Genomic DNA, 57,671 nt, shown 5'->3' with positions numbered 1-57,671 from the left:
GTTGATCATATTTATGCGAAAAATAAGTATAAACTTATAAAAATAGATGGGGAGAATGTAGACTTTGCCTGTGCAAATGATGTAGATTTCGTTGCGTGTCCTTTTGTTGGGAACCTAGAAGAGATTACGAAGGTGAAAGAGATTATTAAGTCACATGGAAAAAATATAGGGATTATTGTTAAGATAGATTGTAAAGATGGTTATGATAATCTTGATGGAATACTAGAAATTGCGGATGCGATTATGATTAATCGTGACGAACTTGGGGTAGATATTTCGTATGAAGATTTACCTGGAATTCAAAAAGAAATAGTAAGAAGAGCTAATGAAGCTGCGAAAGTAGTTATTCTAACTACTCAAATGTTATATTCTATGGTTTACAATCCAAGACCGACTAGAGCCGAAGTGTCTGATGTTGCGAATGCGATTTTCGACGGTGTTGATGCGGTAATGTTAACAGAGGAGACTGCGATTGGTGATTATCCGTGTGAAGCGTTAGAAACATTAGATAGAATTATAAGAACTGTTGAGAAAAATAATGCTGTTGATGCTGAAAGATTCGAAGTGGAAGGATATAAAATGAGTATCTCTCACGCTGTCTCTATGACGACAAAACATCTTTTAGAAGCAGTTGACGTAAAAAGTATTGTAACTTATACAAAATCAGGAACAACAGCTCGTTTCATCGCGAGATATCGTCCAAATGTGCCTGTGTTAGCCGTTTTACCTGATAGAGAAAGTGCTAGAAAGTTAGTTATTACTAGAGGAATAGTACCGTATATCGAACCTAAGATGTTAAGTATGGAAGAGATGCTAAGTAATGCCTCTTCATATTCTAAAAAAGTTGAATTAGCGGAAGTTGGTGATCTTATCTTGATAACTGCAGGGCAACCAGATACAGGAAAAGGGACTGTACCACCTACAGACTTTGTATATGTAAGTAAAGTTGACTAGTTAGGTATTAATACGATTTGTAGGTACGAGTTTTAATGTCTATGTTGTTTAACATAATTTTTGTAGACGATACTTAATGTAGTATATTCTAGGAATTATAGAAGATATTTTGAGGGCTAATCAAAAAGCCCTAAATTTTAACAAAGTGTATATGAGAACTCATAGACGCAGTGATTTATTGATATCTAAATACGCTTTATAAAAGCTTTTTAGATATCTAATAAACTTTGTGGGGGTGACTCGATAAAATCGATTTTTTCTATGAAATCATGATTTTTGAGTCGCTCCCTTTTTCTTTTATAAAAAAATAGCACAACGCTTGCATTTTATGATATAATTAAATGTGGATTTTTGTACATATAATTGCAAACAATATGTGTACGGTAGCAATATTATGTAAAAGAAAGGAGATTATTTATGATAGCTGAATACTTATCAGGAGTGAGCACACTGACACTAATTATTCATTTGTTGGATATATTATTAGTTTGGTTTTTAGTTTATAAACTATTGAGTTTATTAAAAGGTACTCGTGGTATGCAACTTATTAAAGGTATTTTAATTGTTATTGGATTTAAAATATTCTTTAATTTTATTGGATTTAGAACGATGACATACATATTTGAACAAGTAGTAACTTGGGGAGTATTGGGAATAATGATTATATTCCAACCAGAATTACGAAGAGCTCTTGAGTATATTGGAAGGGTACAGCTGTCTAATATCTTTAATATAAATTATAAAGATGTTCAGAAAAATTCTACTGAACATATTATAAAAGCTGTTGTTGATTCATCTAGACATATGGCGCGTCGAAGAATAGGTGCACTAATCGTACTAGAAAATAATACTGGTCTTGATGAGTATGTAGAAAGTGGTATTACGGTCAATGCTGAGGTGACAAATGAACTTATAATTAATATTTTTATTCCAAATACACCTTTGCATGATGGCGCTATAATAATCGATGAAAATAAGATTCGTGCAGCAAGTTGTGTACTTCCTTTGTCGGATAATAGATCGATAGCTAGTAGTTATGGGACAAGGCACCGTGCTGCTTTAGGATTATCTGAAGTGACAGATGCCATTATAATTGCCGTTTCCGAAGAGACTGGGAAGATTAGTGTTTGTCATAATGGGATTTTAACTTCGGATTATTCAACAGACGAACTGACAGATTACTTGGCAAAAAACTGGAAACAGCAAGAAAAAATAATTAAATAAGAGGTGATATTATGCAACTAAAAGAAAACAATAAGTTAAAGTTAATATCATTTTTAATAGCAATACTATTGTTCTTATCGGTGAATGAGAATTTTAAAAACTTTTCGGTTCTCGGAGATACTACTAGTGATAATGCAACTGCTTGGGTGAGTGATGTTTCACTTGATGTCGACTATGATAGAGATAAACTCTATGTAGTAGGTATTCCTAATACTGTGTCTGTGAAATTATCTGGAACGCAAACGAAGGTTCAAAAAGAAAGTGTTGCTAAAAATTTCAAGGCAAAATTGAACCTTAGAAATGCCCAGATAGGTGATGATCAGAAGGTTAGAATCGAGATAGAAGGTTTAGAAAAAGGTGTAGATGGAACCGCGGAACCATCTACAATAACGATATCTATTAGAGAAAAAGCGACAAAAGAGTTCAAAGTTACACCAATAGTAAAAAAAGAACGTCTGTTAATTGGATATGAGGTAGATAAACTTAGCGTATCTAATCCAACTGTTAAGATTTCTGGTGCGGTAGAGAGTCTCAACAGAATTAATGAAGTTCGTGCTGAAAGTGATGTGCGTACAAAGATTAATAGAAATACTAGAGAAGAGGCTAAGTTAGTAGCTTATGATAGTGATTACAATAAAATTGAGGATATCCAGATAGAGCCAAATTCAACGGTTATGAATATTGAATTGAAGAATATTGAAAAAGAGGTTCCGTTAGAGGTAAACACTGTAGGAAATCTTCCTTCCGGATTTGAATTAATTAGTGCGACTGCAGACGTTTCCAAAGTAACTATAAGAGCAGAAGATGCAGCTAGTTTAGCTAGAGTGCAAGAGATGTTTGTTGATGTCGATTTAAGTGATATTAAAGAAGAAACAGAAGAACGTAGCAATTTGAAAATATATCCTAAGGAGAGTATTAGAATTGCGACAGATACACCGATTGTTAAAGTAACAATCAAGATGAGGAAAAAATAATTATGGCGGATAAAAAATTAATATTTTTGGCTGTTAATATGCTTATTACAGTTTTTAGTTTAGCTATAATAATCGCTACGATGTTCATAGAAAATCAAAGGATTAAAACCACTGCGATTTTCGTAGCTATAACTATATTAATAGTTCAAAAGATAGTAGAAATAAGAGTAATCAGAGAAACAAGAAAAGTCAGCATTGTAATATTGTGTATTATTATTGTTGCAACAGTGTACTTTGGTTATAGATTGTTTTAAAATGTGTAGAGGGGACTGAGAAAAGATTAGAAATATCATTAGATGAAAATTTTATTTTTAGTCTTTTTCTATACAGTTTATGTAATTTCAAAAAGGATTGTATAGATATTTATTGATTGATAAATTATCATTTAAGTATTGTATGCTTGTTTGTTATACTTTTTTTGATTAAACTTTTACCCCTTTGATAAATTTATAGGAGATATTATGAATAAACTTTTTTCATCAAAAATATATATAAATCATAGATTTAAACTCATTATGTTACTAGACTTATTGACGGTTACGTTAGGTGTAGTAATGTCAATATTTTTAGGTAAAGCATCAAATCCATTTGCTATGTTAAATGATCATTTTAATGAAATATTAGAATTTTTAGTGATTTCATTGGTTGTATATGCAATTAGTTTTTATTTATTTGGTACTAATAAATCATTATGGTCTTACTTAGGTGTTAATGAGATAGTAAATATTTGTATTTCTGTAGTTTTAGGTGACTTGATTACAAGTATTCTTTATCAATATATGTTACCTGATACATTCTCAAATGTTAGATTTGCTATTTTTTCACCGTTATTAATAATAGCGGGGATGATGTTTATAAGGATGTTATATCGTGCTTTACGAGAGAGAGAAGCTGGTAAGTATGGGGCTAGCACATATAAAAATACATTTATAATTGGTGCAGGAGATGCAGGATATATATTATTAAAAGAGTTATCTAAAAATAATATTTTTCGTGCTAATGTAGTTGGTCTTATAGATGATAATCGAAAAAATTCTGTAATTAGTGGAGTTACTGTAGTTGGAACAACTTATGAATTATTGAAACTTATTCCTACATATGAAGTAGAGCAAGTTTTTTTAGCTATCCCTTCAATTAGTGCTTATAACAAAAACAGAATATTAAATGTTCTGAAAGAAGCTAATGTTAGTGTTAAGGTAATGAATTCTGGTATTGCAGTAGAGGATGGGGAAAGTATTACTAAGCATTTGAAGGATGTATCTATTGAAGATTTACTAGGACGAGGAGAAGTAAAACTTTCTCAAGGAGAGATTCGTTCTTATATTGAAGGAAAGAGTATTCTTGTTACTGGTGCCGGTGGTTCGATTGGAAGTCAAATTGTAAGAGAAATATTCAAATTTAAACCAACTCAACTTGTCTTAGTAGATGTTAACGAGAATGCATTATACATGCTAGAGCGTGATTTAGATTTTGAAAAGTCACACAGTAAGGAGTATGATAATATAAATTATATTTCTGAAATAGTAAGTATCCGTGAAAAAGATGCTTTAGCTGAGGTATTTGATAAGTATAAACCGAGCGTTGTATTCCATGCGGCAGCACATAAACACGTACCTTTAATGGAACGTCGTCCACAAGAAGCGATAAAAAATAATGTCTTTGGGACAAAGAACGTTATGGATGTAGCTATCGAAAAAGAAGTAGAGAGATTTATTATGATTTCTACTGACAAGGCGGTAAACCCTACGAATGCGATGGGAGCTTCGAAACGTTTAACAGAGATTATTTTACAATCAAAAGGTAATAAGTATAAAACGAAATTTGCTGCAGTTAGATTTGGTAATGTATTAGGTTCAAATGGTTCAGTTATTCCTATTTTTAAAGAACAAATTAAAAAAGGTGGACCTATCACAATTACACATAGAAATATTATTCGTTACTTTATGACGATTCCAGAAGCGGCGCAATTAGTACTACAAGCAGGATATTATGCAAGTGAAGGGGAAATCTTCCTATTAGATATGGGAGAACCTGTGAAGATTATAGATCTTGCGACAAACTTAATTAAATTATCTGGATTAGAACCGTATAAAGATATAGATATCGAAGAAATTGGTCTAAGACCTGGTGAGAAAATGTATGAAGAGTTATCTCTTGATTACGAAAGTAGTGAAAAGACTGATAACCAAATGATTTATAAAAATACAACCTTAGACATTGATGTAGAAGAACTAGACAAAAAACTGGTAGAGTTGAAATCAATGTTAGGGCATTCAACAAATGAAGAAATTCGTAGCAAGCTATTTGAAATAATAAATTGTTATAACGGATAAAAAAAGAAGGGCGATTCAAAAGTAATTTTGAATCGCTCTTTCTAGCTACATAAGGGAACTTTAGTATAGCTAGTTTTAGAGAGTGTCTTATTTTTCTACGGTTTTAGTTTTTTTATCTATATAGTTATTTATAACCAAAGCTAACAACATAGGTAAGTTCATAAAAAAAACTTCAATCACAAATAATATGATTTTGTATTTTTGTTTAAAATCTGAACTGAGTTCTCTATCTAATATTGATAATAGTGCGATACCAAATAAAATATAGAATACTAGAAATATAAAATATCTTTTTTTAATTTTTTTCGTGTTTAACATAAGAACCCCCCCTGAAATCGAGTATTGCATATTTACTATGAAATAAGTATATATGATATGAAACATATACCTTTGGTATCTTTAATATAGCATAAAAATTTTAAAAATTAAAGACTGATAAAATGTTTATTTTTATGATATAATAAAGATTAGTAGTATTTTTTACTAATGATAGTTAACATAACATTATTTAGAAGAAGATTTAATAATTGAGCGCTGATTTCAGAAGAATAACTTTTTTGAAGTTGGTGTTTTTTAGTTATCGGGATTAGGTTGTTGGTATATTATTACATCGAATTATCTTTGATATTTCAATAGATGAATATAGTGTGGTATAATATTTAAGTAAAATAAATAGGGAAAATTTAAGAGGTAGGGGCTGACAAAAAGGTCCTGAATTTTAACAAAGTGTATATGAGAATTCATAGACGCAGTGATTTATTGACATCTAAATTTGCTTAATAAAAGCTTTTTAGATATCTAATAAACTGTGCGGGGGTGACTCCGAAAAATCAATTTCTCCGAAATCACGATTTTTGAGTCACTCCCTATCTAATTGATAGTGAGGTGATTAAATGAGTAAAGTTGCAGGTAAGGTAACGAAAGTTGAAAGCAAAGGATTATATATCAAACTAGAAAATGGCAAAGATGCATTTTTACCAAAGGAAAATATGTTTATAGGTAAAAAGAAGAAGCTAGAAGAGATTTTTTCTGTTGGTTTTGTTATTAAAGCTGAGGAGAAAAATACAAAGGATTCTTTAGTGATTTTGACACAAAAAGAGTTGAAACAAGCAGAAGGTGAGAAGAAAAAAGTAGAGAAAAACTCTAAGGAAAAACAGAATAAGAAGAAAAATAAACTGAAGTCTCCGATTAAAAAAGAAGCTAAAGAACAGCCTGAAGTCCAGAAAAAACAAGAAGTGCAGGAAGATAATCAGGAGCCTAAACAGGAGAGAAAAACTCTAAAAGACTTGAAAAAACTTCAATTTATAGGAAATATGAAGATTTCAGTAGGGAAAGGTAAGAAGAGTAATATTACTGAGCTATCTGAGGAGAAAGAAGAGAAAAAAGAAATTCCTCCAGCACCAGAAGGATTGCTAGAAGATATAGTTGCGACTACAAGGCAAGCTGAAGGTAAGTTCAAAAAAATTAAGAAAGAACTTCAAGAAAGAGGTTATCTAGATGGACATTAATATTTTATGGCAAAAAACTGATAAAATAGCACTAGGTCTGTCAGGAGGAGTGGATTCTATAGCATTATTTCATCTGCTTGTTACAAAGTACAAAGATAGTTATAAAGAATTAGTAGCGTTTCATATAAACCATGGTCTAAGAGAACAGTCTTATGAAGAAGCAGAGTTCGTAGAGAATTTTGTCAAAAACTACAATGTTAAGTTCTACAAAAAAGAGCTAAATATGAAAGATTTAGCAAGAGATAGTCATACATCAGAGGAAATGCTCGCAAGAGAACTACGTTACGATGCTTTTGAGGAGATGTCTTCATTAGAAGGCGGCGTGAAATTAATAACTGCGCATCACAAAAATGATCAGGTAGAAAATATCATTATGAGACTACTTAGTGGACGTAGTATGGATTATAACTTGATGATAGAAGAAAAGACGACTATTGGAAAACTAGCAGTTTATCGTCCATTATTAAATATCTTAAAAGCAGACCTTGAGCAGTATGCTGATAAAAATGACTTAAAATACTATGTAGATTTAACAAACTTCGATATTGATTATACAAGAAATAATATAAGGCATAATATTGTACCGTTGTTAAATGATGTAAATGCTGCAAGTTTTGATAATTTGATAAATTTTTCTAGCTATTATCAAAATATTAATACTGAATTGAAAAATAAAGTATTAGAAGACAAAAATGATTATGTAATTTCAACAAAAGATGGTAAGGTTGAGCTAGATAAAGAAAAATTATTAAAAAATACTAAAGAAGAGATTTGTTTTTTGCTAAGAGACATATTAGCAAATAATTTTGGTATTTTTGATGTAAAACAAAGAGCGCTATTTGCAATAATAGAAGACTTAAAAAGCAGAAATAATAACAAAAGTTATGATTTAAAAAATAATTTAAAAATAATTAGCGAATATAATAGTATTTATGTTCATAAAATCGAAAAAAAATGGTATAATGATAAGATAGAATTAATAATAGATGAAGTAGATATTAATAAAGTTTATACATTTCATCAGAGTAATTTTCTAATAACGACAACTAATAACTCATCAGAAGTAGGATTTAACAAGGAAGACTTGCCGCTCGTAGTTACGACTAAGAGAGATGGAGATAGGATTCAAAGAGGTAAGGTTAGTAAAAAACTTTCACGTCTTTTTATCGATGAAAAGATTCCCAAGGAACTTAGAGACAAACTTCCGATAATTCGCAACAAAGATGGGATTTTAGGAGTTTTAGGAATAAATACTAAAGTCAACAAAAATAAAAAATATGATTATTATATAAACATGAAAAGATAAAACAGTGGAAAATTTATTAAAAGATATCGAGAAAGTTCTATTTACACACGAGGAAATCGTAGTTGCTAGTAAGAGAATCGCCAAGCAAATTGAAGAGGATTATAGAGATAAATGTCCTGTTCTAATTTGTACATTAAAAGGGGCATTACCTTTTATGGCAGAGCTTTTAAAACATATTGATATTCATGTAGTTACTGATTTTATGGACGTATCTAGTTATCACGGAGGAACTGAATCTTCTGGTGTAATTAAAATCAAAAAAGATTGTGGAATGGATATCGAAGGTCGTCACGTAATTATCGTTGAAGACATCGTAGATACAGGAAGAACCCTTAAAGCTCTTATTGAAAACCTAAAAGGAAGAAATGTTGCTTCTGTAGCATGTGCTTCATTAGTAGATAAACCTGAGACTCGTGTAGTTGATGTTGAAGCTGACTACATCGGAATAGTTTCACCAAATGAATTCCTAGTAGGATTTGGTTTAGACTATGATGAAAGATATAGAAACTTACCTTATATCGGTATTCTAAAAGAAGAGATTTACTCATAATAATATTTTAATCAAAAAAGGTCAAAATATTAGTCAAACTTTAGTTACATATGGTAAAATAAATTATGTTTAGAAAAATGATAGGAGGAAGATTGTCTATATGAATAACAAAAAAAGGCAAAACCCTATCCTTGGTATGCTTGCGTTAATCGTTATTGCGATTGGATTATTTGCATATTGGCAGCAAGATTTACCTGGGACAACTGAAAAAATAGACTATGCTAAACTTGTTCAGACTATTAAGGATGACAAAGTTAAAGAAATAAGTCTACAAAGAAAAGATGAGAACTACAATGTTAAAGGTACTTACACAGATGGTAATAAGAACTTTGAGAGTGTAGTTGCAGCATCTGATTCTGAAGTACAAAAACAAATTAATGAAAAAGCTAAAGATGGAAAATTAAATGTAGTAGAATACAAACCAGCTGAAAAAACAGGAGCAATCTTATCATTCTTAGGTAACATTATTCCATTTATCTTAATGATGGGTCTTTTAGTTTTCTTTATGTCACAAATGCAAGGTGGCGGTGGAGGTAAAGTAATGAGCTTCCAAAAATCTAAAGCTAAAAAAATTGATGGAGGAGAAGCGAAAGTTACATTCGCTGATGTAGCTGGAGCTGATGAAGAAAAACAAGAACTTGCAGAAATGGTTGAGTTCTTAAAAGATCATCGTAAATTCACTAAGATGGGTGCTAGAATCCCTAAAGGTGTCCTACTAGAGGGGCCTCCAGGGACTGGTAAAACTTTACTAGCTCGTGCTGTAGCTGGTGAGGCAAAAGTACCATTCTTCTCAATCTCAGGATCTGATTTCGTTGAGATGTTCGTAGGGGTTGGGGCAAGTCGTGTTCGTGACCTATTCAAAGAAGCTGAAAAGAATGCGCCATGTATCATTTTCATCGATGAGATTGATGCTGTAGGACGTAAACGTGGAAGCGGAGTAGGTGGAGGAAATGACGAACGTGAACAAACTCTTAACCAACTTCTTGTTGAAATGGATGGATTCGATGGTGAAAAAGGTATTATCGTAATTGCAGCTACTAACCGTGCTGACGTATTAGATAACGCTCTTAGAAGACCAGGTCGTTTCGACAGACAAATTAAAGTTTCTACACCTGATGTAAAAGGTCGTGAAGCTATTCTTAAAGTACACGCTAAAAACAAACCACTTGCTAAAGGTGTTGACCTTCGTTCATTAGCAGAAAAAACTCCAGGATTCTCTGGTGCGGATCTTGCTAACATTCTTAACGAAGCGGCATTATTAGCAGCTCGTGAAAATAAATCTAGTATTGAAAAAGAAGATTTAGATGAGGCTATGGACAGAGTAATCGGTGGTCCAGCTAAACGTAGCAGAGTATACACTCCAAAAGAAAAACGTTTAGTAGCTTACCATGAAGCAGGTCATGCAATCGTAGGTATGGTACTTGATAGTGCTGATAAAGTACAAAAAGTTACTATTATCCCACGTGGTGATGCTGGTGGATATAACCTTATGATTCCGGAAGAAGAAAAATACTTCCAAACTCGTACAGATTTAATTGACAAAATCTGTGGATTACTTGGTGGACGCGCTGCTGAGCAAATCTTCTTTAACGAAGTATCTACAGGAGCTCACAATGACTTCGAACGAGTAACGGCTATTGCTCGTGCGATGGTTACAGAATACGGTATGAGTGATGCTGTAGGACCAATGCAAGCTCCATTCCACGATCCATACGGTGGACGTCAACTTTCAAGTATCGGTAACTACTCAGAAGAAATGCTGAAAGAAATCGATATCGAAGTTCGTAAGATTATTAACGAATGTTACGCTAAAGTTCTTCACATCATTGAAACTCACAGAGATCAATTAGAACTTATTGCACAAACACTTATCGAAGTTGAAACAATCGATAGAAAAGAAATCGTTGCTCTTTACCAATTTGGAAAAATGCCAAAAGACTTAGACGAAAGAGAAGCAGAACAACTAGATAAAGTAGTGAATAAGAAATATTACGAAGAAGAAGCTCGTAAAGCCAAAGAAGAAGCTGAGAAAAAAGCTCAAGAAGAGGCTAAAAACGAAGAAGATAAAGTTGAAAAGGTTGAAGAAAAAGACCTAGAAGACGAAAAATCAGAAGATAAACCTTCTGACGAAGAATAAAAAATAAACCCTAGATTTGGAATTAACCAAGTCTAGGGTTTTGTTGTATTCTTTTAAAGTGTCATTATATCAGTGTTTATATATGATATTCATAATCTAAAGTGAGCGATAAATGAGCGATAAATTTTTATTATCCCAGCTTTCTTCTCGTAAAGAAGTGCACTGTTGAAATTACTAATCCAAGAATAATTATATAAATCACTTGAGAAAATACTAATGGTGTAAAGTGATTTTTCAAGATGAATATATTAACTCCCACACCTATAATTGCAGCTATACTTAACATAGAAACTAGTGCAATCTTATATTTATTCAGAGGTAAGCTGACTTTAGCCACCATACATAATCCATTTATTAACGCAAGAAGGAAACAGATGAATTTTGCTTGCGAATTGTCTGTGATAGCAAAGTTTGTCAGTAGTACTGTAGCTACTAAAATACCACCACCGATTGCAGCATTTGTCAATATGTCCTTCATGAAGTTATTACTTACTTTTTCCTTATTCGCTTCGAAAGTTAGGAAGAAGGATGGAATACCGATTGTTATTGCTGAAATTATCGTAAATTGAATCGGTATAAACGCAAACTCCAAGGCGAAGATTACACTAAGCATTGAGAAGACAATCGAGAAGAATGTCTTTGTTAAGAATAGTGAAGCTACCTTTTGAATGTTATTTATAACACGACGACCTTCCATAAGTATATCGTAGAATACTCCGAAATCATCTGTTAAGAATATGATGTTCGATACACTTTTTGCGGCACTAGTAGCACCATTCATAGCAAAACTAATATCGGCTTTTTTCAAAGCAAGAACATCGTTAACACCGTCACCGCTCATAGCGACAGTCTTACCAGCTTTTTGCAGTACGGCTACCATTTTTTGTTTTTGTTCAGGGGTAACACGTCCGAAAATATCATTTTCAAGAACAGTTTTTTCAAACTCTTCATCAGTCACTTTAGTCATATCAATAGCCTTAGCATCTTCTTTGAACCCAGCTTTTTTAGCGACACCGTATACGGCTATATGGTTATCACCACTGATTATTTTCACTTCAACACCTTGTGATTCGAAGTATTTGAATGTTTCTTTTGTATTTTCTTTTATTTCATCTGATAGAACGACGTGTCCTACTAGTTTCATATTAGTAGGGACGTTTGTACTATCTTCAGTATAGGCTAATGATAAAATTCTATAACCTTCTTTTTTTAGATTCTCATAATATTCATCCATTTCAGATGAAAAACCTAGAAATTCATATGCTCCGAAGAAATATGTTCCACCGTTTTGTAGTTTTATAAATGAATATTTATTTTTACTAGAAAAGGCTCCTAATTCTTCTACATCCCATTGTTTTTTACATGTTAGATGATTTTTTAAAGCTCTAGATGTCGCATTTTCATCATCGAAATATGCAAGGTAACTTGATAATTTCTCTGCAACTTCATAATCAATTTCTACAACGTTCATATTACCTGTAGTGATAGTTCCAGTTTTATCGAAACAAAGGACATCTACTCTAGCAAGAGTCTCTACGCAGTATAATTCTTGAACTAGAACTTTCTTCTTAGCAAGTTTCATCGCAGCAACCGCAAGAGAGACGCTGACAAGAAGGATTAGCCCTTCTGGAATCATGCCTACTAAAGCTCCAGCACTACGGAGAACTATTTCTACATAACCACGTCCCAGACTAGCGCCACGGATGTATAGCATAATTGCGACAGGAACTAATAGAATAGATATAACTTTTAAGATTTTATCCATGTAGTCACGAAGCTTGGATGGATATTTCTTGAATTCTTTAGTACTTTTAGCAAGCTTGTTAATATAGCTATCTTCTCCGACAGCAACAGCTTTTACTAAACAACTACCGCTAACTACGTTACTACCACTCATTACTTTATCGCCAGTAGTCTTAAAGATATTATCACTTTCACCAGTTAATAGTGATTCATCGACTTCGATACTACCTTCAATGATTTCAGCATCAACGGGAACCTGATCACCAAGATTTAAGTGTAGATATTCTCCAAGGACGATGTCTTCAGAATCTATATTTATTATTTCATTATCACGGTTTACTCGGTATTTACTTCTACCTAGTAAACTCAACTTTTCAAGGGCATTTTTTGAACGAACTTCTTGAAAAATACCAATTGCAGTATTTATAGTAATTACACCTAAAAACAACATATTTTCAAATCTAAGTGTTGTAGCTATAAATGCTGCTAAGACTAAGTTCATAGCATTGAAAAAAGTAAAAATATTAGAAAAGATAATCTCTTTAGTAGTTTTATAAGGTTTTATTTCACTAATATTTTTTTTCGCTTTAGTTACTTCTTCACTAGTTAAATATTTCATTCTACCTCCGCCATAACTATATTTTTTAATTAGTTTCTATTTTATCACACTTTAGTATAGTTTGGAAAATTAAAGTACAGTTAATTTCCTAGGAAATATTCTCTTACCTATATATAAACTGTAAAAAATAATATTGTTATATTTTCGTGCATATAATTGTTGTCGAAAACATATAGAAATATAGAGAGGCAGTTCGTTCTATTAAGTAAGCTAATTAAAGATAACAATTCAATTTATATTTATTTTTTATGAAAGTATAAATTAGATTTTCACGTTAGATTAGACTTTGACAAAGTATAAACAGTATGAAATAATTAAGATGTATATATAGTTAATATTAATTAATATAGTTACACTTTAAACGAAAAAAATTAGTCGATTAGTGTATAAAGAGCTAAAAGATTGTATTTTAAGTCGTTTATTAACTTTTTTATTATAAAACCAGGCATAGATGATGTGCTTGGTTTTTAATTTTTTCCAGAAAATTTATATCAAATATAAAATAATAAAATTCATAAAAATTTATAAAAGCATTTTATCTGAATGTTACCTTTATTTTTCAGATAATATATGTTAAAATATAGAAATATACTTTAAATACACTTAAAAAAGATAGGAGAAGAAGGAATGACACTGACTAAAAAGACAGCTGTAAGTGTGCTAAGTGCAGCACTACTACTAGGAAATATCAGTACGTTTAATTATGGAGTATCATCAAAAATAACATTAGCTCACGAAGAAAAAAAAGATGAGCTATCAAATGTTTCAAAAAGTGAAGAACATAAGTTTCAAAATGATGATAAAGTAAAAGTTATTGTTAAGTTGAAGGGTGATGTTGATCCTAATAAGTTAAAAACTAAAGAAGGAATTAAAGAAGTTACTGAATCAACAAAAGCTCCTAGGGAAAAAGCATTAAAAGATATTAAAGATAAAGGTATCGATTATGAGAAACTGTTTGAATATGATACGTTAATGAATGGTTTTGCCCTAGAAACTACATTTTCAAATGCTAAAAAAATTCAAGAGTTAGATTTTGTAGATTCAGTTGAAATGAGTGTTAGCTATAATAAACCAGAAAATGTAGCGAGCGAAGAAGAGAAGAAAGAAAGCACTGAAACTAATGATTTTTCTAAAGCATTAGATAGTTATAATCTTATTAATATACAACCTCTTTGGAATAAAGGATATAGAGGACAAGGAAAAGTTGTTGCAGTATTAGATTCAGGACTTGATCCGAATCATCCAGTACTTAGATTATCTGATAATTCAAAATCTAAATATAAATCTAAAGATGAAATTGAAAAAATAAAAAAAGAAGCGGGTATAGACTATGGTAAGTGGTATAGTGAAAAATTACCATTTGCATTCAACTATAATGACTGGAATAATGATATTAAACAAAGTGCTTATAAATCACACGGTATGCACGTTGCCGGGACTGCAGTAGGTAATCCTAAGGAGAGATTCACAAATGGTGATTACGTAACAGGTATAGCACCAGAAGCGCAGTTAATTTTCATGCGTGTATTCTCAGATACTAAAAATGCAGGAACAGAATCTTATATCTATACAAAAGCGATAGAAGATGCGATTAAACTAGGCGCAGATACGATAAACCTAAGTTTAGGTTCACCAGCTGGTTCAGTAGTAGAAGTAGGAGATGGTTTAGTTCGTGCTATGGATGTTGCGAAAAAAGCTGGTGTTAATATAGTTGCAGCAGCTGGGAACAATGCATTCTTCGCTAGTGGACAAACAAACCCAAGTGCAGCCAACCCAGATTACGGGACTGTAGGAAGACCATCGGTTTCTGAAGATGCGATTTCTGTAGCGAATATAAGTAACAGCGTTCTTAACAGAGAAGTGGCGAATATCGAGCAGCTTAAAGACAATGCTGACTTTGATAATGGAAAAATGCCAATTTTCAGTTATACTAAACAATTCGAGAAGAGAGCATACGACTATGTTTATGTAGGAGTAGGTAAAGCTGAGAACTACGCTGATAAAGATTTAACTGGAAAAATCGCTCTTATCCAACGTGGTGGTAATAGCTTTGAAGAAAAAGTTAAACTAGCTAAACAATACGGGGCAGCTGGAGCGGTAATCTACTTCAATGAAGGAGATACTATTTATAACCTAACATTAAATGGACAAGATAAAGATTTCCCTGTAGTTACAACTTACTACAAATTTGGTAATGAACTTTCTGCTCATGAAGGGGAATATAAAATAACATTTAATGGTACTTGGGATAAACAAGATAATCCTAAAAAAGGTGAATTCGATGAATCTACTGGTTGGGGAATGAGTGTTGATGGATACTTAAAACCTGATGTAACAGCACCAGGAGGAGATATCTTATCATCTTATAATGATGGAAGATACGGTCTGGATAGTGGAACAAGTATGGCTTCACCACACGTTGCGGGAGCTATAACTCTTGTGAAACAAGTATTATCAGAAAGATTCCCGAACTTGAGTGCTGAAGAGATCCAAGGTTTAGCGAAGAGATTAATCATGAGTACGGCAAATCCACAGGTATATTCTGATAGCTACACAACAGCATATAGATCACCACGTCTTCAAGGTGCGGGTCTAATCGATGCAAACAAAGCAGCATATGGAGATCTTTATGTAACTGGAGAAAACAATTACGGAAGTGTTTCTTTAGGAAATGTTGGCGATAAATTTACTTTTAAATTAGTATTACACAATCTATCAGACAAAGCTCAAAACTTACAATATGCAGCTCATCTTACTACAGATAACTATTATGGTGAAGATGCTGGTGCTGACTGGAGTGGAAGACTGACAATGACACCTAAGAAGTTATTGACGACTGCTTGGGCTTCAGTTGAAGTCCCAGCGAAAGGTGAAAAAGAAGTAGAAATCACAGTTGATGCTACGGACTTCAAAGGAGAACTAGAAAAAGTATTTACTAATGGATATTATCTAGAAGGATTTGTAACTTTCTATGATGAAGAAAGTGCATTAAAAGCTAATATTCCATTCGTAGGATTTAAAGGTCAGTTCCAAAATCTACCAGTATTAGAAAAACCAATTTATTCTATGAAAAATGGAGAAAAACCAACATATGAATATGGTTATACTTCTAACCCTAATAACTGGGATTCATTAACAGAAATGAACTTCACAGGAGTGTTAACAACTTATAAAGAAGATAAAAAAGATAAGAGAACACTAGCAGGAGCGTATGTAAATCCTGTTACAGGCGAAAGATTCTTTACTGATAAAATTTTCTTCTCGCCAAACGGTGATGAGAATTATGATGAAATAGGAATGAGAGGGGTATTCTACCGAAACTTCGAAAACCTAAAACTTTCAGTATATGCTAAAGACGATGTAGAACGTAAGAACCCACTTTACCAAAATGGTAATGGTTCTGGTAACAAGAACTTCTACAACAACACAAGTAAAAAATACACATCATTAACTATGACAAACTGGAAAGGTGTTGACAATAACGGTAACCCTCTTCCAGATGGAGAGTATCAATATGTAGTTTCTTATAGTGCAGCAGTAAGTGGTGCAGATATGCAAGAAACAACATTCAATGTAGTAATCGATAGAAAAGCTCCGAAAATTACAGGTGCTAACGGTGGTTACTACGATGAAGCAACTCGTAAATTCACTCCATATCCAGTATTAGAAGATGGAAGTGGAGTATTCTATAAGAAATTAAGCTATGGTAAAAACACTATTACGGCAAATGAGGATGGAAGTTACACAATTCCAGAAGGTGTAGAATTAAAAGATCTTACTTTTGAAGTAAAAGACTTTGCAAACAACAAAGATAGTATTAACTTATCAAATGTTGAAGGAAATGGTAAAGGAAGTTTAGAAGTAGAAGTTAAGAAAGGTGATGGAACTGGAAACAATTCACGTCGCTTGCGTTACAAGATCACTAATGAAAAAGGTGAAATCGTAGGGGAAGACTTCTCTAGAAATAAACGTACATACCAAGCATTACCATTCGGAAAATATACTGTAGAAGTAGTAATGGTAGATGGAGAGTACAAACTACTTACACCATCAAAAGTTGATTTCGAAATAACAAAAGATAAACCGACAAAAGAGGTTGAATTTAGAGTAGATGAAATTAGCAGAAATGCTACAGAAATCAGCTTTGATAAGCCAGTTCCAGCAGGAACAAAAGTTTATGCAGTAGCCCAAGATGGTACTAAAATATCACTTCCAACAAGTTTATATGGAAAAAATGCCTTCCAGAAAAACTTAGAAAATGGAACATATACAATTCAAATAGAGACACCTGAAGGATATACTCCAGCAGAAAACAACTTTGAATTAGTAGTAAAAGATGGGCACAATAAGAAACAAGTTGTCCTGAATGTTGCAGAAAAAGTAGCAAGTGTAGGAACTACAGAGAACTCTAAAGCACAAGGTACAGTAGATTTTACGGAGAAAAAACTTTATAATAATTACAAACTTGTTGTAACAGAACCAACTGCAGAAGAGAAAACAAATATTCAAAAACAATTAACAGAAGGTAATGTAGATTTAAGCAAATATGATGTTGAATACTTTAACATTTATATTGCAGATGCGGCAGGAAAAGAAGTTAAAGTTCCTGGTGATAGAAGTGTAACTTTAGATTTAGCGAAAGCTCCAGAGCGCTTCTTCCACGAAAAAGATGGAAAATTAACAGCTGTAAGCAGTGTTAATTATGCAGATGGTAAGCTAACATTTACTACTGATAGCTTCAGTAACTTCGTAGCATTAACTCCAAAAGATGCTCCAGTAGAGAAAAAAGCAGAAGTGAATAAAGTAGAGCTTCAAAACGCAATAGAAGCGGATAAAGCGTTAGATGAAACTAAAGAGTACAAAAATGCAACTATCGAAGCTAAAGATGCATATAACAAAGCATTAGAGGCAGCTAAGAAAGTTCTTGAAAATGAAAATGCAACTCAAGAAGAAGTAAACAGTGCGGTAGCAAGCCTAAATGCAGCTAAAGTAACATTAGCTAATTCACAACAACCAGAAGTGAAAAAAGAAGTAGACAAAGCTAAATTAATCGAAAAATTAAAAGAAACTGAAAAACTTCAAACTGAGGTTAAATTCAAAAATGCAGGACAAGATAAAAAAGATAACTTCGTAAATACTATAAAAGAAGCGACAGCAGTTCTTGATAACAAAGATGCAACTGTAGAAGAAGTTACAGCTGCGTTAGAAAAATTACAACAAGCTGAAAATGCTCTTGATGGTAAAGAAGTAGAAGCTCCGAAGCCAGCGGCTGAAACTCCTAAGAAAGAGGAATCAAAACCAGCGGCTGAAACTCCGAAGAAAGAGGAACCAAAACCGGCAGTTGAGGCACCAAAAGAAGAGCCAAAACCAACAACTGAGGAACCTAAGAAAGAAGAAGGAAGCAAACCGCAACCTGAAACACCAAAAGTAGACAAGAAAAAACTAAATGAACAACTAAGTCATTTAGCAGAAGTTAAAGAGAAAGATAGTTTTGAAAGTGCAAGTGCAGAAGATAAGAAAGCTTATCTAGATGCAGTTCAAAAAGCACAAGAACTATTAGCTTCAGCAACGGCTACTCAAGAAGAAGTAGATAAAGTATTAGAAGCATTAAAAGAAGCGGAGAAAAAAGTTTCTAAAAAATCAATCAAAGATATCTTAGGTGGTTTCGTTGGAAAAGAAAATAAGAAAGAAAATATATTTAATGTAGACGAAGATTTCGGAAAAGTTTCAAAATCTAATTCATTATTACCAAGAACGGGATTAGATAATAATGCGACAGCTTATACTGGAATTGCAGTACTAGCTTTAGTAGGACTAACTGTTTACGTAAAACGTCGTAGACAAAAATAAGATAAAATATATCGACTTCAAAAGTTAGAGTTTATTCTCTAATTTTTGAAGTCGTATTTTTATTAATAAATCACTGAATTTATGAGTTTTCATACAAACTATTTTAAAATTTAGTGCTTTTTCATTAACCTCTGAAAAAGTTATAGCATGTCTCAATTATAGACACATGTTTAAGGAAGGTATATAATAATAACAAGTGACATGGAGGAAGTATTTAAATTATGGAAAAACTAGATTATTTAATAAAAACACTAAATTCAGAAATAGAAATCCCGAATGGAGAACAAGAAAAGAAAGATTTATTTAGATCATTAATGAATACGTGGAAAGTTTCGGAGTTGCCGAGTGAATTTTATGGAGTTCAAGATGAATATCTGCAAGAGATTCTAAGTGCTAAAGGAATAACAAGACTAGAGGATTTAACTGAAATCGATAAGAATATTTATCTATGGCAAGGGGATATTACTACATTAGAAGTAGATGCTATAGTTAATGCGGCGAACAAGGCACTATTAGGATGTTTAATTCCTCTACACAGATGCATCGATAATGCTATTCACACGCAAGCAGGACTGCAACTTAGAAAAGAATGTGATGAAATAATGAAAAAGCAAGGAAGTTTTGAAAAAACAGGGCAAGCTAAGATAACAGCTGGCTATAACTTACCAGCTAAACATGTTATTCATACAGTTGGACCAATAATATATCGTGTTGTTGAAGACGATGATAAGGAACTACTTGCATCATCCTATAGAAATTGTTTAAAATTAGCTTTAGATAATAATCTTAAGAGTATTGCTTTTTGCTGTTTAAGTACGGGAGAATTTAGATTCCCAAATAATCTTGCTGCTGAAATAGCCGTAGCTGAGGTTAAGAAATTCTTTAGAGAAAACCCGGATGCTAATTTGAAAATAGTATTCAATGTGTTTAAAGATTTAGATAGAAAGTTATACGAAGATATTTTTTCTAGAAAATAGTTTGCTATTGAATAAAAAAAGAGTGAACCGAAAATAGTGATTTAAAGAATCTTATTTCCGATTTACTCCTTTTTTATATTTCTATTCTTCAGAAAAGATCTGCGTAGCTTTTACCGCACGTTTCCAGCCTTTGTAAAGTTTTTCTCGTTCTTCTTTTTCCATAGTAGGAACGAATAGTTTGCCTGCAGTATTTAGGTTCTTAAGTTCATCTAAGCTTTCCCAGTATTTAGTAGCTAGTCCTGCAAGGAATGCAGCACCTAGAGCTGTAGTTTCTAGATTCTCAGCACGAGCGACTTTAACACCTAGGATGTTTGCTTGGAATTCTAGAAGATAATCATTGTTTGCAGCACCTCCATCGACTTTAAGAAGGGGGATTTCTACTTTAGCATCGATTTTCATAGTATCGATAATATCACGTACTTGGTAGGCGATTGACTGCAGTGTAGCCTTCACTAGATCTTCTTTAGTAGTAGCACGTGTTAAGCCGAAGATAGTTCCACGAGCATCTGGATTCCAATACGGGGCACCTAATCCTGTAAAGGCGGGTACTAGATATACCTCATTATTGTTTTTAGAGTTGTAGGCTAACGCCTGTGTTTCAGATGATTTTTTGATTACACGTAATCCATCTCTTAACCATTGAACTGCACTGCCAGCGATGAAAATTGAACCCTCTAAAGCATAATAAATTTTTCCATTAATTCCAAAACCTATAGTAGTTAATAGATTATTTTTTGAAAGTTCCATAGTTTCGCCTGTGTTCATAATAATAAACGAACCTGTGCCGTATGTGTTTTTTATCATTCCTTTATCGAAGGCAAGTTGCCCGAAAAGCGCTGCTTGTTGGTCTCCAGCTAGTCCACTTATTGTAACTTCGCCACCATAAAAATGATAATCTGTAGTTTTTCCGTATACTTCTGAGTTTGATCTAACTTCTGGTAATAAAGATTCTGGTATATTTAGAATTTCTAATATTTCTTTGTCCCAAGTTAAATCTTTAATATTAAATAACATTGTTCTCGCTGCATTTGTGTAGTCGGTAACGTGAGTTTTTCCACCTGTAAGCTTCCAAACTAGCCATGTATCGATAGTTCCAAATAGTAGCTCACCATTTTTGGCGCGTTGTTGAGCTCCAGGTACATTATCTAATATCCAACATATTTTAGTAGCAGAAAAATATGAATCAACGACTAAACCAGTTTTCTGATGGATCATATCTTTATGACCATCACTAACTAGTTTATTAGCTATATCAGCACTCTGTCTACTTTGCCATACTATTGCATTGTAAATAGGGAGTCCAGTTTCTTTATCCCAAATAACGGTAGTTTCACGTTGATTTGTAATCCCAATACTATCGATTTGATTCGGTTTTATGCCACTTTCGATAAATGCTTCTGCAATGACCGACTGTACTGAATTCCAGATTGCATTAGCATCGTGTTCAACCCAACCAGACTTAGGGAAAATTTGGGGGAATTCCTTTTGGCTACTTGTTATTATTTCTGCTTTTTTATTGAATATTATCGCTCTAGAACTAGTAGTACCTTGATCTATTGCCATTATATATTTTTCCATATTATACCTCAAAATATTTATATCAATGTTATTATAACATTTTCTAATAATGATTAAAAGTTGAAGGTTGAGGAGAATTGTATGGATATTTATTAGAATTATAGTGTAATATGATTAGATTAATATCTTGCGTATTATTAGCGTTTTTTGTTTTTTTTTTATAAAATATATAGTGATAGTTTTTTAGAAAATTTATTGAAATATAAAGGAGAAATTTAATGAATAGTTTACATAAATCTTTAACAGTATTATTAGAAAAATTGGAAGAAAATGGTATTTTAAAAAAAGAAAAAGTTAATACAGAGACATTTAAAGCAGAAGAACTAGCAAAACACATTCGTGATCGTTTTGCTAAAGAACATGCAGATTTAGAAATTCGTAGACTGCTAGAAAAAGTACATTATGCGAATACATATGAAGACAAAATACTTAAAGAAACAGCGTTCTTAGTTGATGAAATTAGTGAATATATGTTTAAACTAGAAGTTGCCAATCGTGACTTTGTAGTAGGTTACTTCAATACTTTAATTATTAATCCAGCAATAGAAGCAACAGAGTATAACTTCGTATTAATGGAAGTAGACAGTTTAATCGAAAATAGCTTCTTAGAATTACCTGAAGAAGAGGAATAATAATGAAAATTTTAATACCAACAGCCAAAGAATTAAATAAGAAGGCTATTCCACATGAAACAGTAAGTCTAAGTGAAAAAAGTACTGAGATAGTAAGTGAGATAGTTAAAATGAGTGTAGAAGACTTGGCAAAGGCCTACAAAATCAAATATGAGAAGGCTATGGAAGAATTTTCTCGTTGGGAAGATATTAAAAATAACATGGCGAAGAGTTATAAAGCATTGGAGTTATTCAATGGATTAATGTATAGAAATATAGCTCGTGATAATTTTGATGAAACTGATAAAAAATATATAAGAGAAAATGTATTTATTACAACGTCATTATATGGTGTAATAGGTGCTTATGATTTAATTCAAGAGCATAGATTAGATTTTTTACAAAATATAAAAATATCAAGCCAGTCTTTGAAAAACTTCTGGCGTGAAGACTATGATAAGAGTATTAAGGGCGAAGAATTAGTTGTGTCATTACTATCTAGTGAATTTGAAGAGGTATTTTCAAAAGACCAGAGGGATAGGTTTATTAGACTTAGTTTTATGGAAGAAAAAGAAGGAGTATTAAAAGTTCACTCTACAATATCGAAAAAAGCTAGAGGTAGGTTTTTAACTGAACTTGTAAAAAACAAAGTTTCTTCGGTAAATGAAATGAAAAAAATTAAATTCAATGGTTTTGAATATAATGAAGAGCAGTCGAATGAAAAAATATTGGCTTTTATAGCGAAAAGATAAAGAATCGTGACGTTTATGTATAAAAGGGAAATAAGAAAAAGGACAGAAGAAGATGAAATTAGAAACTAAAACCAGTAAGTTATATTACGGGTTTCCTGTAATATTAATAGGTTATAAGGATAAAAAATGGAAATATAATGTGACGGCTTGTAGTTCATCATATTCATTAGGTGATATGATTACAGTTGGACTTACAACAAATAGTAATGCAGTAGATAACATTAAAGAATATGGGGAATTCACAGTTAATGTTCCATGTCAGCAAATACTTAGTAAGGTAGAGATTGCTGGATTTCATTCAGGTCAAAATAAAATAGGTATGGCAGACATGACGTATGATCCAGCTGAATATATCGATGCTCCGATTATGGATGAATGTATATTGTCGCTTGAATGTAAAGTTGAAAATATCTCAGAGTACGGAAAATATACAAATTTTGTAGCATCTATAAAACGTAGAGTTGTCTGTGAGAATCTTTTAGATGAAGATGGAAATATGAAATATACACAGTTTAATCCAATTTACTTTATGGGTGACGATAACAAGAGAGTATATCGTTATTTCAATGAAGCAAGTAAGAACCATGGAGAAAATATGGGGTGTTCCTCAGAAGAAGATGAGTATAACCCACTTTGCGGATAATATCATATCGATAATATAAAATAACGAAGAAAGGAGGATATTAGTATGTATTACAATATGCAAGTACATAGTGCATATGATTTATTGAATAGTACTATAAAGTATGAAAGTTTATTTTTGAAGTTAGCAAAAGATAATCAGAAATCAGTTGTTATAGTAGATCCAAATATGTACGGTGCTATTAAAGCGTATAAAGCTTCTAAAAAAGCAGGAGTAAACTTAATTCAAGGTTTAGAAGTTAACTTAGGTTATGGCATAGGGCTTTTAAAATTCAATTTACTTTGTAAAACAGAGAAGATGTTTTATAAACTATTAGAGATTTCTACGAAGTTTATGAATGGAGAAGAGTGGACTGTAGACGATTTTTCTAGTGATATGATTGATTACAGAGAAGACTTTGTCTTGATTGTTGTAGATGAACTTAGGGATAGTATGGAATTCTCTTATTTAAAAAATTTACTAAGTAAGTATGATTTTTATTTTGGTTTTAATGAGAGTTTCCAGGTAGGTCTTTATAGTGATTATGATAATATTGTTTATACAAAACCAAGTTATTATTTAAATAAAGAGCACTACCAGCAAGTCATTGTTAGTCGTGCTATTCGCGATAATAAAAAGCTTAATATACAGGAACTTACGACTATCTCAGGAGAAGACTTTGTCAGAGAACAAAAGGATTTTGAAGAAATTTTAGCTCTAGGAGATGAAGAGTTATATGCTATTTTTGAAAAATCATTTGCTAATCAAAAACTAATAATAGATAGTTGTAAATATGAATTGAATTTTTCGGGATATCATTTGCCTAAGTATATTTACGGAGAAAAAGAAGAAATATTCGAAAAGTTATCTTCTAAAGAGTACTTGCATTACTTAGTTCAAAAAGGTGTTAAGGAAAAGTTAGTAGGCAAAGATGTATATCAGTATCAAAAACGTTATAGCTATGAGCTGAAGATTATTGATGAAATGGGTTTTAATGATTATTTTTTAATAGTACATGATTTTGTAAAATATGCTAAAAATAATGGAATCTTAGTAGGTGCAGGACGTGGTAGTGCTGCCGGAAGTTTAGTATGTTACTTACTAGATATAACAGAAGCGGATCCATTGGAATATAATCTACTGTTTGAAAGATTTTTAAATAAAGAACGTATATCTATGCCTGATATTGATATAGACTTCCAAGATACTAGACGTGATGAAGTTATAAAATATGTAGAAGAAAAGTACGGTTCTGATAAAGTCGCACAGATTATTACTTTTACAACATTCCAATCGAAAAGTGCTGCTAGAGAATCGGCGAGAATATTGCAGTTTGATGAACAAACTCTGAAGTTTATTAGTAGTAATATTAGCTCGACAAGAACATTAAAAGAATGTTATGAAATATCAGAAGAATTAAGAACGTTTATTAATCAGAGTAATATTAATAAGCGTTGGTTTAGTATAGCGCTAAGTTTAGAGAATCTACCTAAGAATCCATCAGTTCATGCAGCTGGTATAGTAATAAGTGATGATAAACCACTCGTTAATTATGCTCCGCTTGCTGAATCTAATATGACGAAGTACTTAACACAATGGACGATGGATGATATTGAGAGTGTTGGTTTATTAAAAATAGATTTCTTAGGTATTAGATATCTAACGATGGTATCGAGTATTGTCGAAGAAATTAGAAAAGAGAATCCGACATTCGATATAACAAAGATAAATTATCAAGATCCGAAGGTCTATGAATTATTTGCAAAGGGTAAGACAGAAGGTATCTTCCAGTTTGAATCAAGTGGGATGAAGGAGAAACTAAATCTCTTAAAACCTACTGAATTTAATGATATTGTTGCGATGAATGCTCTTTATAGACCAGGGCCGATGGCTCAGATAGAAGTCTATGTACGTAGAAAAAATAAAGAAGAGCAAGTAGTATATCCACATCCACATTTAGAAAAAATACTAAAGGATACTTATGGAGTAATAGTTTATCAAGAGCAAATTATGCTAATTGCGGTGAACTTTGCTCATATGAGTCTTAATGAAGCGGATAATATGAGAAGAGCGGTAAGTAAGAAGAAAAAAGAAGATTTGGAATACTATGGACGTATATTCGTAGAGAAGAGTGTTGCTGCTGGTTATGATATAAAAGTTGCGAAGAATCTTTTTGATCTTATCGTTACCTTTGCGAATTATGGTTTTAATAAGAGTCATGCGGTAGTTTATAGTATGCTAGCGTATCGATTAGCATATTTAAAAGTGTATTATACTAAGTACTTTATGACAGCCTTATTAAATAACGTAATAAGCAGTGAGAAGAAGATTAATGAGTATAAACAAGAACTTACAAATCTAGGAATCAATCTTGTAAAACCTGATGTAAACAGAAGTTTATCAAATTTTAGAGTTTTTAAAAATGATATCGTATTTGCCTTAACTGCGATAAAAAATGTTGGTTATAGAAGTGGTTATGAAATAGTTCAAGACAGAATTAATTTTGGACCTTATCTAGATATAGATGATTTCTTAAAACGTATGAATAAAAAGGTTGATTATCAAGCTGCAGCTTCACTGGTTAAGGCTGGAGCTCTAGATACTTTCGGATATAATAGGGCTACTTTAATGAAAAAGGTAAATGATTATTATGCAGATAATAGGCAATTCATAAATAATGTACGAGTAGCATTATCTGCAGAAAGTGGTCTAACACTTAAAGTAGAAGAAGTAGAGGACTATTCTATTACGGAAAAAATTCAAATGGAAAAAGAAGTTACAGGGACATATTTCTTAAAACACCCAGTCCAAGTAGAAAAAGAGAAGTATGCATATTTACCGTTGCAGTATATTGGTGGTGAAGTTAGCGATAGTTATGTAGAAATCATAACGAGAAAAGAGATACGAACTAAAAATGGTGATTACATGGCATTTTTAACAGTTAACGATGGGAAAAATGATTATGATGTTACTGTTTTTCCAAGTGTATTTAAGTATGCTAATGTATTTATAAAAGCAGGAAGTTTCGCTGTTATGACTTTGAAAAAACAACTCCGTAATGGTAGAGAACAGTACATTTTAGAAAAAATTGCTAGTTTAAGAAATTATAGAGAATACTGCCTAACTAACATAAAAACTATCTATACAATTATTGATAAAGAAATAATAGAGCTTTTAAGTGAATACAAGACTGATACGGGAGAAATTAAGGTAATAGCCTTGCTTGATAATGATTCTACAAAGGGAAAGACAATAACAATTAATAACGAACATGAATTTGTTCAGAAATTTTTGGAAAAGTTCCCTGGAAAACGCATCAAAATCACATATAAGTAAAAAAACAAAAATAATCGAACAAAAATAAAACAAAATTCTGTTTTTACTAGAAAAAATCTCAGAAATATGATATTGTTGATAGGTAAATTTAAAAATAATTAATAAAATTATGAGGAAGGTAAGACTACATGAAAAAAATCGCAGTTTTAACAAGTGGTGGGGATGCACCAGGAATGAACGCAGCTGTGCGTGCCGTTGTAAGAACAGCAATCTATAATGGATTAGAAGTTTATGGAGTATATCAAGGATACAAAGGATTAGTTGAAAACAACATTAAAAAACTTGAAGTAGGAGATGTTGGTAACATCATTAACCGTGGTGGTACAATGCTTTACTCAGCACGTCTACCAGAATTTGCTAACCCAGAAGTTAGAAAAGGTGCCATCAAGAACTTAGAAGCTTTAGGAATTGATGGATTAGTAGTAATCGGTGGAGACGGTTCTTACCGTGGAGCTATGGCTTTAAGTAATGAAATGAACATTAAAACTATCGGTGTACCAGGAACAATCGATAACGATATCTGTTGTACTGACTTCACAATCGGATTTGATACGGCACTTAACACTATCGTAGATGCAATCGATAAAGTTCGTGATACTGCATCAAGTCACGAGCGTGCATTTATTATTGAAGTTATGGGACGTAACGCAGGAGACTTAGCATTATTTGCTGGTATCGCTGGAGGAAGTGAAAGTCTTCTAATTCCTGAGAAAAAAGAAGATATCGAAGAAGTAGTTGCTCGTATAAAAGCAGGGGAAGATCGTGGTAAAAAACACTCAATCATCGTTTTAGCAGAAGGTGTTATGGGTGGACAAGAACTAGCTAAAGAATTAAAAGAACGTACTGGAGAAGAAGTAAGAGCTACAATCTTAGGACACATCCAACGTGGTGGAACTCCATCAGCTCAAGACAGAGTATTAGCTTCAAGATTAGGAAACTACGCTGTCCAATTATTATTAGCTGGTAAATCAGGTCGTGCAGTAGGTATTCAAAATAACAAACTTGTAAGTACTAAATTTGAAGATGTATTTGGGGATGTTCACAATGTAGATTTATCTATCTACGATGTGTCGAAACAACTTTCAATCTAATTATTAATTTCGAAAAGGTTTTCTTTATTAAAAACAACTGTTGTTTAGGAAAATATTTGAAAATAAGTTGAAAATAAGTTAAAATAATAGAAGATTAAAATTTAAGAGGTATATTATGATACAGAAAAAAACTAAAATTATTTGTACAATTGGACCTAAGTCTGAGGCTAAAGAAACATTAACTCAAATGGTAGAGTTAGGAATGAACGTTTGTCGTCTTAACTTTTCACACGGTGACTACGCAGAGCATGGTGCAAGAATTCAAACAATTAAAGAAGTTAGAGAAGCTACAGGAACAAACTTAGCTATTCTTTTAGATACTAAAGGTCCTGAAATTAGAACTCACAACATGGAAAATGATGCAATTATGTTAGAAACTGGTAAAGACGTTATCGTTTCTATGACAGAAGTTCTTGGAACAACTGAAAAATTCTCAATCACTTACGGTGAATTAGTACACGATGTTAAAGCTGGAGATACAATCCTACTTGACGATGGATTAATCGGACTAACAGTAAACAAAGTAGATGCTGAAGGTGGATTAATCTACACTACTATTCAAAACGGTGGAGTACTTAAAAATAAAAAAGGAGTTAACGTACCAGGTGTATCTACAAAATTACCAGGTATTACTCCAAAAGATGAAGAAGACATTCGTTTCGGATGTAAACAAGATATCGACTTCGTTGCTGCTTCATTCGTTCGTACAAAAGAAAACGTACTAGAAGTTAGACGTATCCTTAAAGAAGAAGGATGTGAACATGTTCAAATCATCCCTAAAATCGAATGTCAAGAAGCTATCGATAATATCGATGAAATTATCGAAGTATCTGATGGTATTATGATCGCTCGTGGAGACCTTGGGGTTGAAGTACCAGCTGAAGAAGTACCAATTATGCAAAAAGATATCATTGCTAAATGTAACGAAGCTGGTAAATTCGTAATCACAGCTACTCAAATGTTAGACTCAATGCAAAAAAATCCACGTCCAACACGTGCTGAAGTATCTGACGTAGCTAACGCAATTTACGACGGAACTGATGCAATCATGTTATCAGGAGAATCTGCAGCGGGTGCTTACCCAATCGAATCAGTTTGTACAATGGCTACAATCGCTAAACGTACTGAAGAAATGCAAGACTACTCTCGTATCTTAAAAGAACGTTCTAAAAAAGTTGTATCTAAAGATATTACAAATGCAATTGGGGTATCTGTAGGATATACAGCTCTAAACTTAGATTTACACACAATCGTAACATATACTGAATTAGGAAAAACAGCTAGATTAATTTCTAAATATCGTCCAAACGCGTCTATTTTAGCTGTAACTCCAAGTGCTAAAGTTGCTCGTGGATTAAGCTTAGTATGGGGAGTTGATGCTCAAATCTCAGAACAAGCTAAATCTACAGACGAAATGTTAGTAACAGCAGCGAAAATTGCTAAATCTTCAGGATATGCTAAAGTTGGAGATGCTATCGTAATCACTGGTGGTATCAACACTTCAGTAAGTAATGCTGGAACAACAAACTTCTTAAAAGTTTCTGTAATTGACTAATATAAAATAAAAAGAAGTGAGGTTTTAACCTTGCTTCTTTTTTATTTTCCTTAAGTATTGATAAAACAAAAAGTGGCCTCTAAGGACCACTTTTCGTTATATGAACACAAAATAAAAATTTAGGGTAAATTGTTATTTTGTAGTATTGATCGGAATGGCTTCCGATATTAAATTAAAAGTTTATTGTTAAATAAAATTTAACAACCGAAAGGAAATTAGTGACTACAATAAATATAGTCATTAGAATGGAAGTTAAAATATCTTCCACAGTTTTAAGAACAATTCTGTGAATTGTATGATATATGTATATACATCCTTTATCTATTGACCCGTGTAAAAGTATCATATATTGAAGTGAAAAATGGTTAATTCTTGTTATGATGATATTGAATTATTCTCTACAATATAGATATTCTAGTAATAATTAATAATATGCAACAAATAGTATAATCGAAAAGATTAATTAATATTAATTATACTAAAATATTTTAATGATAAAGTTATCTTACTAACTGCTTACATTCTAATTGTAGCAAAATATACGAGGTTGTCAAACAAAAAAGAAGGAATTTAAAAATGTTAAAATAAATATTTTATCATATCTTTTGTTGTATATGCAAGGATAAAATGATAAATTTAGCGGTTAGTGTTAAAGTATTACAAATATGCAAACTTATAGATAATATTATTTATTGAATAATAAAATTATAAAAAAGGAGAGACTATATTTAATAATCGATTTCATTAAGTTGCTCCTTTGTTGGTAGATAATATGTTTAGAGATTAACAAAATCATTGGGATAATTAGAATAAATATAGATTAATTATCCGTATGTTATTTTAATAGAGTTTATTTATTCACTACATTAGGAGAATCTCCAGTAGTTATCACATCTACTGTAATATTTAAAGCTTCTACTGCAAGATTTTTAATTGCTTTCATTGTGAAAAATGTAGTGTGAGGAGTATGTGTATATAATGTTATCTTTATCGATTAATTCCTGAATCAATTTGGCATTGAACTCTTTATTTAAGAAAACTTTAGGAACGTAATTCCTTTCGGTTTTATATAAATCAAGACTATCTTCTAGTAGTTTATTACTGTAATAATATTATTTGTATTACAGTTGGTAGAATATTTTAAACAAATTCTAAGAACTATTTAGAAATTTTTCTAAATAGTTCTTGACTTTAATATATGATAGAGTTATAATCTATTTAGAAAGATATCTAAATAGAATTGCAGTTCAGATTTTTAAAGGGGTGATAAAAATGGGATGAGTGAAACTTTAAAAGCGATATCTGATCCAGTAAGAAGAAATATTTTAGAATTATTAAAAGAAGAGAAGAAAAGCGCTGGAGAATTAGCTTCGGAATTTAATCTATCTGGAGCTACTGTATCGTATCATCTAACACAATTAAAAAAAGCGGGCTTGATATTAGAAAGTAAGCATAAGAATTTTATATATTATGAATTGAATGCTAGTGTATTCGAAGAAGTTCTAGTATGGATTTATGGTTTAGGAGGAAAAGATGATGAAAGTAGATAAAAAAAGTTTGTTTCTAAGTGTTGCTATTTGTTTATTGCCGATATTGATTGGAGTTTATTATTATGATGTATTACCTGAACAAATAGCTGTGCACTTCAATGTTAGCGGAGAGCCTGATAATTTTGTGAGTAAAACTCGTGCGATTATCGATTTTCCTATATTCTTTGCTATAGTTCAGGTCATAATTTCGCTAGTAGTTGATTTTGATAAAACTCCGAAAAAAGGTGCGCTAATAGCTAAGGGAATTATACCTTTGATAAGTGTTCTAGTTCAAGGCGGCATAGTAGCATATGCTTTAGATAATAATTTCAATGTACCACAATTAACAGTGTTTGTTATCGGAATAGTGCTTATTATACTTGGGAACTATCTGCCTAAAAAAGAGTTTTGGGGAAAATACAATTTTAATCTTTTTGGTTTAGAAAAAGGTGTTAATGAACAAAAAGTAGTTAGAGTTTACGCGTTGTATATGACTTTTAGTGGAGTTGTTATATTCATCAGTGGATTCTTTAGTTCAACAGTAGCGCTAGTTTTAATAGTTGTTATTGCGATTTTCTCTACAGTTTTACCTTTTTACTTGGTTAAAAAATATAAAGGGTTGACCCAAAAGTCCTAGATTTTTAAAAAAAGTTTACAAGAAAACTCATAGACGCAGTGGTTTATTGACATCTAAATTCGCTTTATAAAATCTTTTTAGATTGTTCAGGAGTGATTTGATAAAACCGATTTCTACGAAATTACGATTTTTGAGGCACTCCCTTTCTTCTAAGGATTAACTTAAAATTTATTTTATGTTTAGGCACTTAGGATATTATTTTTAGGGATTAGAAGTTTGTGTTATAATTGAAACTATGAAAGTGATTTATGTAAACTAATTATCATTTTTAATAAAATTAGATTAGGAGGACATAGAGTGTTAGAACTTAAAAATATAGTTAAGAAGTATAATACTGGTGGTAGTGAAGTAGAAGTACTAAAATCTGTAAATATTCATTTTAGAGAAAATGAATTTGTCTCGATTTTAGGAGCAAGTGGAAGTGGAAAAACAACGCTATTAAATATTATAGGTGGTTTAGATAAATACACATCTGGTGATATGGCCCTTATGGGGCGTTCTACTAAAGAGTTTAAAGATAGAGATTGGGATAGTTATAGAAATGGGACTATAGGTTTTGTCTTTCAAAGTTATAATTTAATATCTCACTTAAGTGTTATTGAAAATGTAAAATTAGCTTTGTCTATTTCAGGGCATTCTAATTCAGAAAATCATGAAAAAGCTAAGAAAGTATTAGAAGATGTTGGCTTAGCGGAGCATCTATATAAAAAACCTAATCAGCTTTCTGGAGGTCAGATGCAAAGGGTGGCGATTGCCCGCGCATTAGTAACTGATCCAAAGATTATTCTTGCTGATGAGCCTACAGGAGCGTTAGACAGTAAGACTAGTGTTCAGATTATGGAACTTATTAAAGAAATAAGTAAGACGAAGTTAGTTATAATGGTAACGCACAATCCAGAACTAGCGAAAAAATATAGTGATAGAATAGTACGAGTTAAAGATGGTGAAATTCAAGAAGATACAGATCCTTACGTAGCTGAAGAGATTGCTGAAAATGGATTTGCTTTGAAGAAAACTGCGATGGCATTTAGCAGTGCGATTAAATCAAGTTTTAAAAACCTTCTTACGAAAAAATTCCGTACGTTTATGACGGTTGCTGCTAGCAGTATAGGTATTATTAGTATAGGTTTAGTATTGTCTATTTCATCTGGTATGGATAAGTATATTCAAACGATGCAAAATGAGAACTTATCGTCAATGCCGATTATGATTAGTGCAAATCAGGTAAACTTTGGGCTTAGTGTTGATGATGACAATTCAGAAAAAGATTCTAATGGTTCAGAGCTAGTGCCGAAGTCTAGTCGTGATGTGCATAGAAACTTATATTCTGTCGATGCATTAGGGAATGGAGAAACATTTATAAACTATATTCAAAACAATGCGAAGGATTATTATTCTGCGATTGAATTTACTCAAGGATATACTATTCAGGCGTTGACTAAAAATGCAAAAGGTGATGTAATTGCTGTAAAACAAGATCAAGATGCATTCGGTGATAGTATTTTTGGATTATTACCAGAAGATAAGAATATGATTATGAATCAATACGAAGTGGTAAAATCATCTAAAGATAATTTTGGATATCCTAGTGATAATGAAGTTGTATTATTTACTGCGAAAAATAACGAAATCGACAAAGCTACATTAAAAGCATTAGGTTTTGATGAAAATTCAAAAGTTAAGTATGAAGATATTATTGGAAAAGAATTTAGCGTTATAGATAATAATAACTATTATAGAAAAATCGGTGATGGTTTTGTTCCGCGTGATGTTGATACTAAGATGTATGATTCGGGAACTAAGGTTAAGTTAGTGGCTATATTAAAAGCTAAAGATAGTTTCATTAGACCTCAGATGACAATCGGATATACAAAATCATTACAAGATACTATGTTGGAAAAAGAGGCTAAATCTGATATTGTAGTTGCGCAAGAAAAGGACAAAACTGTAAATGTGGCGACGCGTCAGAAGATTGATGCGGACATGGCTGATCAGATTCTTGCCACAATAGGTGGAAAATCTACACCGAGTGCAATTAATATTTATCCGAAATCTTTCAATGACCGTGACAAAATAGCAGAAGTTATTAATAATTTTAACAAAAAAGTGGCTGAAAAATATGGTTCAGACAGTGCAGATTATCACAAATACAGCATCACATATGCAGATATGGCGAAGCAGATGACAACGATTATGTCACAGATGATTAATACAATTTCATTAATCTTATCGGCATTTGCGGGAATCTCATTGATAGTATCATCTATTATGATTGGGATACTAACGTATGTATCTGTAGTAGAAAGAACGAAGGAAATTGGTATTCTACGTGCGATTGGTGCTCGTAAAAAAGATATCACAAGAATCTTTATCGCAGAAGCAGGGTTAATCGGATTTATTTCTGGGGCTGTAGGTGTAGTGGTGACTATGCTTCTATCTATTCCTATTAGTAGAGCAGTTGCTAAGGGATTAGAAGTGGAAAGTTTCACAGCTTCATTAAATGCTCAGGCGTCAATCGGATTAATAGCTCTTAGTTTAATATTGACGCTTATTGCTAGTATTATTCCATCGAGAATAGCTGCGAAGAAAGATCCGGTAGAAGCGCTGAGAACTGAATAAAAAATAATATGAGGAATAGCAGATTGTGTTATAGTCAGAAGGTTGCGAGAAAATGTAACTTTTGGTTATTATAATGAATCTAATATTCCTCGTTTTTATATTTAATGTGAAGGTAATTGTAAGAGAAAGATATAGGTTATTCTTAGGTATGATTGACACTTAGACTAATTTTGCAATATAATTTATAATATACATGCGTAAGAAGGAGGTTTTTATGGTAATAGGTTCTTTTATAGTTTTTGTGATATTTCTGTTGCTGTTTTTATCTGTTTTGTATTTTGATAGAAGAAATCTATTTTTAGGAATATTTTTTATTGCTACAGGTTTAAGTTTTATTTTTTATGTAATGTCCTTTATTACTAATCACGCACAAGAGAATAAGTTTTTCTATAATTTAGGTGTAGTATTACTTGTTATAGCAATAGTAATATTCACTCTGCTGCCGATTGTAGTAGTAATTATGTTTTTATACAATTCATTTATGCTTATTAAAAGAGAAGGTTTAAGAGTAGGTAACTTATTGAGTCTGGCTACGTTTTTCTTACTTGTAGGTTATATATTTTATTGGCCTCGTGTTGCTACTTATACACATGACAATATTCTGTTAAATACAATTTATGTTTATGTTAGTTTAGTAGTTTTATATTTTCTATGTATAGCGATGTCTTATTTAGTATCTAGTGTCTTAAACTTCATTAATATTCTACCGAGGAAGATTGATTATGTTGTTGTTTTAGGTGCAGGGTTGATTGGTGAGAGAGTAACTCCACTTCTTGCTAGCAGAATTAAAAAAGGGATAAAAGTTTATAAAGACAATCCTGGAAGTAAACTAATTATGTCCGGAGGTCAAGGCCCTGATGAAGTAGTATCTGAAGCCTTTGCGATGAAAAACTATGCTCTTGAGCAAGGTGTTGATGAAAAAGATATAATTCTAGAAGATAAATCAACTTCTACTGAAGAAAATATTATTTTTTCAAAGAAATTTATTCCAGCCGATAAAAGTTTCGCTGTGGTGACGAATTATTATCACGTTTACCGAGCGTTAGTACAAGCACGAACTCTAGGTTTTAGATGTATTGGTTATGGAGCGCCCACAAAGTTCTATTTCAGCCTTAATGCTTTTATTAGAGAATTTATAGGATATCTATATTTCAAAAGAAAAGTACATGTAGTAGTTTTAGGTGTTCTTACATCTTTATTTATAGTTGCAATAATATTTGTTGAAGTATATTATTGGATTAATTATCGCTAGAATTTAAGACAATAGACTTAACAAAATCAGTTTTAAAATTGTTTTTGTTAAGTCTTTTTTTATCTGATTGCTATACACAATTTTACAACTTACCATCCCTAATGATTTCTAAATATGATATAATAAAATGAAAAAAGTATTTGTGGAAGGATATAGTGTTGTGAAAGATCATTCTTATTATATGGAGTTGGCGTTAGAAGAAGCGCGGAGAGCGTACGCTAAAGGAGAAGTTCCGATTGGAGCTGTGCTAGTTGTTGATGATAAGGTTATTGCGAAAGCTCATAATACTCGTGAAGAAAATCAACAAGCATTGAATCATGCTGAGATGTTAGTTATTAAAGAGGGTTGTGAGAAACAAGGATTTTGGAGACTTGATAATAGTTATTTATATACCACTGTGGAGCCTTGTGTTATGTGTAGTGGAGCTATTGTCCAAGCTAGAATAGAAAATGTTATCTATGGAGCAAGTGATCCTAAATATGGTTGTTGTGGAAGCTGTATTGATTTAGTAGGTGAGAATAAATTTAATCATCAAGCTAAGGTCATCTCTGGGGTGCTCGAAGAAGAGTGTTCGACGTTGATGAAGAATTTTTTTAAAGAGTTAAGAGAAAAAAAGAAATAGAAATTTAATATATTAGGGTTAATGCAAAGTTCTTAAATTTTTTAAAGTTTATATGGAAATCTATAGGCACAGTGATTTATTGATATCTAAATTGGCTTTATAAAAGCTTTTTAGAACTTCGAGAAGTGACTTGACGAAATCAATTTCTTCGAGATTATGATTTCTGATTCCCTCCCATATGAAATAATGAAAAATAATAATATATAAATATAATGACGATAAAAATATTTCTAGTAAATATATCGTCGTTTTTGTTTTGTAATAAGGGGATAATGTAGGTATTTACTTAATAAAAATAAAGTTTAGAAAAAAACTGAAAAAGTTGAAAATTTCTAATTTTTAAGTTGTTTTTTGCTACCATTCTTAAATGAAATTTGATACAATAAACTTAGAAAGTATAGAGGCGTTTTAATGAAAATAGAGAATGTAATAAAGAAATTTAATTCTGAAGAAATATATAGTTGTCCGAAGTGTTTGTCTGAATCACGGATAGAAAATATAAGCTTAGTTTGTGGTAATAACCATCGGTATGATTTTTCGAAAAAGGGTTATATTCATTTAATAAATAATTATAAACCAACAAAATATAATGAGGAATTATTTAAAGCACGTGGCGAAATTTTTAGTAATGATTTTTATGTGAATGTACTAAAAAATATTCAAAATTTGATTGAAAAATATGCTAAAGAAGTGGTGTTAGATATTGGTTGTGGAGAAGGTTATTACATTAGAAAGTTGAAGACAGCATTTCCTGAGAAATATTTTTATGGTTTGGATAATAGTAAAGATGCTATAGAAATAGCTGTGAAAGAAGATAAGTTAAATCCTTACATGGTTGCTAATTTGGCTAATTTACCATTTAGAGATAATAGTGTATCGTGCATTTTAAATATATTGACACCTGCAAATTATGAAGAATTTTTTAGAGTGCTTGGAGATGCGGGGTATTTAATTAAGGTTATTCCGAATGCTAGGTATTTAAGAGAAATTAGAGAATTAATCGGAGGAAAGGAGTATACTAATAGTGATACTGTAAGTCTAATCGAGGAGAATTGTACTATCGTAGAGAGGGTAACGGTAAGGGATACATTTCGATTAGATAAGGTGCAAGCTGAGAATTTTCTTAAGATGACCCCTTTAACATTTTCTAAAAATATTACTGCTGTTGATGTAGATAGTTTGAAAGAGATAACTATAGACTTAGAGATTTTAGTGTGTAAAAAGTGAAATACCTTGAAAACACCGTATATCAAAGAAAGGAAGAACTTATGAAGGAGGTTAGGTTATGAATACAACAAAATATAATTGTGTTGTGGAGGTAAAAAAATACGAAAAAGTCCCATGGTACAAAAGATGCCTTGATTTTTCAATAAGAGAAAATGATATGTATCTTATGAGAGAGGCGAGTATTCGTCAGACAAATTATTATCTTTGTGAAAAAGATGGGAAAATATACTTGGTAGATAGTGATAACGAGGTAAATGAGATATCTTGGGTAAATCTCATGAATTTTATAGAGATAGAATTAGATGGATTTATTTATAGAAAGTATAGGTATCTAAAGTAAATTGACAATTAAATAAGAGTCGTTAGAAGTAGTTTGGAAGTGTAGTACAGAAAAAAGAGGAGAAATATTATGTACGTGGCATACGATAATAAAGATGGGGTTTTTAATGCATTGGACAAAGATATACAAAAGAATATGGAATATCACTGTCCGATATGTGGGGGGAAAGTAATTTTTAAAAAGGGAGTAAAAATTCAATCACATTTTGCTCATGCTAAAAATTGTTCTTGTGAGTTTGAAACATATAAGAAAGAGAGTAGTGAGCATCTAGAAGCGAAAAAAGATCTTTACGAACATTTTAGAAAAAAATATCGTAATGTGGAAGTCGAACATATTTTTAAAACAGGGGAAAAAAATGATATTCAAATAGCTGATGTGTTTATTAAAGATAATAGTATTGCTTTTGAGTATCAAAGATCAGTTATTCCTTTTGACCTTATTAAAGCTAGGACACGAGGGTATATGAGGGCTGGCTTGAAACTAATTTGGTTAATTGATACAAACAAATTTATAAAAGAATTAAAAAGTTATGCTGGTATAAGTTATATTAGATATGCTCCATTTGTGGATAATTTTTTGAATTATTATCAAGGGAAAGTATTCTTCTATGGTTGGGATAATATAAACAAAAAATTTGAATTCTATCAAATCTGGGCTCATAATTTAAAAAAACGAAATGCTGTTTGTATAAAAACTTCATTAAGTATTGATGAGTTTGATGTACCACTCGATTTAAAACTACTGGACAAAGATTTAACGTCGAAATTATATCCGTCAGATGTTGAAAATTATGTCTACGAACAAATTAAGTTCGATAAGACTGTGAAAAATAAGGTTTTAAGCATGTTTTATAATCAACATATAGAGTTGAATAATATTCCTAAAGTTATTGGTGTTAACATGCTAGAACAGGTGCTTATTAGAACGCCGCTTGTCTATTGGCAAGGATTAATGTATAGATTTTATAAAGAAGGTAAAAGTTACTCTGAACTCATAAGAATAATGAGTAATATTATAGAATTTAAAGATAGTATTTATATAAATAATATTCAACAAGGGGAAATTTTCTTAAAAGTATTTAAAACATATTATGCTTTGTTAGTAGAAAATGACAAGTAAGAGGATAAAGCTATGTGGGAGTATAGTGGAAATTTTACAGAAGAACAAAAAAGAGTGTTACTTTCATTAATAGCAATTGAGAAAGTTACTACTCTTAAATTACATAGAGTATTTAATGATTTAAATGGTATAGAGAAGATTTTGGATTTATCTATACCAGAGTTAGTTATATATTTTGGAAGTAATGCTGAGGAAATCTATACCAAACTTCATAATAATATGGAGTTTGATTTCGAGAGTTATTTTGAATTTTATAATGTGAAGTATATGTTTTGTGATGATGTTTATTATCCTAAGGAACTTTTTAGAGTTTATGATTATCCGTATGTTATTTTTTACAGAGGTAATAGGGATTTACTCCTATTTAGAAGAAAGATTTCTATAGTAGGTAGTAGAAATAATACTTCATATTCAAAAGAAGCTCTCGAGAGTATAGTACCGTATTTAACGATGAATAATTTTGTGATAGTAAGTGGTCTTGCTACAGGTGTTGATAGCCTTGCTCATGAGGGAGCTTTAAAAAGTAAAGGGTACACTATTGGTGTAATAGCTCATGGGCACAACATTATTTATCCGGAACAAAGTTATAAGCTCTATAAGGAGCTAGAACGAAACCATCTTATTATATCTGAGTATTTTCCGACTTCGCCTATAAGGAAATATAAATTTTTAGAACGAAATAGGCTTGTTGCTGGTCTTTCTAGTGCTCTTTTGGTAACTGAGGCAGCTAAAAGGAGTGGTACACAGAGAACGGTGGATTTCGCCTTAGATGTAGGTTCTGATGTATTCTGCCTACCGGGAAAATTTGACGATAAGATGAGTTATGCAATGAATGAGTACATTAAAGAGGGGGCGATACTTGTAAATAAATTAGAGGATTTTGGTGATGAATTAGGATTTTAGTATAGATATTTGAAAGGATGATTATTATGACAGATATCTTGTTTATTAATCCACTAGGTTGGGATAGATATATTTGGGCGAGAGTCTTAGAAAATATGCCAGACCAAACCTTTGATTTTATTGAATTTACCGAAGAGAGTTTTAAATCTATATCAAAAAAAGAAATTGAGCAGGTACTTTTAAATAAAATGACACAAGTAAAAAGAGGAGGTTATATTGTAACTGCTTCTTATGGTACGGTCGTTTTACTTAATGGTTTAGAGATTTTTAGTGAATACCTCGATGGTGTTAATTTAATTATCATTGAGGGCTTAGAACCTATACCTCCTGAATCGGTGTTAAAAACATATTTTGAACCAGAGATAAAGTTCACTAGTAAAGAAGAATATCTATCAAAGACACTTAGTGTAGAAGAGATGAGGGATGAGTTTTTAGTGGAGTTAATTCTTAAAAAACTCATAAAAGAAGGTAGTGAATATATGGTGAGACCGAACTCGCAAACAGAGTATGATTATTTATCTTTGTATGCGGGGGTAGATAATTTAGAACTATTAAAAAGAAGTAGGACTGTGTTTAATAAAGTTTCAGTTTTTTCTTATTTCAAGTTAATAGGGATGAATTATACGCAAATAGAGGAGTCAGATCATCTTCTTATGGTAACTAAACCACAGATGATCTTGGATATATTATTAGGGAAATAGAGAATTATGATAAATTTTATAATGGAAAATTCGATTATGTGTAAAAGGAACACATTATCATTACGATATAAAATTATTGATTAAAGCAAGTAGCTGATTGAAATACTATTAGCTACTTGTTTAATTTTTATATTGCAAGTTGTATTAGTTGATAGAAATTATCAAGTATAGTATAATTTACAAGTTGTTTAAAATCAGAAGGTAATTTTATATAGAGAATATAAGAAGAAAAAATTTGTAGAAGGAGAAGATAAGTGAGAAACTTTTTTAATGTACTATTAGGTAAGAAAAGTCCAGAGTTTTTTGAAGTGATAAAAGGAAGAAAATCAGTTAAGTATTTTGATACTGATGTTAAAATTAAACATGAAGAAATTATAGAAATGTTAGATGAAGCGAATATTGCTCCTTCATCTTGCAACTTACAACCTTGGAGATATATCGTTGTAGACACTCCGGAAGGAAAAGAGAAGTTAGGTAGTGCTAACTATAATAAAATTCAAAATGATACTTCTGCAGCGATGATTATCGTACTAGGAGATTTGAACTACTATAATAAGTTTGATGAGATATATGGTGAAGCTGTAGAAAAAGGTTATATGACTCAAGAAGTTAAAGATGGCTTTGAAAAAGGTATGGTTCCTCAATTAGAAAAAATCCCAGTTGATAAAAATAGAGAAGGTGTTTACTTTGACTGCGGATTATGGACGATGCAATTTACTAATATAGCTTATGCTAAAGGGTATGACACTAATATTATTGGTGGATTTATGAGAGATAAAGTAGCTGAATTATTTGAGTTAGAGGAAAACTTAGTGCCTGTGATGTTAATCGCACTAGGTAAAAAAGAAAAAGATGGAAGACCATCTGTAAGAATTAAAGCTGAAAAATTAGTAAGATTTGAATAATGGTAAGAAGTGTTATTTAAGATGACAACATAAAATATAAATGCAGAGTAGTTTCATGAAATTGATTAGAGTTAAAATTGATTTCTGAGCTACTCTATTTTCGTACAAATCATTTTGAATTTTAGAAAATACATTATAAAATAGTAAATATATGTATAAAAAAGGAGAAATAAAGTGAAAAAATTAGAGGCGGTAATATTTGATTTTGATGGAACTATTGTAGATACAGAGAAAGTATACTATGAAAATATGAGAGATCTAACTAAAGAGGTATTAGGTCAAAAACTTGATAAGATGGATTACATTCAAAATGTTTCTGGAACGAATGAAGAAACAAGTAAAAGATATTATAAAGCAAGATATGGTATGTCAAGTGAAGATTATGATGAATTCGAAGCGGAGATTACAAAGCGTATTCTAGATAATTATCATAATGCTCCAGTATTACCAGGGATTGCAGAACTTATGGAATATCTGTATAACAAAGGAATTAAAATGGCAGTTGCATCAAACGGAAAGAGAGAGCATATAGAAACTGGGCTACAGAGAAAAGGGTTTGAGAAATATATTTCTGCTATTGCGACAAAAGGTGAAGTAAAAAATCCAAAACCCGCTCCAGATATTTATTTGCTAGCTGCTAAGAAGTTAGGTGCGAATATAAGTAATTCAATAGCTATAGAAGACTCACGTCCAGGCGCGTTAGGAGCAGTAGCATCCGGGGCAACATTAATCCTACAAACAAATGATATTACAAAACATATGGACTTTATAGGAGTGGATTATAAATATAAAGATGTAGATTTAGTTGAAATAATTAAAGAAATTGTTGAGAATAAATAGTATACAAAAACTAATCAGAGGAGTATAATAAAATTATTAAGAGTAATCTTAAAATCGAATATACAAAGGGAGACTGTTATGTATACGTCTAATTTAAAAATTAAAGAAGGATTTACTTCACATGCAACAACACCACTTGGTGGAGAATATAAAATGTTTATAGAAGAAAGTAAAGATGGTCCAATGGATCTATTTGCCACAGCATACAATGGATGTGTAAGTATGTGTGCAAAAGGATATTTCTTCAGAGCATACGAATTAGTAGATTTAGTAATTGAAACTGAGTTGGTTGTGGACTATGATAATAAAAAAATTGTAGCTAATGTTCATGTAGATAGAACAGAAGAGCAACTAGCTGCTGGAGATAGACAAGGTGTACTAGATAATATTAAACTGCGTTGTAAAGTATCTCATTTATTATCTTCTGATTTAGAAATTCAATATAATATTTTACCGTTAAAATAAAATAAATAAACGAAAAACTTAGGGTGCAAAGCTCTAAGTTTTTTATTTTCCGGAGGAGAAAAAAGTTTTTTTCTTCTATATAATAATCATTATTTTGGTGAAAGAAAAAAGAATAAAAAATAGAAAACATATTCATAAAATTTTTTAAAATTTTTTCGTCAAAACTCTTGCATTATATGCTTTAACCATGTATAATAATAAATGTTGGTCTTGCAAAAGACTTGCGTAGAAGCGAAAGGTTACTGACACGCCCGGCCGCTTTGCCATGGCATGGCGTGCTGGAGAACTTTCGTGGAGAAGTCGCTACTAGATAGCGGCGAATAAATGTATAGGAGGAGAAATGATGGCAAAACAAAAAATTCGTATTCGTCTTAAAGGATATGATCACAGATTAGTAGATCAAAGTGCAGAGAAAATTGTTGAAACTGCAAAACGTTCTGGAGCAAAAGTTTCTGGACCAATTCCATTACCAACGGAAAAAGCAGTATACACAATCTTACGTTCAGTTCACATTTACAAAGATAGCCGTGAACAATTCGAACAACGTACACACAAACGCCTAATCGATATTATTGAACCAACACAAAAAACAGTTGACGCTTTAATCAGCTTAAACTTACCATCAGGTGTTGACATCGAATTAAAATTATAATTATAGGAGGTGACTTTCGATGACCAAAGGTATCTTAGGAAGAAAAGTAGGTATGACTCAAATCTTCGCTGAAAATGGAGAATTAATTCCAGTAACAGTAGTTGAAGCGAAAGGTAACGTCGTATTACAAAAGAAAACAGAAGAAGTTGAAGGATACAACGCAATCCAATTAGGATTCGACGACAAACGTCCTTACGACAAAGAGCGTAAAGACCGTTTAGTAAAAGTTGCGAACAAACCTGAACAAGGTCACGCAGATAAAGCTAACACTGCTCCAAAACGTTTCGTACGCGAAATCAGAGATGCAGAAGTTGCTAATTATGAAGTAGGTCAAGAAGTCCAAGTTGATATTTTTGCAGCAGGGGACTTAGTTGACGTAACAGGAGTAAGTAAAGGTAAAGGATTCCAAGGGGCTATCAAGCGTCATGGACAAAGCCGCGGACCAATGGCTCACGGTTCTCGTTACCACCGTCGTCCTGGGTCAATGGGACCTGTAGCACCTAACCGTGTATTCAAAGGTAAAGCATTACCAGGTCAAATGGGTGGAGTTACAGTTACTACTCAAAACTTAGAAATCGTAAGCGTAGATGTAGAAAATGGATTAATCCTAGTTAAAGGATGTATTCCAGGATCTAAAAAAAGCTTCGTAAAAATCCAATCAGCAGTTAAATCTGGTAAATAATCGGAAAATATACGGAAGGAGGAAATTAGATAATGCCACAATTAGATTTATTTAAACAAGACGGTACTAAAGTTGGTGCAGTTGAAGCTAGTGAAGCAGTATTCGGAATCGAACCAAATCAACACGTTTTATTCCAAGCTGTAACTTTACAAAGAGCATCACTTCGTCAAGGTACACACAAAACAAAAGGACGTTCTGAAGTTTCAGGTGGTGGTCGCAAACCATGGCGTCAAAAAGGAACAGGTCGTGCTCGTCAAGGATCTATCCGTTCACCACAATGGCGTGGAGGTGGAATTGTATTCGGGCCTACACCACGTAGCTACAGCTTCAAAATGCCTCGTAAAATGCGTCGTTTAGCACTACGTTCTGCTTTATCTTCTAAAGTAGCAGCTAACGAAGTATTTGCATTAGAAAGCTTATCATTTGATACAATTAAAACTAAAAACTTTAAAGAAATGTTATCAAACCTTAGCCTAGAGAAAAAAGTATTATTCGTAGTTACTGAACTAGAAGAAAATACTGTTTTATCAGGAAGAAATATTCCAGGAGTTGAATTCGTTGAAACAACTGGTCTTAACGTATTAGACATCTTAGGAAGCAACAAAGTTGTATTCACTAAAGATGCAGTAGAAAAAGTTGGGGAGGTATTAGCATAATGGAAGCACGCGATATTATCAAACGCCCAGTACTAACTGAAAAAAGTTATTTATTAATGCAAGAAAATAAATACACTTTCCTAGTAGACACACGCGCTCACAAAACTCAAATTAAACAAGCTATTGAAGAAATCTTCGGAGTTAAAGTTGAGAAAGTAAACGTAATGAACTACAAACCAAAATTCCGTCGTGTTGGAAGATACGGTGGTTACACTAACAAACGTAGAAAAGCTATCGTTAAGTTAGCAGAAGGACAAACAATCGAAGGATTATTCGCTTAAGAATAACAAATACCATTAAGGAGGAAAAATGACAAATGGCAATTAAAGTATATAAAGCTATAACTAACGGTCGTCGTAACATGACATCATTAGATTTCGCTGAAATTACAACTAACAAACCAGAAAAGTCATTATTAGCGCCGCTACCGAAAAAAGCGGGAAGAAATAACCAAGGTAAAATCACTGTTCGTCACCACGGTGGAGGACACAAGAAACAATACCGTATTATTGACTTCAAGAGAAATAAAGACAACGTACCAGCAAAAGTTGCTACTATCGAGTACGATCCAAACCGTTCAGCGAACATCGCTCTATTACACTATGTAGATGGAGAAAAAAGATACATCATCGCTCCTAAAGAACTTAAAGTAGGACAAATTATCGTATCTGGTGAAACTGCTGATATTAAAGTTGGTAATGCATTACCACTAGCAAACATCCCTGTAGGGACATTAATTCACAACATCGAACTTAAACCTGGTAAAGGTGGACAATTAGTACGTTCTGCTGGAGCAAGTGCTCAAGTACTTGGTAAAGAAGGTAAATACGTATTAGTACGTCTTAAATCAGGAGAAGTAAGAATGATCTTAGCAACTTGCCGTGCTACAATCGGTGAAGTTGGTAACGAACAACACGGACTAGTAAATATCGGTAAAGCCGGTAGAACTCGTTGGTTAGGTAAAAGACCAACTGTACGTGGATCTGTTATGAACCCGAACGATCACCCACACGGTGGTGGTGAAGGACGTACTTCAATCGGACGTAAATCACCAATGTCACCATGGGGTAAACCTACTCTTGGTAAGAAAACTCGTTCTAAAAAAGCTCGTTCAAACAAATTTATCGTACGTGCTAGAACTAAATAATAAAATTAAACAAAGGTTAGTTGGTGAGGAGCAAGTGCTCTTTACCAAAGCCTTAAGTATGCAAAGTATCGGAAAGGAGATAACACAATGGCTCGTAGTTTAAAAAAAGGACCATTCGCTGATCACCACTTATTAGCAAAAGTTGAAAAAATGAACGAACAAGAAAAGAAACAAGTAATTAAAACTTGGTCACGTCGTTCAACAATCTTCCCAACATTCATAGGACTTACTTTTGCAGTATATGACGGAAGAAAACATGTACCTGTATATGTGACTGAAGATATGGTAGGACACAAATTAGGTGAGTTTGCACCAACAAGAACTTACAAAGGTCACGTTGCAGACGACAGAAAAACAAGAAGATAATTTAGAAATTAGTAAAATCAAGGAGGCACATTCATGGAGTCAAAAGCAATCGCTAAGACAGTCCGCATCGCTCCTCGTAAAGTAAGACTAGTATTAGACTTAGTACGTGGAAAAAAAGTGGGCGAAGCATTAGGAATTTTAGAATTCACAACTAAATCAGCTTCTTTACCAGTAGCTAAAGTTATTAAATCAGCTGCTGCTAACGCTGAACACAACTATGGAATGAATGTAGAAGACTTAGTAGTATCACAAGCATTTGCAAATGAAGGACCAACTCTTAAAAGATTCCGTCCAAGAGCAAAAGGTGCTGCAAGTTCAATTAACAAAAGAACAAGTCACATCACTATCGTTTTAAGTGACAACAAATAATAAAAATTAAGAAATTATAAAAGCTAAACTAGTTAAAGGAGGCTACAAACTGTGGGTCAAAAAGTACATCCAATAGGCTTACGTGTTGGAGTTATTCGTGATTGGGATTCAAAATGGTATGCGGAAAAAGATTTCGCTGCTAACTTACACGAAGATTTCAAAATCCGTGAGTTCATCAGTAAACAATTAAAAGACGCTTCAGTTTCTAAAGTAGAAATTGAAAGATTTGATAAGAAAGTAAACATTTCAGTACACACTGGTAAACCAGGTATGGTTATCGGTAAAGGTGGTTCTGAAATTGATAAATTAAGATTAGAATTAAACAAATTAACTGGAAAAAGAGTACACATTAATGTAGTTGAAATCAAAAAAGTTGATATCGACGCTAAATTAGTAGCTGAAAACATTGCTCGTCAATTAGAAGCTCGTGTATCATTCCGTCGTGCTCAAAAACAAGCTATCCAAAGAGCTATGAGAGCAGGAGCTAAAGGAATTAAAACTCAAGTATCAGGACGTCTTGGTGGAGCAGATATCGCTCGTGCAGAACACTACTCAGAAGGTTCAGTGCCACTACACACATTAAGAGCAGACATCGACTACGCTCACGAAGAAGCAGATACAACTTATGGTAAACTTGGAGTTAAAGTTTGGATTAACCGTGGTGAAGTATTACCAACTAGAAAATCTGAAAAAGGAGGTAACTAATTTATGTTAATGCCTAAACGTGTTAAATATCGTCGTCAACACAGACAATCAACAAAAGGTAAATCTAAAGGCGGAAACGTAGTAGATTTCGGTGAATATGGATTACAAGCTACTACTGCAGCAAGAGTTACTTCTCGTCAAATAGAAGCTGCTCGTATAGCGATGACTCGTTATATGAAACGTGGTGGTAAAGTTTGGATTAAAATCTTCCCTCACATGCCTTACACTAAAAAACCATTAGAAGTACGTATGGGATCTGGTAAAGGTGCAGTAGAAGGATGGGTTGCAATCGTTAAACCAGGTAGAGTGATGTTCGAAGTTGCTGGAGTAAGTGAAGAAGTTGCACGTGAAGCTCTAAGACTTGCATCTCACAAGTTACCTGTTAAATGTAAATTTGTAAAACGTGAAGAAACAGGTGGTGAAGCATAATGAAAACAAATGAATTCAAATCAATGATTAGAGAATTAACTTCACAAGAGTTAGAAACAAAAATCAAAGAATTAAAAGAAGAGCTTTTCAACTTACGCTTCCAATTGGCAACTGGTCAATTAGAAAATACAGCTCGTATTAGTCAAGTTAGAAAATCAATCGCTCGTATGAAAACTGTTATTCGCGAAAGAGAATTAGCGAATAAATAATATAGGAGGCAAACATGACTGAGAGAAATGATAGAAAAGTTTACGTTGGAAAAGTAGTTTCTGATAAAATGGACAAAACAATCACAGTTTTAGTAGAAACTTACAAAAAACACCCTCTATACGGTAAACGTGTTAAATATTCTAAAAAATTCAAAGCACATGATGAAAACAATGTTGCTAAATTAAATGATATCGTTAAAATAATGGAAACTCGTCCATTATCTGCAACTAAAAACTTCCGTTTAGTAGAAGTAGTAGAAGAAGCAGTTATAATCTAATAAAACTAGGATAAACCCTAAGAAGGAGGCAAAAAGCGCATGATTCAACAAGAAACACGCTTAAAAGTGGCTGATAACTCAGGAGCAAAAGAAGTTTTAACAATTAAAGTTCTAGGTGGTTCAGGACGTAAAGTTGCTAACATTGGTGACGTAATTGTATGTTCTGTTAAAAAAGCAACACCAGGTGGAGTTGTTAAAAAAGGTGAAGTAGTTAAAGCCGTAATCGTTCGTACAAAAACAGGAGCTCGTCGTAATGACGGTTCATATATTAAATTTGATGAAAATGCTTGTGTAATTATCCGTGATGATAAGAGCCCACGTGGTACACGTATTTTCGGACCAGTTGCTCGTGAATTAAGAGACGGTAACTACATGAAAATCGTATCACTAGCTCCAGAAGTATTATAATATAAAAAGTACAGTAAAGAAGGAGGTTAACAAGAAATGTTCATTAAAAAAGGTGATAAAGTTGTAGTAATTACTGGTAAAGACAAAGGTAAAGTTGGTACAGTAATCGAAGCTCAACCTAAAAAAGATCGTGTTGTTGTAGAAGGTGTTAACATCATTAAAAAACACGTTAAGAATTCTCAAGATGCACCTCAAGGTGGAATCGTTGAAAAAGAAGCAGCAATTCACGTATCAAACGTAATGTTACAAGATCCTGAAACTGGAAAAGCGACAAGAGTACGTTTTGAAACAAAAGATGGTAAGAAAGTACGTATCGCAGTAAAATCAGGAAAAGAAATATAATAATAGTTGAAGAAAGGAGGCACTATTTTAGATGGCTCGTTTAGAAGATAAATTTAAATCTGAGATAACAAAAGAATTAATGACAAAATTTGAGTACAGCAGTGTAATGCAAGTACCAAAAATTGAAAAAATCGTAATTAACATGGGTGTAGGTGATGCTGTGCAAAACTCTAAAGCCCTAGACAATGCAGTAGCAGAATTAGCTTTAATTTCTGGTCAAAAACCATTAGTAACAAGAGCTAAAAAATCAATCGCTACTTACAGACTTCGTGAAGGTATGCCTATCGGGGCTAAAGTTACTTTACGTGGAGAAAGAATGTATGAATTCTTCGACAAATTAGTAACTGTAGCACTTCCACGTGTACGTGACTTCCACGGTGTTTCTAAAAAAGCATTCGATGGTCGTGGTAACTACACACTAGGTGTTAAAGAACAATTAATTTTCCCTGAAATTGATTACGATAAAGTAAGTAAAGTACGTGGTATGGACATCGTTATAGTAACAACAGCTAACACAGATGAAGAAGCTCGTGAGTTATTAACACAATGTGGAATGCCATTCGCAAAATAAGAAAGGTGAGGTAAAAGACACATGGCTAAAAAAGCAATGGTAGAGCGTGAATTAAAACGCCAAAAATTAGTTGACAAGTATGCAGCTAAAAGAGCGGAATTAAAAGCTAAAGGTGATTACATCGGACTTAGCAAACTTCCAAAAAACTCAGCTCCAGCTCGTCTACACAATCGTTGTAGCATAACTGGACGTCCTCACGGATACATTGGAAAATTTGGAATCAGCCGTATTAAATTCCGTGAATTAGCTTACAAAGGACAAATTCCTGGAGTTAAAAAAGCAAGTTGGTAATATATTAGTAGAAGAAAGGAGGATTTATCCTAATGACAATGACAGATCCTATCGCAGATATGCTAACACGTATTCGTAATGCTAACATGGTTAAACACGAAACATTAGAATTACCTGCGTCAAATATTAAAAAGCAAATTGCAGAAATCTTAAAACAAGAAGGTTTCATCAATGATGTAGAATACATCGAAGATAACAAACAAGGAAAACTTAAACTTACTCTTAAATACTCAAAAGGTGAAAGAGTAATTAAAGGAATTAAAAGAATTTCAAAACCTGGTTTACGTGTATACGCTAAAGCAGATGAACTGCCAAGAGTATTAAACGGACTAGGAATAGCAATCGTATCAACTTCAAATGGAGTTGTAACTGACAAAGTTGCTCGTAAAAATAACACAGGTGGAGAAGTATTAGCTTACATCTGGTAATATTATAAGGAGGTGCCAATTAAATGTCACGTATAGGTAATAAAGTTATTACAGTACCTGCAGGGGTTGAAGTTAACATCGTTGATAACTTCGCAACAGTTAAAGGACCTAAAGGTGAATTAAAACAACAATTTGATAAAGACATGACTTTCAACATTGAAGGAAGTGAAATCACAGTAGTACGTCCATCTGACTCTAAACGTCACCGTACAGTACACGGAACAACTCGTGCTATCTTAGCTAACATGGTTGAAGGTGTATCTGCTGGATTCAAAAAAGAACTTGAATTAATCGGGGTTGGATACCGTGCTCAAATGCAAGGTAAAAAATTAGTACTAAGTGTTGGATACTCTCACCCAGTTGAATTCGAAGAAATTGATGGAATTAAATTAGGTGTTGAAGGAAACACTAAAGTTAGTATCGAAGGTATTAACAAAGAAGTAGTAGGACAATACGCAGCTAAAGTTCGTGCAGTACGTCCTCCAGAACCTTATAAAGGTAAAGGTATTCGCTACGTTGGTGAATATGTTCGCCGTAAAGAAGGAAAAACTGGTAAATAATAGATAACAGAAAGGAGTGTTTCAAATATGATTACGAAACTTGACAAAAATAAAGTTCGTAAAAAAAGACACGCAAGAGTACGTGTTAAAGTTCAAGGGACTCCAGAAGTTCCACGTTTAAACGTATACCGTTCAAACACAAACATTTACGCACAAATTATTGATGACACTAAAGGTGTTACATTAGCACAAGCTTCTTCATTAAAACTTGAGAACGTTTCTAAATCAAGTGTAGAAGCTGCTAAAGAAGTTGGAAAATTAATCGCAGAAGTAGCTAAAACTAAAGGAATTGAAAAAGTTGTTTTCGACCGTGGAGGATACCTATATCACGGACGTGTTAAAGCATTAGCTGAAGCAGCACGTGAAAACGGACTTGTATTCTAATAAGGAGGGAAATAAGTAGATGCGTCAAGAAGAAATCAAAAAAGAATTTGAAGAACGCGTAGTTGCCATTCGCCGTGTAGCTAAAGTTGTTAAAGGTGGACGTCGTTTCCGTTTCTCTGCTTTAGTAGTAGTTGGTGACAAAAATGGTCGCGTAGGATTTGGTACAGGTAAAGCTCAAGAAGTACCAGATGCAATCAGAAAAGCAGTAGAAGCTGCTAAACATAACTTAATTACTGTACCAGTAGTTAATGGAACAATACCTCACGAAATCATCGGACAATTTGGAGCAGGTTCAGTATTAATTAAACCAGCTGCACCTGGTACAGGGGTTATCGCTGGTGGACCAGTTCGTGCCGTATTAGAATTATCAGGTATTTCAAATATCTTATCAAAATCTCTAGGTTCAAACACACCAGTTAACATGGTTCGTGCTACAATCGAAGGATTAACAAGATTACAAACAGTAGAACACGTAGCAGCTTTACGTGGTAAATCTGTGGAAGAATTATTAGGATAAGAGGAGGGAAAAGAACATGACATTAAAAGTAACCCTAACTCGTAGTACTATTGGTCGTCCAAAGAATCAAAGAAAAGTTGTTGAAGCTCTTGGTCTAAAAAAAATGCACCAAACAGTAGAACACAAAGATAACGCTGCGATTCGTGGAATGATCAACAAAGTTTCACACTTAGTAACAGTAGAAGAAAAATAAGAATTATTAATACAAGGAGGTGCTAGTCTAAATGAAATTACATGAATTACAACCAGTTGAAGGTTCTCGTAAAGAGCGTAACAGAGTAGGTCGTGGGATTGGATCAGGAAATGGTAAAACTTCAGGACGTGGTCAAAAAGGACAAAAAGCACGTAGTGGAGGTGGAGTTCGCCCAGGATTTGAAGGTGGACAAAACCCATTATTCAGACGTATTCCAAAACGTGGATTTAACAATGTAAACAGAAAAGAATTTGCAGTTGTAAATCTTAACGACTTAAACAAATTTGAAGATGGTACTGTAGTATCACCTGCTCTATTATTAGAAACTAAAGTTATTAAAAAAGGACTTTCAGGTGTTAAAGTATTAGCTAACGGTAAATTAGAGAAAAAATTAACTGTACAAGCTCACAAATTTTCATCTTCAGCAAAAGAAGCTATCGAAGCAGCTGGAGGAGTTTGCGAGGTGCTATAATATATGTTTAGTGCATCACTAAATTTATTTAAAGTTAAAGAAACTCGTAATAAAATTTTATTTACCTTATTTGGTATATTCCTATTCCGTATCGGTTCTTATTTACCGATACCCGGAGTAGATGCGGATGTTCTTAAAAGTCAAGATGCATCTGGATTATTCGGAATATTTAATACATTTGCAGGAGGGGCTTTACAACAGTTTTCTGTATTTGCTATGGGGATTATGCCATACATTACAGCATCTATCGTAATTCAACTTATGCAAATGGATGTTATTCCTACATTAACTGAGTGGTCAAAACAAGGTGAAGTAGGTCAAAAGAAAACACAAAAATTAACAAGAGTCTTAGCAATTATCTTAGCATTTATCCAATCGCTTATTATGTCTTATGGATTTAATAATGCATACCATGGATTAATTAAAGATACATCAGTTATAGGATTCATTACAGTAGCTTTAGTATTAACTGCTGGTACAGCATTATTACTATGGCTAGGGGATCAGATATCACAATATGGTGTAGGTAATGGTGTTTCTATCATTATCTTAGCGGGTATTATCGCTCGTTTACCGATGGAATTCATACAAGTTTATGAATCTCAAATTAAAGATGCTGAAAATCTTACATTAGCAATTTTAAAAATTGTTATTGTAGCAATCATTGTTATAGGAATTGTCGCTGCTGTTGTTTATATGCAAGAAGCGATTCGTAAAATTCCTATTCAATACTCTCAAGCGAGAGCAGGTCGTAGAATGTTAGGAGCAAGATCAACTTACTTGCCTCTTAAAGTGAACAGTGCCGGGGTTATCCCAGTAATCTTCGCTATCGCATTCTTACAATTACCTAGAACTATTGCGATATTCGCACCTAATAACGAAAAGTTACAAAAAATTGTATCATATTTCGATTTCAGTCATGTTCTAGGATTAACATTATACGTAGTATTAATTATTGCGTTCTGTTACTTCTATGTAATGGTGCAAGTTAACCCAGAAAAAATGGCTGATAATTTAAGAAAACAAGGAAGTTTTGTTCCAGGGGTTAGACCAGGTAAAAAAACTGAACAATACATTACAGGTATTTTATACAGACTAACGTTTGTAGGTTCAATATTCCTAGCAGCTGTTTCGGTTCTTCCAACAATATTCACAAGCATTGCTAAATTACCAGCATCTGTACAAATTGGTGGTACAAGTTTAATAATTGTTGTCAGTGTAGCACTAGAGACAGTTAAACAACTTAATACTCAATTAACAGAGAAGAACTATAGAAGTTTTATTACAGGACGAAAAGGTGGTAAATAGATTATGATGAATATTATTTTAATGGGATTACCAGGAGCGGGTAAAGGTACTCAAGCAGAACAAATTAAAGCGAATTATCCAATTCCGCATATTTCAACTGGAGATATGTTTAGAGCTGCTATTAAAAATGAGACTCCGCTTGGAAAAGAAGCAAAAAGTTATATTGATAAAGGACAACTTGTTCCTGACAGTGTAACTATAGGATTAGTTGAAGAAAGATTGAATCAAGAAGATGCAAAAGAAGGCTTTTTACTTGACGGTTTTCCAAGAACAGTAGAACAAGCTGAAGCCCTTGATCAAATTTTAGCAAAAACTAATAGAAAAATCGATAAAGTACTAAATATCGATGTAGATCCAGCTATTCTGTTACCTCGTTTAACAGGTAGAAGAATCTGTAAACAATGTGGAAACACTTATCACATGATTTTCAACCCTACAAAAGTAGAAGGTGTTTGTGATAATGATGGTGGTGAACTTTACCAAAGAAGTGATGACAACGAAGAAACAGTTGCTAATCGCTTAGAAGTTAACATTAAACAAACAAAACCTCTTTTAGACTTTTACAGTCAAAAAGAAGGAGTAGTTGAAAATATTAATGGTGACCAAGACATCAAAGTAGTTTTCCAAGACGTACAAAATATATTAGACAAACTGAAATAGTCAGGGAGGAAAAGTATGGCAAAAGATGTCATTGAAGTAGAAGGTTTAGTAGTAGAAAACTTGCCGAATGCAATGTTTAAAGTAGAATTAGAAAATGGTCATATTATTTTAGCTCATGTTTCTGGAAAAATAAGAATGAATTATATAAGAATTTTACCAGGTGATAAAGTTACAGTAGAAATGAGTCCGTATGACCTGACAAAAGGTAGAATAACTTATAGATTCAAGTAAGTTATAAACTCAAGGAGGAAATAACGATGAAAGTAAGACCATCAGTAAAAAAAATCTGTGACAAATGTAAAGTAATTCGTCGTGGTGGTAAAGTATTAGTGATTTGCGAAAACGCAAAACATAAACAAAAACAAGGATAATTAATTAGGAGGTGCAAACTTAATGGCACGTATAGCAGGAGTAGATATTCCACGTGAAAAACGCGTTGTTATATCTCTAACTTATGTATATGGTATAGGTTTAAAAACTTCTCAAAAAATCTTAAAAGAAGCTGGAGTTTCTGAAGATGTGAGAGTTAAAGACTTATCAGAAGATCAATTAGATAAAATTCGTGAAATCGTAGATAACTACAAAACAGAAGGTGACTTACGTCGTGAAGTTTCATTAAACATCAAACGTCTAATGGAAATCGGATGTTACAGAGGAATTCGTCACCGTCGTGGACTTCCAGTAAGAGGGCAAAACACTAAGAACAACTCTCGTACTCGTAAAGGTCCTAAGAAAACAGTTGCGAACAAGAAAAAATAATTAGGATAGGAGGAGAAACACAACTATGGCTCGTAAACAACAATCACGTAAACGTCGTGTGAAAAAAAATATACAAAATGGTGTTGCACACATTCGTTCTACATTCAACAACTCAATCGTAACAATTACAGATGAACATGGTAATGCAGTATCATGGTCAAGTGCAGGAGCACTAGGATTCAAAGGTTCTAGAAAATCTACTCCATTCGCAGCACAAATGGCAAGTGAAGCAGCAGCTAAACAAGCTATGGAACACGGAATGAAATATGTAGATGTAACAGTTAAAGGTCCAGGTGCAGGACGTGAAGCAGCTATTCGTGCATTACAATCTGCTGGATTAGAAGTTACATCAATCAAAGACGTAACTCCAGTTCCTCACAATGGATGTCGCCCACCTAAACGTCGTCGTGTATAATAATAACATAGACAAAATTTAGGAGGTTTAACATAATGTTAGCAATAGAAAAACCAAAAATTCAAATCATTGAAGAATCATCAGATAAAAGATTTGGTCGCTTTGTAGTTGAACCACTTGAACGTGGTTATGGAACTACATTAGGTAATTCATTGAGAAGAATGTTAATCTCATCATTACCAGGAGCAGCAGCAAGAAGCATCGATATTGAAGGAGTTCAACACGAATTCCAAGCAATTAAAGGTGTTGTAGAAGATGTTACTGAAATTATTATGAACGTTAAAAACATCGCGTTTGTAGTTCATTCTGAAGAAGAAAAACAAGTTTCAATCAGTGTTAAAGGTCCTGCAGTTGTTACAGCAGCAGACATCGCTATCGATTCTGATATCGAAGTAGTAAATACTGATCAACACATTGCAACAGTATCTGAAGGTGGACAATTTGAAATGATTATTTACGTTGGAAAAGGACGTGGATTTGTACCAGCTGATGGAAACAAAAAACGTGACTTACCAATCGGAGTTATTCCAATCGATTCAATTTACACACCAGTATCAAAAGTTAACTATACAGTAGAAAAAACTAGGGTAGGACAAAGCACTGACTTTGATAAACTTATCTTAGACGTTACTACTAATGGTTCAATTACAGCTAACGACGCTTTAGCATTAGCATCTAAAATTCTAATCTCGCACTTAGAGTTATTTATGGAAATGTCAGAAGAAGCAAAAGCTGCTGAAATATTGGTAGCTAAAGAAGAAGATAACAAAGTTCAAATGTTAGAAATGACAATTGAAGAATTAGACTTATCAGTACGTAGTTACAACTGCTTAAAACGTGCAGGAATTAACACAGTACAAGAATTAGCTAACAAAACAGAACAAGAAATGATTAAAGTAAGAAACTTAGGTCGTAAATCTCTAGAAGAAGTTAAAATTAAACTTCAAGAGTTAGAACTAGGATTCAAAGAAGAATAATACTAACAAGGAGGCACACTAATGGGTTACAGAAAATTAGGACGTACATCAGCTCACCGTAAAGCGATGTTAAGAAACTTAGTAACTGCTCTACTAGTACACGGTAGAATTGAAACAACTGTTACAAGAGCGAAAGAAGTTCGTTCATTAGCAGAAAAAATGATTACATTAGGTAAAAAAGGTGATCTAGCAGCAAGACGTAATGCAGCTAAATTCATCCAACCTGTTGCAGTAGCAACTGAAGAAGGTAAGAGTCAATTAGCTCTTAAAAAATTATTTGAAGAAGTAGCACCTAAATATGCTGACCGTAACGGTGGATACACTCGTATTTTACGTGTTGGACCACGTAAAGGTGATGGTGCAGAAACAGCTATTATAGAATTAGTTTAATAAAAATTTTTCATACAACAATAACATACTACATACACACACAACTAAACAACACATACAACAAGAATTTAAACTAATTTTTTTGGCAAAAGAGTGCTTGAAATGCGTAGGAAAAGGCTACGTCGTCTAGCTCTAACGTATCCTAGCTTCTCGCTAGGATACCCTTTTGTCCCTTTAAAAATTAAATCTAATTATACTTTAAAAGATTACCAGGCAAGGTAGTCTTTTTTTTGCGTTGTACGTAACGAAGACTTACTTTTAGAGGAACGAAGAGACAAATAAAAGTTTAGTCAAGACTGCGAGGCAGCGTTAAGATTTTTAGAATCTTCGATTCGTAAAAATCATTACGTGCAAAATAGGTAAGGACATACCAAGAAGTGAAATTGATTGAAATACATTTACTGCAAAGTGTGGTATGTTAAAAGAAACTTAGAGGTACGACGTACACTAGAAAGCAAAAGAAAAAGGGGGAAACCCAGAAATTTTTAAACAGAGTATTTGATATGTACCCCTTTTACTGGACAATCCAGTGAAAGGGGTATTTTTTATGCGTTATAGTTATGAATTTAAAGTAAAATGTGTTGAGATGTATGAAAGAGGGGAATATCCAGAAACACCGAATGG

General features: G+C 32.7%; 62 protein-coding genes (1 of these 62 running past the window's edge). 59 read left to right on the top strand and 3 right to left on the bottom strand.

All coding sequences use genetic code 11. The features are described from left to right. The 5 genes from ACWOBP_RS03235 to ACWOBP_RS03215 all read left to right on the top strand — a co-directional run. A protein-coding gene (locus tag ACWOBP_RS03235) for a pyruvate kinase (RefSeq protein WP_455337432.1) crosses the window boundary here: on the top strand, window positions 1–954 show its 3' portion. It extends 195 nt beyond the left edge of the window; only the last 954 of its 1,149 coding nucleotides appear in the window; its start codon lies off the left edge, out of view; its stop codon occupies window positions 952–954. 417 nt (window positions 955–1,371) lie between these two features. Further along, window positions 1,372–2,178 (top strand): diadenylate cyclase CdaA, encoded by an 807-nt coding sequence (cdaA, locus tag ACWOBP_RS03230; RefSeq protein WP_455337431.1) that lies wholly within the window; start codon window positions 1,372–1,374, stop codon window positions 2,176–2,178. Between the two features lie 11 nt (window positions 2,179–2,189). Continuing rightward, a complete protein-coding gene (locus tag ACWOBP_RS03225; RefSeq protein WP_455337430.1) occupies window positions 2,190–3,152 on the top strand; it encodes a CdaR family protein in 963 nt (320 codons plus the stop codon). 2 nt (window positions 3,153–3,154) lie between these two features. Further along, window positions 3,155–3,406 carry a hypothetical protein gene (locus ACWOBP_RS03220; protein ID WP_455337429.1) on the top strand — a complete coding sequence of 84 codons (252 nt, stop codon included), beginning with the start codon at window positions 3,155–3,157 and terminating at the stop codon, window positions 3,404–3,406. Between the two features lie 207 nt (window positions 3,407–3,613). Continuing rightward, window positions 3,614–5,485 (top strand): polysaccharide biosynthesis protein, encoded by a 1,872-nt coding sequence (locus ACWOBP_RS03215; RefSeq protein WP_455337428.1) that lies wholly within the window; start codon window positions 3,614–3,616, stop codon window positions 5,483–5,485. Window positions 5,486–5,572: 87 nt separating this feature from the next. On the opposite strand, the gene ACWOBP_RS03210 is transcribed toward ACWOBP_RS03215, so the two are convergent. Further along, the gene (locus ACWOBP_RS03210; protein ID WP_455337427.1) at window positions 5,573–5,803 is read right to left on the bottom strand and encodes a hypothetical protein; all 231 of its coding nucleotides are present in this window, start codon (window positions 5,801–5,803) and stop codon (window positions 5,573–5,575) included. 575 nt (window positions 5,804–6,378) lie between these two features. Here ACWOBP_RS03210 and ACWOBP_RS03205 point away from each other — a divergent pair. The 4 genes from ACWOBP_RS03205 to ftsH all read left to right on the top strand — a co-directional run bounded on the left by ACWOBP_RS03205 (window position 6,379) and on the right by ftsH (window position 10,986). Next, entirely contained in the window at window positions 6,379–6,993 is a 615-nt protein-coding gene (locus ACWOBP_RS03205) for a S1 RNA-binding domain-containing protein (protein WP_455337426.1), read from the top strand. Next, window positions 6,983–8,299, top strand: a complete 1,317-nt coding sequence (tilS, locus tag ACWOBP_RS03200; protein WP_455337425.1) for a tRNA lysidine(34) synthetase TilS — start codon at window positions 6,983–6,985, stop codon at window positions 8,297–8,299. The genes ACWOBP_RS03205 and tilS overlap by 11 nt, the downstream gene beginning before the upstream one ends. A gap of 4 nt (window positions 8,300–8,303) precedes the next feature. After that, complete coding sequence (gene hpt, locus ACWOBP_RS03195) at window positions 8,304–8,849, top strand: hypoxanthine phosphoribosyltransferase (protein ID WP_455337424.1); 546 nt, start codon at window positions 8,304–8,306, stop codon at window positions 8,847–8,849. Window positions 8,850–8,949: 100 nt separating this feature from the next. After that, window positions 8,950–10,986 carry an ATP-dependent zinc metalloprotease FtsH gene (gene ftsH, locus ACWOBP_RS03190; protein WP_455337423.1) on the top strand — a complete coding sequence of 679 codons (2,037 nt, stop codon included), beginning with the start codon at window positions 8,950–8,952 and terminating at the stop codon, window positions 10,984–10,986. 130 nt (window positions 10,987–11,116) lie between these two features. Here ftsH and ACWOBP_RS03185 read toward each other — a convergent pair whose 3' ends face one another. Further along, complete coding sequence (locus tag ACWOBP_RS03185; protein ID WP_455337422.1) at window positions 11,117–13,348, bottom strand: HAD-IC family P-type ATPase; 2,232 nt, start codon at window positions 13,346–13,348, stop codon at window positions 11,117–11,119. A gap of 627 nt (window positions 13,349–13,975) precedes the next feature. Here ACWOBP_RS03185 and ACWOBP_RS03180 point away from each other — a divergent pair. After that, on the top strand, window positions 13,976–19,198 hold the full coding sequence (locus tag ACWOBP_RS03180) for a S8 family serine peptidase (protein WP_455337421.1): 5,223 nt from the start codon (window positions 13,976–13,978) through the stop codon (window positions 19,196–19,198). A 221-nt stretch (window positions 19,199–19,419) separates the two neighbouring features. After that, a complete protein-coding gene (locus tag ACWOBP_RS03175) occupies window positions 19,420–20,175 on the top strand; it encodes a protein-ADP-ribose hydrolase (protein ID WP_455337420.1) in 756 nt (251 codons plus the stop codon). Window positions 20,176–20,256: 81 nt separating this feature from the next. Here the strand turns inward: ACWOBP_RS03175 and glpK are convergent, their stop codons facing one another. Next, complete coding sequence (gene glpK / locus ACWOBP_RS03170) at window positions 20,257–21,753, bottom strand: glycerol kinase GlpK (protein ID WP_455337419.1); 1,497 nt, start codon at window positions 21,751–21,753, stop codon at window positions 20,257–20,259. Window positions 21,754–21,971: 218 nt separating this feature from the next. On the opposite strand from glpK, the gene ACWOBP_RS03165 reads away from it, so the two are divergent. From ACWOBP_RS03165 to rplQ, 48 genes are all read left to right on the top strand, one after another. Continuing rightward, the gene (locus ACWOBP_RS03165; protein WP_455337418.1) at window positions 21,972–22,385 is read left to right on the top strand and encodes a hypothetical protein; all 414 of its coding nucleotides are present in this window, start codon (window positions 21,972–21,974) and stop codon (window positions 22,383–22,385) included. Between the two features lie 2 nt (window positions 22,386–22,387). Next, window positions 22,388–23,116 (top strand): peroxide stress protein YaaA, encoded by a 729-nt coding sequence (gene yaaA, locus ACWOBP_RS03160; RefSeq protein ID WP_455337417.1) that lies wholly within the window; start codon window positions 22,388–22,390, stop codon window positions 23,114–23,116. 52 nt (window positions 23,117–23,168) lie between these two features. Continuing rightward, on the top strand, window positions 23,169–23,759 hold the full coding sequence (locus tag ACWOBP_RS03155; RefSeq protein WP_455337416.1) for a flavin reductase family protein: 591 nt from the start codon (window positions 23,169–23,171) through the stop codon (window positions 23,757–23,759). Window positions 23,760–23,804: 45 nt separating this feature from the next. Further along, entirely contained in the window at window positions 23,805–27,074 is a 3,270-nt protein-coding gene (locus ACWOBP_RS03150; RefSeq protein ID WP_455337415.1) for a DNA polymerase III subunit alpha, read from the top strand. Between the two features lie 128 nt (window positions 27,075–27,202). Next, the gene (gene pfkA / locus ACWOBP_RS03145; RefSeq protein ID WP_371451261.1) at window positions 27,203–28,165 is read left to right on the top strand and encodes a 6-phosphofructokinase; all 963 of its coding nucleotides are present in this window, start codon (window positions 27,203–27,205) and stop codon (window positions 28,163–28,165) included. 115 nt (window positions 28,166–28,280) lie between these two features. Further along, complete coding sequence (gene pyk, locus ACWOBP_RS03140) at window positions 28,281–29,720, top strand: pyruvate kinase (RefSeq protein WP_455337414.1); 1,440 nt, start codon at window positions 28,281–28,283, stop codon at window positions 29,718–29,720. A 1,277-nt stretch (window positions 29,721–30,997) separates the two neighbouring features. Beyond that, window positions 30,998–31,270, top strand: a complete 273-nt coding sequence (locus ACWOBP_RS03135; RefSeq protein ID WP_455337413.1) for an autorepressor SdpR family transcription factor — start codon at window positions 30,998–31,000, stop codon at window positions 31,268–31,270. Continuing rightward, the gene (locus tag ACWOBP_RS03130) at window positions 31,257–31,886 is read left to right on the top strand and encodes a DUF1648 domain-containing protein (protein ID WP_455337412.1); all 630 of its coding nucleotides are present in this window, start codon (window positions 31,257–31,259) and stop codon (window positions 31,884–31,886) included. Before ACWOBP_RS03135 ends, ACWOBP_RS03130 begins: the two co-directional genes overlap by 14 nt. Before the next feature lie 297 nt (window positions 31,887–32,183). Further along, window positions 32,184–34,505, top strand: coding sequence for an ABC transporter ATP-binding protein/permease (locus ACWOBP_RS03125; protein WP_455337411.1), 2,322 nt, complete (start codon window positions 32,184–32,186; stop codon window positions 34,503–34,505). A gap of 214 nt (window positions 34,506–34,719) precedes the next feature. Continuing rightward, on the top strand, window positions 34,720–35,757 hold the full coding sequence (locus tag ACWOBP_RS03120; protein WP_455337410.1) for a YdcF family protein: 1,038 nt from the start codon (window positions 34,720–34,722) through the stop codon (window positions 35,755–35,757). A gap of 127 nt (window positions 35,758–35,884) precedes the next feature. Beyond that, window positions 35,885–36,379 (top strand): tRNA adenosine(34) deaminase TadA, encoded by a 495-nt coding sequence (gene tadA, locus ACWOBP_RS03115; protein ID WP_455337409.1) that lies wholly within the window; start codon window positions 35,885–35,887, stop codon window positions 36,377–36,379. A gap of 411 nt (window positions 36,380–36,790) precedes the next feature. Beyond that, window positions 36,791–37,606, top strand: coding sequence for a methyltransferase domain-containing protein (locus ACWOBP_RS03110; RefSeq protein WP_455337408.1), 816 nt, complete (start codon window positions 36,791–36,793; stop codon window positions 37,604–37,606). 58 nt (window positions 37,607–37,664) lie between these two features. Further along, on the top strand, window positions 37,665–37,946 hold the full coding sequence (locus ACWOBP_RS03105; protein WP_455337407.1) for a hypothetical protein: 282 nt from the start codon (window positions 37,665–37,667) through the stop codon (window positions 37,944–37,946). 69 nt (window positions 37,947–38,015) lie between these two features. After that, a complete protein-coding gene (locus ACWOBP_RS03100; protein WP_455337406.1) occupies window positions 38,016–39,065 on the top strand; it encodes a competence protein CoiA in 1,050 nt (349 codons plus the stop codon). A gap of 12 nt (window positions 39,066–39,077) precedes the next feature. Further along, window positions 39,078–39,968, top strand: coding sequence for a DNA-processing protein DprA (gene dprA / locus ACWOBP_RS03095; protein ID WP_455337405.1), 891 nt, complete (start codon window positions 39,078–39,080; stop codon window positions 39,966–39,968). Window positions 39,969–39,994: 26 nt separating this feature from the next. Then, complete coding sequence (locus ACWOBP_RS03090) at window positions 39,995–40,669, top strand: hypothetical protein (RefSeq protein WP_455337404.1); 675 nt, start codon at window positions 39,995–39,997, stop codon at window positions 40,667–40,669. A gap of 254 nt (window positions 40,670–40,923) precedes the next feature. Further along, window positions 40,924–41,574 (top strand): nitroreductase family protein, encoded by a 651-nt coding sequence (locus ACWOBP_RS03085; protein WP_455337403.1) that lies wholly within the window; start codon window positions 40,924–40,926, stop codon window positions 41,572–41,574. Between the two features lie 174 nt (window positions 41,575–41,748). Then, entirely contained in the window at window positions 41,749–42,414 is a 666-nt protein-coding gene (locus tag ACWOBP_RS03080) for an HAD family hydrolase (RefSeq protein ID WP_455337402.1), read from the top strand. Window positions 42,415–42,492: 78 nt separating this feature from the next. Next, window positions 42,493–42,879, top strand: a complete 387-nt coding sequence (locus tag ACWOBP_RS03075; protein ID WP_455337401.1) for an OsmC family protein — start codon at window positions 42,493–42,495, stop codon at window positions 42,877–42,879. A 343-nt stretch (window positions 42,880–43,222) separates the two neighbouring features. Beyond that, on the top strand, window positions 43,223–43,531 hold the full coding sequence (gene rpsJ, locus ACWOBP_RS03070) for a 30S ribosomal protein S10 (RefSeq protein WP_003147624.1): 309 nt from the start codon (window positions 43,223–43,225) through the stop codon (window positions 43,529–43,531). 19 nt (window positions 43,532–43,550) lie between these two features. After that, complete coding sequence (gene rplC, locus ACWOBP_RS03065) at window positions 43,551–44,213, top strand: 50S ribosomal protein L3 (RefSeq protein WP_003144195.1); 663 nt, start codon at window positions 43,551–43,553, stop codon at window positions 44,211–44,213. A gap of 32 nt (window positions 44,214–44,245) precedes the next feature. Further along, a complete protein-coding gene (rplD, locus tag ACWOBP_RS03060) occupies window positions 44,246–44,869 on the top strand; it encodes a 50S ribosomal protein L4 (protein WP_003147625.1) in 624 nt (207 codons plus the stop codon). Next, the gene (gene rplW, locus ACWOBP_RS03055; RefSeq protein ID WP_003144216.1) at window positions 44,869–45,150 is read left to right on the top strand and encodes a 50S ribosomal protein L23; all 282 of its coding nucleotides are present in this window, start codon (window positions 44,869–44,871) and stop codon (window positions 45,148–45,150) included. Before rplD ends, rplW begins: the two co-directional genes overlap by 1 nt. Before the next feature lie 35 nt (window positions 45,151–45,185). Next, entirely contained in the window at window positions 45,186–46,016 is an 831-nt protein-coding gene (gene rplB, locus ACWOBP_RS03050) for a 50S ribosomal protein L2 (RefSeq protein WP_455337400.1), read from the top strand. A gap of 87 nt (window positions 46,017–46,103) precedes the next feature. Then, window positions 46,104–46,382: a 30S ribosomal protein S19 gene (gene rpsS, locus ACWOBP_RS03045; protein ID WP_003144310.1), complete on the top strand. Its 279-nt coding sequence runs from the start codon at window positions 46,104–46,106 to the stop codon at window positions 46,380–46,382. 33 nt (window positions 46,383–46,415) lie between these two features. Further along, on the top strand, window positions 46,416–46,751 hold the full coding sequence (gene rplV, locus ACWOBP_RS03040) for a 50S ribosomal protein L22 (protein ID WP_003144105.1): 336 nt from the start codon (window positions 46,416–46,418) through the stop codon (window positions 46,749–46,751). 51 nt (window positions 46,752–46,802) lie between these two features. Continuing rightward, on the top strand, window positions 46,803–47,456 hold the full coding sequence (gene rpsC / locus ACWOBP_RS03035) for a 30S ribosomal protein S3 (RefSeq protein WP_003144348.1): 654 nt from the start codon (window positions 46,803–46,805) through the stop codon (window positions 47,454–47,456). A 3-nt stretch (window positions 47,457–47,459) separates the two neighbouring features. Next, entirely contained in the window at window positions 47,460–47,885 is a 426-nt protein-coding gene (rplP, locus tag ACWOBP_RS03030; protein WP_003147629.1) for a 50S ribosomal protein L16, read from the top strand. Continuing rightward, window positions 47,885–48,094, top strand: a complete 210-nt coding sequence (gene rpmC / locus ACWOBP_RS03025; RefSeq protein WP_003144404.1) for a 50S ribosomal protein L29 — start codon at window positions 47,885–47,887, stop codon at window positions 48,092–48,094. Before rplP ends, rpmC begins: the two co-directional genes overlap by 1 nt. 14 nt (window positions 48,095–48,108) lie before the next feature. Next, entirely contained in the window at window positions 48,109–48,372 is a 264-nt protein-coding gene (gene rpsQ / locus ACWOBP_RS03020; protein ID WP_003144356.1) for a 30S ribosomal protein S17, read from the top strand. Window positions 48,373–48,411: 39 nt separating this feature from the next. Continuing rightward, a complete protein-coding gene (gene rplN, locus ACWOBP_RS03015) occupies window positions 48,412–48,780 on the top strand; it encodes a 50S ribosomal protein L14 (RefSeq protein WP_003144098.1) in 369 nt (122 codons plus the stop codon). A gap of 36 nt (window positions 48,781–48,816) precedes the next feature. Beyond that, window positions 48,817–49,122 (top strand): 50S ribosomal protein L24, encoded by a 306-nt coding sequence (rplX, locus tag ACWOBP_RS03010; RefSeq protein WP_003144415.1) that lies wholly within the window; start codon window positions 48,817–48,819, stop codon window positions 49,120–49,122. Window positions 49,123–49,153: 31 nt separating this feature from the next. Further along, a complete protein-coding gene (gene rplE, locus ACWOBP_RS03005; protein ID WP_003144426.1) occupies window positions 49,154–49,693 on the top strand; it encodes a 50S ribosomal protein L5 in 540 nt (179 codons plus the stop codon). A gap of 21 nt (window positions 49,694–49,714) precedes the next feature. After that, a complete protein-coding gene (gene rpsN, locus ACWOBP_RS03000; protein ID WP_003144337.1) occupies window positions 49,715–49,984 on the top strand; it encodes a 30S ribosomal protein S14 in 270 nt (89 codons plus the stop codon). Between the two features lie 32 nt (window positions 49,985–50,016). Then, the gene (gene rpsH, locus ACWOBP_RS02995; RefSeq protein ID WP_455337399.1) at window positions 50,017–50,412 is read left to right on the top strand and encodes a 30S ribosomal protein S8; all 396 of its coding nucleotides are present in this window, start codon (window positions 50,017–50,019) and stop codon (window positions 50,410–50,412) included. A gap of 23 nt (window positions 50,413–50,435) precedes the next feature. Next, window positions 50,436–50,972: a 50S ribosomal protein L6 gene (gene rplF / locus ACWOBP_RS02990; protein WP_455337398.1), complete on the top strand. Its 537-nt coding sequence runs from the start codon at window positions 50,436–50,438 to the stop codon at window positions 50,970–50,972. A 27-nt stretch (window positions 50,973–50,999) separates the two neighbouring features. Further along, window positions 51,000–51,356 carry a 50S ribosomal protein L18 gene (rplR, locus tag ACWOBP_RS02985; RefSeq protein ID WP_003144424.1) on the top strand — a complete coding sequence of 119 codons (357 nt, stop codon included), beginning with the start codon at window positions 51,000–51,002 and terminating at the stop codon, window positions 51,354–51,356. A 19-nt stretch (window positions 51,357–51,375) separates the two neighbouring features. Beyond that, a complete protein-coding gene (gene rpsE / locus ACWOBP_RS02980) occupies window positions 51,376–51,873 on the top strand; it encodes a 30S ribosomal protein S5 (protein ID WP_003144191.1) in 498 nt (165 codons plus the stop codon). Window positions 51,874–51,889: 16 nt separating this feature from the next. Further along, complete coding sequence (gene rpmD, locus ACWOBP_RS02975; protein ID WP_003144406.1) at window positions 51,890–52,066, top strand: 50S ribosomal protein L30; 177 nt, start codon at window positions 51,890–51,892, stop codon at window positions 52,064–52,066. A gap of 31 nt (window positions 52,067–52,097) precedes the next feature. Further along, entirely contained in the window at window positions 52,098–52,538 is a 441-nt protein-coding gene (gene rplO / locus ACWOBP_RS02970) for a 50S ribosomal protein L15 (protein WP_455337397.1), read from the top strand. A gap of 3 nt (window positions 52,539–52,541) precedes the next feature. Next, window positions 52,542–53,846 carry a preprotein translocase subunit SecY gene (secY, locus tag ACWOBP_RS02965; RefSeq protein WP_455337396.1) on the top strand — a complete coding sequence of 435 codons (1,305 nt, stop codon included), beginning with the start codon at window positions 52,542–52,544 and terminating at the stop codon, window positions 53,844–53,846. 6 nt (window positions 53,847–53,852) lie between these two features. Further along, window positions 53,853–54,506 carry an adenylate kinase gene (locus tag ACWOBP_RS02960; RefSeq protein WP_455337519.1) on the top strand — a complete coding sequence of 218 codons (654 nt, stop codon included), beginning with the start codon at window positions 53,853–53,855 and terminating at the stop codon, window positions 54,504–54,506. A 15-nt stretch (window positions 54,507–54,521) separates the two neighbouring features. Then, on the top strand, window positions 54,522–54,737 hold the full coding sequence (gene infA / locus ACWOBP_RS02955) for a translation initiation factor IF-1 (RefSeq protein ID WP_003144387.1): 216 nt from the start codon (window positions 54,522–54,524) through the stop codon (window positions 54,735–54,737). A gap of 26 nt (window positions 54,738–54,763) precedes the next feature. Beyond that, on the top strand, window positions 54,764–54,877 hold the full coding sequence (gene rpmJ, locus ACWOBP_RS02950; protein WP_003144208.1) for a 50S ribosomal protein L36: 114 nt from the start codon (window positions 54,764–54,766) through the stop codon (window positions 54,875–54,877). Between the two features lie 22 nt (window positions 54,878–54,899). Then, window positions 54,900–55,265, top strand: a complete 366-nt coding sequence (gene rpsM, locus ACWOBP_RS02945; RefSeq protein WP_060914797.1) for a 30S ribosomal protein S13 — start codon at window positions 54,900–54,902, stop codon at window positions 55,263–55,265. Window positions 55,266–55,290: 25 nt separating this feature from the next. Further along, window positions 55,291–55,680 carry a 30S ribosomal protein S11 gene (rpsK, locus tag ACWOBP_RS02940; RefSeq protein ID WP_003144405.1) on the top strand — a complete coding sequence of 130 codons (390 nt, stop codon included), beginning with the start codon at window positions 55,291–55,293 and terminating at the stop codon, window positions 55,678–55,680. Window positions 55,681–55,715: 35 nt separating this feature from the next. Further along, the gene (locus tag ACWOBP_RS02935) at window positions 55,716–56,657 is read left to right on the top strand and encodes a DNA-directed RNA polymerase subunit alpha (protein WP_003144079.1); all 942 of its coding nucleotides are present in this window, start codon (window positions 55,716–55,718) and stop codon (window positions 56,655–56,657) included. A 21-nt stretch (window positions 56,658–56,678) separates the two neighbouring features. Next, entirely contained in the window at window positions 56,679–57,047 is a 369-nt protein-coding gene (gene rplQ / locus ACWOBP_RS02930) for a 50S ribosomal protein L17 (protein ID WP_003144119.1), read from the top strand. Window positions 57,048–57,671: the final 624 nt, after the last annotated feature.

The organism is Gemella parahaemolysans (assembly GCF_053758945.1).
The sequence above is the reverse complement of the archived record's forward strand: the minus strand, read 5'-3'. Positions and strand labels throughout refer to the sequence as shown.

Excerpts from the sequence above, each read along its gene's own strand:
- ACWOBP_RS03150 (WP_455337415.1), top strand. The coding sequence starts at position 23,805 with ATGTATTACAATATGCAAGTACATAGTGCATATGATTTATTGAATAGT.
- ACWOBP_RS03130 (WP_455337412.1), top strand. The coding sequence starts at position 31,257 with ATGAAAGTAGATAAAAAAAGTTTGTTTCTAAGTGTTGCTATTTGTTTA.
- infA (WP_003144387.1), top strand. The coding sequence starts at position 54,522 with ATGGCAAAAGATGTCATTGAAGTAGAAGGTTTAGTAGTAGAAAACTTG.
- rplB (WP_455337400.1), top strand. The coding sequence starts at position 45,186 with ATGGCAATTAAAGTATATAAAGCTATAACTAACGGTCGTCGTAACATG.
- ACWOBP_RS03090 (WP_455337404.1), top strand. The coding sequence starts at position 39,995 with ATGACAGATATCTTGTTTATTAATCCACTAGGTTGGGATAGATATATT.
- ACWOBP_RS03155 (WP_455337416.1), top strand. The coding sequence starts at position 23,169 with ATGAAATTAGAAACTAAAACCAGTAAGTTATATTACGGGTTTCCTGTA.
- glpK (WP_455337419.1), bottom strand. The coding sequence starts at position 21,753 with ATGGAAAAATATATAATGGCAATAGATCAAGGTACTACTAGTTCTAGA.
- rplV (WP_003144105.1), top strand. The coding sequence starts at position 46,416 with ATGGAGTCAAAAGCAATCGCTAAGACAGTCCGCATCGCTCCTCGTAAA.
- ACWOBP_RS03135 (WP_455337413.1), top strand. The coding sequence starts at position 30,998 with ATGAGTGAAACTTTAAAAGCGATATCTGATCCAGTAAGAAGAAATATT.
- ACWOBP_RS03110 (WP_455337408.1), top strand. The coding sequence starts at position 36,791 with ATGAAAATAGAGAATGTAATAAAGAAATTTAATTCTGAAGAAATATAT.
- tadA (WP_455337409.1), top strand. The coding sequence starts at position 35,885 with ATGAAAAAAGTATTTGTGGAAGGATATAGTGTTGTGAAAGATCATTCT.
- ACWOBP_RS03100 (WP_455337406.1), top strand. The coding sequence starts at position 38,016 with ATGTACGTGGCATACGATAATAAAGATGGGGTTTTTAATGCATTGGAC.
- ACWOBP_RS03120 (WP_455337410.1), top strand. The coding sequence starts at position 34,720 with ATGGTAATAGGTTCTTTTATAGTTTTTGTGATATTTCTGTTGCTGTTT.
- rplE (WP_003144426.1), top strand. The coding sequence starts at position 49,154 with ATGGCTCGTTTAGAAGATAAATTTAAATCTGAGATAACAAAAGAATTA.
- ACWOBP_RS03205 (WP_455337426.1), top strand. The coding sequence starts at position 6,379 with ATGAGTAAAGTTGCAGGTAAGGTAACGAAAGTTGAAAGCAAAGGATTA.
- rpsJ (WP_003147624.1), top strand. The coding sequence starts at position 43,223 with ATGGCAAAACAAAAAATTCGTATTCGTCTTAAAGGATATGATCACAGA.
- secY (WP_455337396.1), top strand. The coding sequence starts at position 52,542 with ATGTTTAGTGCATCACTAAATTTATTTAAAGTTAAAGAAACTCGTAAT.
- rpsQ (WP_003144356.1), top strand. The coding sequence starts at position 48,109 with ATGACTGAGAGAAATGATAGAAAAGTTTACGTTGGAAAAGTAGTTTCT.
- rpsK (WP_003144405.1), top strand. The coding sequence starts at position 55,291 with ATGGCTCGTAAACAACAATCACGTAAACGTCGTGTGAAAAAAAATATA.
- rplW (WP_003144216.1), top strand. The coding sequence starts at position 44,869 with ATGGAAGCACGCGATATTATCAAACGCCCAGTACTAACTGAAAAAAGT.
- rpsS (WP_003144310.1), top strand. The coding sequence starts at position 46,104 with ATGGCTCGTAGTTTAAAAAAAGGACCATTCGCTGATCACCACTTATTA.
- ACWOBP_RS03215 (WP_455337428.1), top strand. The coding sequence starts at position 3,614 with ATGAATAAACTTTTTTCATCAAAAATATATATAAATCATAGATTTAAA.
- rplX (WP_003144415.1), top strand. The coding sequence starts at position 48,817 with ATGTTCATTAAAAAAGGTGATAAAGTTGTAGTAATTACTGGTAAAGAC.
- cdaA (WP_455337431.1), top strand. The coding sequence starts at position 1,372 with ATGATAGCTGAATACTTATCAGGAGTGAGCACACTGACACTAATTATT.
- dprA (WP_455337405.1), top strand. The coding sequence starts at position 39,078 with ATGTGGGAGTATAGTGGAAATTTTACAGAAGAACAAAAAAGAGTGTTA.
- rplN (WP_003144098.1), top strand. The coding sequence starts at position 48,412 with ATGATTCAACAAGAAACACGCTTAAAAGTGGCTGATAACTCAGGAGCA.
- rplQ (WP_003144119.1), top strand. The coding sequence starts at position 56,679 with ATGGGTTACAGAAAATTAGGACGTACATCAGCTCACCGTAAAGCGATG.
- rpmC (WP_003144404.1), top strand. The coding sequence starts at position 47,885 with ATGAAAACAAATGAATTCAAATCAATGATTAGAGAATTAACTTCACAA.
- pfkA (WP_371451261.1), top strand. The coding sequence starts at position 27,203 with ATGAAAAAAATCGCAGTTTTAACAAGTGGTGGGGATGCACCAGGAATG.
- ACWOBP_RS02960 (WP_455337519.1), top strand. The coding sequence starts at position 53,853 with ATGAATATTATTTTAATGGGATTACCAGGAGCGGGTAAAGGTACTCAA.
- rpmJ (WP_003144208.1), top strand. The coding sequence starts at position 54,764 with ATGAAAGTAAGACCATCAGTAAAAAAAATCTGTGACAAATGTAAAGTA.
- rpsM (WP_060914797.1), top strand. The coding sequence starts at position 54,900 with ATGGCACGTATAGCAGGAGTAGATATTCCACGTGAAAAACGCGTTGTT.
- rplP (WP_003147629.1), top strand. The coding sequence starts at position 47,460 with ATGTTAATGCCTAAACGTGTTAAATATCGTCGTCAACACAGACAATCA.
- rplO (WP_455337397.1), top strand. The coding sequence starts at position 52,098 with ATGAAATTACATGAATTACAACCAGTTGAAGGTTCTCGTAAAGAGCGT.
- ACWOBP_RS03165 (WP_455337418.1), top strand. The coding sequence starts at position 21,972 with ATGAATAGTTTACATAAATCTTTAACAGTATTATTAGAAAAATTGGAA.
- rplF (WP_455337398.1), top strand. The coding sequence starts at position 50,436 with ATGTCACGTATAGGTAATAAAGTTATTACAGTACCTGCAGGGGTTGAA.
- ACWOBP_RS03075 (WP_455337401.1), top strand. The coding sequence starts at position 42,493 with ATGTATACGTCTAATTTAAAAATTAAAGAAGGATTTACTTCACATGCA.
- ACWOBP_RS02935 (WP_003144079.1), top strand. The coding sequence starts at position 55,716 with ATGTTAGCAATAGAAAAACCAAAAATTCAAATCATTGAAGAATCATCA.
- ACWOBP_RS03185 (WP_455337422.1), bottom strand. The coding sequence starts at position 13,348 with ATGAAATATTTAACTAGTGAAGAAGTAACTAAAGCGAAAAAAAATATT.
- rpsE (WP_003144191.1), top strand. The coding sequence starts at position 51,376 with ATGCGTCAAGAAGAAATCAAAAAAGAATTTGAAGAACGCGTAGTTGCC.
- rplD (WP_003147625.1), top strand. The coding sequence starts at position 44,246 with ATGCCACAATTAGATTTATTTAAACAAGACGGTACTAAAGTTGGTGCA.
- ACWOBP_RS03210 (WP_455337427.1), bottom strand. The coding sequence starts at position 5,803 with ATGTTAAACACGAAAAAAATTAAAAAAAGATATTTTATATTTCTAGTA.
- pyk (WP_455337414.1), top strand. The coding sequence starts at position 28,281 with ATGATACAGAAAAAAACTAAAATTATTTGTACAATTGGACCTAAGTCT.
- tilS (WP_455337425.1), top strand. The coding sequence starts at position 6,983 with ATGGACATTAATATTTTATGGCAAAAAACTGATAAAATAGCACTAGGT.
- ftsH (WP_455337423.1), top strand. The coding sequence starts at position 8,950 with ATGAATAACAAAAAAAGGCAAAACCCTATCCTTGGTATGCTTGCGTTA.
- ACWOBP_RS03180 (WP_455337421.1), top strand. The coding sequence starts at position 13,976 with ATGACACTGACTAAAAAGACAGCTGTAAGTGTGCTAAGTGCAGCACTA.
- ACWOBP_RS03220 (WP_455337429.1), top strand. The coding sequence starts at position 3,155 with ATGGCGGATAAAAAATTAATATTTTTGGCTGTTAATATGCTTATTACA.
- rpsH (WP_455337399.1), top strand. The coding sequence starts at position 50,017 with ATGACAATGACAGATCCTATCGCAGATATGCTAACACGTATTCGTAAT.
- rpsN (WP_003144337.1), top strand. The coding sequence starts at position 49,715 with ATGGCTAAAAAAGCAATGGTAGAGCGTGAATTAAAACGCCAAAAATTA.
- ACWOBP_RS03175 (WP_455337420.1), top strand. The coding sequence starts at position 19,420 with ATGGAAAAACTAGATTATTTAATAAAAACACTAAATTCAGAAATAGAA.
- rplR (WP_003144424.1), top strand. The coding sequence starts at position 51,000 with ATGATTACGAAACTTGACAAAAATAAAGTTCGTAAAAAAAGACACGCA.
- ACWOBP_RS03105 (WP_455337407.1), top strand. The coding sequence starts at position 37,665 with ATGAATACAACAAAATATAATTGTGTTGTGGAGGTAAAAAAATACGAA.
- rplC (WP_003144195.1), top strand. The coding sequence starts at position 43,551 with ATGACCAAAGGTATCTTAGGAAGAAAAGTAGGTATGACTCAAATCTTC.
- rpmD (WP_003144406.1), top strand. The coding sequence starts at position 51,890 with ATGACATTAAAAGTAACCCTAACTCGTAGTACTATTGGTCGTCCAAAG.
- yaaA (WP_455337417.1), top strand. The coding sequence starts at position 22,388 with ATGAAAATTTTAATACCAACAGCCAAAGAATTAAATAAGAAGGCTATT.
- ACWOBP_RS03225 (WP_455337430.1), top strand. The coding sequence starts at position 2,190 with ATGCAACTAAAAGAAAACAATAAGTTAAAGTTAATATCATTTTTAATA.